Here is a 56607-nt window from a genome sequence, read left to right on the forward strand (position 1 = left end):
CCAGCTTGTATTCCTCTAAATTATTTTGGGTGGACGAAATTGAAGTTTGAGCCACGGCGGGCGCAAAGCTAAGTCCACCAACTAACACTGCGCCAACTAGGCAGATACTAAAAATGGAACGGGGGGGGTGAAAGGCCATCTTGTTGTCTTTTCTCTTATTTACCAAACCTCTGAGTGAGGTTGGTTACATGGAAGCTTACAGTAAGATTTAGATCAATACTAGAGCTCACTCACACTAAAGCCAAGAAAAAAATTTGTGAACCTTAAAAGGCAGGCTCCCCGCACCTATGCGCGGGGAGCCTGCCTTGTTTAACCGTTAGGGTCTAAGAAACTTAGGCTACGGTTGAGGGGTCAACGGGAACGCCAGGACCGAAGGTGGTGGCGATGGTTGCCTTTGAGATGTAACGGCCCTTAGCTGATGAGGGCTTGAGGCGGTTAACCTCTTCGAGAGCTGCTTCGAAGTTCTCGGTCAGCTGCTCAGCGGTGAAGGAAGCCTTACCGATGATGAAGTGCAGGTTTGAGTTGCGGTCAACGCGGAAGTCGATCTTACCGCCCTTGATGTCTGCAACTGCCTTAGCAACGTCCATGGTGACGGTGCCGGTCTTGGGGTTGGGCATGAGGTTACGGGGACCCAGAACCTTACCCAGACGGCCAACCTTGCCCATCATGTCGGGGGTTGCAACTGCTGCGTCGAAGTCGGTCCAGCCGCCAGCGATCTTTGCGATCAGGTCGTCTGAGCCAACGAAGTCAGCGCCAGCTGCTTCTGCTGCTTCAGCCTTTTCACCGGCTGCAATAACTACAACGCGGGCGGTCTTACCGGTGCCGTTGGGCAGGTTGACGGTACCGCGTACCATCTGGTCTGCCTTGCGGGGGTCAACGCCGAGTCGCAGTGCGACCTCAACGGTTGAGTTGGGCTTGTCTGCCGCGATGTCCTTTGCTACTGCAATAGCCTCGGCGGGTGCGTAGAGCTTGTCCGCTTCGATCTTGGCTACAGCTGCCTGGTACGCCTTGCTGCGCTTTGCCATCTGCTTTTCTCCTTTGCAGGTGTGGTCTTTGGTGAGCCGCGCTCGGCTCTGCCACATGCCTCCCGGGTGGGAGACTCTAACAATTGTCTTTGGGTGAGGTGTGAACCTCGGTTCCCCTGTTGTTTCAGGGGTGGAAGGGTTTTAGCCTTCGACTGTGATGCCCATGGAGCGGGCGGTGCCGGCGATGATCTTCGCTGCGGCGTCGATGTCGTTAGCGTTGAGGTCTTCCATCTTGGTCTGGGCGATTTCCTTGACCTGATCCAGGGTCAGTGAGCCGACCTTCTGGGTGTGGGGAACGCCGGAGCCCTTAGCAACGCCAGCTGCCTTCTTGATGAGCTGTGCTGCGGGAGGGGTCTTGGTGATGAAGGTGAAGGAGCGGTCCTCGTAGACGGTGATTTCTACGGGGATGATGTTGCCGCGCTGGGATTCGGTGGCTGCGTTGTAGGCCTTGCAGAATTCCATGATGTTGACGCCGTGTGCACCGAGTGCGGGGCCAACGGGGGGCGCGGGGTTAGCGGCGCCTGCCTGAATCTGCAGCTTGATGAGGCCTGCGACCTTCTTCTTGGGAGCCATTTGTGTTTGGTCCTTTTCTTAGCTGGTGGACCGGCGCACAGGAGTATGCACCGGGCGGTGGTGCTGCCATGGCGGCGGCGGCACCGTGTAGGGGCGCACCGGCGTGGGTGCGCACATACAGTTTTCTATCTTAGTACGGTCTGGGCTTTAAAGCTATTGCGGGGCGGACGCCCGCCCCTGGGTGCTTGCTCACAGGCGGGTAAGGGATTCGATAGGGTCGATTCGGGCGGCTTTGCGGGCCGGGTAGATTCCGGCCAGAAGGCCTAGGACTAGGCCAACTCCCACCCCCAGGCCGATTACTGCCGGGCTGATGATGGGGGTCCAGGAGTTGAAGAGGCTGATGAGGGCAATGGCGTTGATGGAGAAAAGCACGCCGGCAAAGGAACCCAAAAGGCTGGTAATGATAGTTTCAACCGCCAGTTGCAGGGTAATACCCGCCGGTTTGGTACCAATGGCTAGGCGCAAACCTATTTCTTGGCGGCGTTCCATAACCCCTACCAGGAAGGTATTCATGGTACCCACCGCACCGATGACCAGGGTAATGAGCGACATGGCGATCAGCAGAGTTTTCTGTTGCTCGTCTACAGCATTTTTAAGGGTTTCGGGTGCAGGCGGGATAGTGGCGCTGTAGGCAGAAGGCTTATTGGGCGACACCGCATAAGGGGCTTCTTGGCCCACCTGCTGGGCGGCACCCGGTTGAACGCTCAGCACGATGTCGAGGGATTTACTGTCGGGATAGGAGTCAGTGTTGAAGGGAAGGTAGATGGCTCCGTAGTAGGAACCTGAGGCGCTGTTCTCGGTGACTACCCCGATTACCGTCACTGGGTTTCCGTCCAGGTAAATCACTAGGCCCTCTTGCCAGTTCACGCCGAGCTTTTTGAGCAGGCTCTCGCCCACCACGGCTACAGTCTCACCGCGTTCGTTGTGCCCACTATCAAAGAGACGGCCCTGGACCAGGTTTTGTTCCTGCACAGCAAAGACTGTTTCTTGGGCGGCAATGACCGGGGCAGATATATTTTCTTCGCTGTGAAGGGTGGAGCGAACGCCCATGACCTCGTTAATGACGCGGTAGGCAGATTGCCCGGTCACACCGTTAATATCGGCTAGTTTCTGGTAGCCGGGGCTATCCACTAGGCTCTGAGCTTGCTGGGCGGTCAGGGCTTCTTGCCCGCTGTAGTGCAGGGTGACTTTCTTAGCCTGGTAGATGTCAAAGGCATCGGAAATCTGCCCGGCGATGGTGTTGGAGAGCCCCACTGTCAGGGTCAGCGCCGCAACACCCAGAGCCACACCCAGCATGGTGAAGAGGTTACGGCGCAGGCGAGAAAAGGTAGCCTGCCAGGCCTCAACCAGCGCGGGTTTGACCCAGGGGAAACGGGGTATGCCCTCTACCGCCGCATCCCGAAAAATATCGGGTTCCTGCTCGGCCTCTGGGCTAGGGTCAGCAACCGCAGGTAACCTGCTCTGTTCCGTAGCTTGTTCTCGGACTGTAGGAGGTTGTTCCATCGAGCGGGTTTCTTCAATAATCAGACCGTCTTCTATGTAGAAGCTTCGGTCACAGCGGGCGGCAATGGCAGGGTCATGGGTGACGACCAGGGTAGCTTGGTCTTCGCCAGTGACCTCGCGCAATAGGTCCATGACCTCTTGTGAGCGTTTCTGGTCCAGGGCACCTGTTGGTTCATCGCATAGGAGAACGGTGGGTCGGGTCACTACGGCGCGGGCAATAGCTACCCGCTGTTTCTCACCGCCGGAGAGGGTTTCTATACGGGCAGTTGCCCTGTGCGTTAGCCCCAGCCTGTCAATAACTTCGCTAGCCCTGCGGCGACGCTCTGCTTTGGGTACGCCCTGGTAGAGCAGGGGTAGTTCTACGTTTTCCGTGACGTTCTTGTGGGCAATCAGGTGGAAGGACTGAAAGACGAACCCTACCTGGGAGAGCCGGACATCGGCCAGCCGTTTGGCCTCCATCTCGGAGATATCGGTTCCACCCAGAGTGTAGCTACCGGAACTGGCCCGGGCCAGGAGCCCTAGGATATTGAGCAGGGTACTTTTACCCGAGCCGGAGGTGCCTAGCAGGGCAGCCATTTCTCCGGCCTGAATGGTCAGGTTAATCCCGTGCAGAATCTCCAGTGGGTTCTCGGCGGTGCCAAATTGCTGGCGAATCTCGCGAGTTTCGATCAGGGGCTGGGGGCTCATGATGTACCGGTGGAGATCACAACCTGGCTACCTTCGGTCAGCCCGGTGCTGGGGTCTGCTTCAATCATGCTGTAGCCGTTAGCACTAAAAGTGACGCGCACGGTGATATCCCGTGTTTCAGTGCCCTCTTGGAGTTTGACGATGCTCCCCTGCCCCGTGGTGAAGAGAGCGCTGGAAGGAACAACCAGCCCGGCCTGGGGCGATGAGTCCAGAATCAGCTCAGCGTTGAAACGATTCAGCCCGCCCAAATCGCTCTCGGGCACCTGAACGGCAACGTACTTAGTACCGGTATCAGTTCCAGTCTGTGTGTTAGGGACGGCCGGTGCCTCTGAACCTGAACCTGCATTGGCTCCGGTGCTTGTCTTTTCGCTCTTGACTTCTACGAGATAGGTTACTGTGGCACCGGTATTGAGGCGGAGCCTCTGACCTGTGGCAGCGTCTGGGCTCAGAGTGCCGGTCGCTGGTTTGCAGGCGAGTTCTTTCTGCCCGGAACTCAACAGGGCAAGCGCCTCAAAGCTGACGTCCCCGGTTGAGCGGGGCTTAGATATAACGGTTGCGTGGTTGTTAAGCACAATAAAGGAACTTGCCGGGATTGCCTCCTCTTTGCTCAGGGGCTTGTAGCCGAAGCTGGTGTAGAGAACTCCCAGCGCCCGGTAAGTTTCCTCGGTGACGGTATCTATGTCAGCGCCAACCCGTGGGAGCTGGTAGCCCAGGGCTACCAGTGCATCGTTGAGGAGCTTGGCGTCGGGCCCTTGGGCGTCCAGGGTGAGGTCGCGGTAGAGGGAGAAGCCACCCAGGAGGGTAAAGACCGGTGCGCCGTTAACCTCGGCGACCAAGCTCCCGTTGCCCAACTCTTCGCCCTGGACGATGTCCACGCTGGTGTACTGGGCACCGGGAGCAGCGTTAGTGACAGTGAGCTCGCGCTGGTCGGTGTAGTCAACCGAGCAGACTAGTGGAAGAATGTTCTCGAGGGTTCGGTTTTCTACACTAGCGGTAATCACGCTAGCTTCTGGCGTTTGTGCTTCAGCGGCTTTCTGCTCGCTAGTTTTAAAGGAAGAGGCTATATATACCGTCGCTCCGGTAACTACCATACAGAGTAAGGTCAGTAAAACCCAAATTTTTTTGTTCACCATATCTTATGATTTGCTCAGAATCTCGGGAGCATTTTTCTCCGCTATCCGTTTAGCTTGGGTGAGCTGGTCAATAACGCCCTCATTATCAGTTAAGAAGGTAGTCAAGTAAGCATTGAGAATATCTTCAGTGATTTCCTCATAGTTTACTTTCTGCCGGCATTTAGCATCGTAAATAGCTAATTGATGTGAATCCATGCTAGTGTCCACCGAGGCTAGGTCTGGTGTTTGTATTTCGATACTATAGTTGTCTTTCATACAGGCCGACCACCGCTGATTTAATTCCTCCTGTTTCGAATCCATCTGAGCTGCGCCTATATAAGGCAGCGGAAGGTTTTGGATACCGCTTTCAAAAAGAACTCCAGCCTCAGCGCTCCCAAAGACAGCCTCATAAGACTGAGCCAGACACCCGTCGGCAGCAATCGCCCCTGGAACTCCGTCAACGCTGATGCCTCCGTTTTCAGGGTTGCCCATATAGGCAGCCCAGGTTGCATCATCTATATCGGGGTTGTTCTGTTCTAAGGTAGTAGAAGCTTTTTGGTAGCCGTGCTCTTGAGCATCTTCCACGCTCAGGGGTCGTGGTGAGAGGTCTAATCTGATGTCGTAACGTTCAGAGGTAGATCGCAGACTCCAGCTATACCCCTGAGCTTGTAGGCACTGAGCTACCGTTACTTCTTTAGCTTGCTGGGCGGCAGGACTCATGCTGAATAGAGTATTTATTTTCTCTATCGCTTGTGAATCAACCTGAGTAGCAGGAGCAATTCCACTCTCATACTGTTCCGCTTCGGTACTTGTAGCTTCGTTAGCGGAACAACCAGAGAGTACCAGCATAGCCACACCCATGAAATAGCTGATACGAGGCCTCATCTTGTCTTCCTTTTGACATGCAGAGTCGCCAAACCTATTAAACCTATTAAAATTGTCATTCTAGAATAAATATTTTATTTACGACAAGGGCAGGAGTGTTAAAATTTATGTTCATCCTCCTGCCCTCGCTAAGCTTTAGACCATCACAATGAAATCCGCCATATTATTAAATGAGGGTTTGACACCATATCTAAGGTCTGACTCATACCAGCCAGGAGGGAGTTTCTGAGCAATAAAACGCGACCCATTACGCCATTCGCCAATTCCCATCGTTGCCCATCGGTTGGCATTAATCCAAGAGGTAGTATTATCATGCTGAGCTGAGTTCACATTTGCATATTGCGAGTAGCCGCTAATATCTTGCCGCTCACCAGTAAACCAGTTACCAGTGAATAAACATACCGTTGAAGTAGGGCAACCATAGACACCTGCATTGGCAGAATCAGCCCCCCGGCCCTAAAAGTAAACCAATACCAAGAGCAGTAGTAGCAGCTAGAGCTGCTCCCTTGCTAACTGTAGCTAAAGACATTTGTCTTCTCTCTTTCAAATCATAGTTAGGCACCTTTACCCAACGAAAGAAGCATAACACAGCACATTTTTTGCAATCAATCCCCTTACCCAAAAAATCGCCCCCTACCCAAAGGTAAGGAGCAATTCCTTGTATAGTCCACAGAGGGCTACATCTTGGTGACCTGTGAGAAGTTCAGGGTCACGGGGGTCTCGCGTTCGAAGACGGAAATCAGCACAACCATTGATGAGGCTGCGGCGTTGATCTCTGAGATGGTTGCGGGCATGCCCTCGAAGGGGCCTTCCTTAACGGTGACGGCCTCGCCGATCTCAAAGCCGGTTTCAACAGCGGGAGCAGCCTTGGGGGCGGCGCCTGCTTCTGCCTGCTCAGCTTCAAAGACGGGAGCCAGCATGTCGACAACCTCATCGAGGCGCAGGGGAACCGGGTTGTAGGCGTCCTGCCCAACGAAGCCGGTCACACCGGGGGTGTGACGTACAACGCCCCAGCTCTCGTCGGTCAGGTTCATACGCACCAGAGCGTAGCCGGGGACGCGCACACGGCGAACCAGCTTCTTGGTGGTGTTCTTGACTTCCATGACCTCTTCCATGGGGACCTGAACCTCGAAGATGTCATCTTCAGCGTTCATGGTCTGGGCACGGGATTCGAGGTTAGCCTTGACCTTGTTCTCGTAGCCGGCGTAGGTGTGAATGACGAACCATTCACCTTCCTGGCGGCGCAGCTTAGCCTTGAACTCTTCGAGCGGGTCAACGGCGGGCTCGCCAGCTTCTTCAGCTTCAGTGACTTCTTCGACGACCTCAGCGGCTGCTACTTCAACAGCCTCATGGCCCTCTTCGGTTGCCTGCTCTGCAGGTTCTACGACCTCTTCGGTTTCAGGTGCAACTTCCTGCTCGGACACGCTTTCCTGCTTTCGTCATTGGGGTTTACTTGAAGGCGCGCACGCCCTACATACACAAAAGATTCTACGGGTTAGGCCGCCGTCGGCCTAGCTTCGTACTTCTAGTTGATGCCGTTACCAAAAATCCAGAAGGCTCCCTGACCGAAAACGTAATCTAGGCCCGAGATCAAGAGCATCATAAAAGCAACGAAGAAAAGAACAATAATCACGTACTGCACCAGTTCTTTACCGGTGGGAGTGGTGACTTTTTTGAGTTCCGCGATGACTTCGCGCAAGAACTGGAAAATGCGACCGAAGAAGCCCAGCTTCTTCTCTGCGCCTGGTTCTTCAGAATCGGCGGTCCTGGCGGCGATTGATTTAGCCATGGTAGGCCCGCCCCTTTCTAGACTCATCATGAACATAAACTGTTCGATTGACAAATAAACCTGTGAGGCTTGAAGCAGGGCGGACAGGACTCGAACCTGCAACCTGCGGTTTTGGAGACCGCTGCTCTACCAATTGAGCCACCGCCCTTTGAAGGTTACCCCTTCAAGGAGGCTTGAAACCCTTGCGGGCACAAACCTAAAGCTGTTCGGTTGCGAACAACGTTATCTACTGTAGAACATATTTTTTGCTTTGGCAATTTGGTGCGCGCCAGCCCCTCTCCCAGTTGCCGTCCGACCTATGATTTAAGGGGCAGGTGCCAGCTGCCGCGCTGGCGTCCGCGCCCTTCATTTGCCCCACCCCGACGGTCCTGCCCGCAGGACGGAAGCGAGAACCTCACCATGACTGCCCGCGTATCACGCCGCATCGGCGCTATCGCCCCCTCGGCCACCCTGGTCGTTGACGCTAAAGCTAAGGCCCTGAAGGCACAAGGACGCCCGGTGATTGGCTTCGGTGCGGGCGAGCCCGACTTCCCCACCCCCGACTACATCGTGGACGCCGCCCGCAAGGCCCTCGATGACCCCGCTAACTTCCGCTACACCCAGGCTGCTGGTCTACCCGCCCTCAAGCAGGCAATCGTTGAGAAGACCAAGCGCGATTCCGGTATCGATATCGATGCCTCCCAGGTGATCGTGACCAACGGTGGCAAGCAGGCCGTCTACCAGGCCTTTGCCACCGTCATTGACGAAGGCGACGACGTGCTGCTACCCGCCCCCTATTGGACCACCTACCCCGAGGCTATCCGCCTGGCTGGCGGCAACCCCATCGAGGTCTTCGCGGGAGCCGACAAGGAATACAAGGTCACCCCCGACATGCTGGAGGCAGCCTACACCCCCGCCACCAAGGCTCTGATTTTTGTGTCCCCCTCTAACCCCACCGGTGCGGTCTACACCCCCGAAGAAACCAAGGCTATTGGCGAGTGGGCACTGGAGAAGGGCATCATCGTGCTCACCGACGAAATCTACGAGCACCTCACCTACGACGGTGTGCCCTTCACTTCCATCGTCAAGGCCGTGCCCGCCCTGGCTGAGAACACCGTCATTCTCAACGGTGTTGCCAAGACCTATGCCATGACCGGCTGGCGCGTGGGCTGGATGATTGCCCCCGCCGACATCACCAAGGCGGCAACCAACCTGCAGTCACATATGACCTCTAACGTCAACAACATCGCCCAGCTGGCGGCACTTGAAGCTGTCTCGGGTTCCCTCGACGCCGTCAACGAGATGCATAAGGCCTTCGACCGCCGCCGCAAGACCATCGTTGAGGGGCTTAACGCTATCGAGGGCGTCCACTGCCCCACCCCCAAGGGTGCCTTCTACGCCTACGCCGACGTCACCGGCCTGCTGGGCAAGACCATTGCGGGTAAGACCCCGCAGACCTCCGCTGAGCTTGCCGAAATCATTCTGGAAGAAGCCGAAGTAGCGGTTGTTCCCGGTGAGGCCTTCGGCCCCTCCGGCTACCTGCGCCTCTCCTACGCTCTGGGCGATGAAGACCTCGCCGAAGGCCTTGCCCGCATGCAGAAGCTGCTGGCAACCGCGCAGTAATTTGCCTGACGCGGGTATACAGGCGCGTGCGCCTCAGTGGTACGCAGGACGCCAAGTAAGCGCGGCATATGAACCGAAAGCAAGCTGGCTCGGCGGCTGGCGTGAATCGCACCTGAGCGAAGCGAAGCTGCGAGAGGGTCGCTTGCGAAGGTTCATATGCCGCGCTATCTGTAATATCCGGAGTACCAGAAACTAGAATCCCTCCCGCCCCTAAAGTCGCATTTGACTCTTACTCAGCGACCCAAAACATACAGCGCAACCTACCCCACAGCTACCCAACGCAACCCCTCTTTACTACAATAGAAACCAACAAAGACCCACACTTTGGATTGCCTAAACGGGCAGAAACCCAACAGGGTCACCACCATCATTCCCCACCAGGAATAACACAAGGAGTTTCTCCATGAAGATCGGTCTGCTCACCTCCGGCGGCGACTGCCCCGGCCTGAACGCTGTTATCCGTGGCGCTGTGCTCAATGGCGTCAAGACCTATGGCGACGAGTTCGTTGGCTTCCGCGACGGTTGGCGCGGTGTTGTTGAAGGCGACTTCATGGATCTGCCCCGCACCAAGGTTCGCGGTCTGGCTCGTACCGGTGGCACCATTCTGGGTACGTCCCGCACTAACCCCTTCGATGGCCCTAAGGGTGGCCCCGAGAACATCGAGATCATGATGGAGCGCAACGGTATCGACGCTATTGTCGCTATCGGCGGCGAGGGCACTCTGGCGGGTGCTAAGCGCCTGGCTGACGCGGGTCTGCCCGTGGTTGGTGTTCCCAAGACTATTGATAACGACCTGCAGGCAACCGACTACACTTTCGGTTTCGACACCGCGGTTTCTATCGCAACCGATGCTCTGGACCGCCTGCGCACCACCGGCGAGTCCCACCACCGTGCCATGGTCGCTGAGGTTATGGGCCGTCACGTTGGTTGGATTGCCCTGCACTCCGGTATGTCCGGTGGCGCTCACGCTATTCTGATTCCCGAGGTTAAGGTCTCGATGGAAGAGGTTTCTGGCTGGGTCAAGGAAGTTCACGACCGCGGCCGCTCCCCCCTGATTGTTGTTGCTGAGGGCTTCATCCCCGAGGGCTTCGACGATGTGATGGCTGGTAAGGGCCAGGAGAAGGACGGCCGCCCCCGCCTGGGCGGTATCGGCGACTGGGTTGCGCAGGAGATTGAGCGCATCACCGGCATTGAAACCCGTAACACCACCCTGGGTCATATCCAGCGCGGTGGCGCCCCCACCGGCTTTGACCGTGTGCTCTCCACCCGCCTGGGCATTCAGGTTGTCGACATGATTCACGACAAGGAGTGGGGCAAGATGGTTGCCCTGCAGGGCACCGAAATTAAGCGCGTTGACTTTGCTGAGGCCCTTAACGGCCTGAAGACCGTTCCGGTCCACCGCTACGAAGAGGCTAAGGTTCTCTTCGGCCGCTAGGCCACACGCCTCATACTAGAAATGACTGCCTCCCCAAGGATTCTTGGGGAGGCAGTCATTTTTATGGGCACTTGTTTTACCGTGTCTGTGCCGTATCTACCGTGGTGTGGGCTCAGAGAACTCTAGCGCAGAAAGTCCCCCATGTTCCGGCGTCCTGCCACCTGGCCGGCGTCCGGAGCAACAATCACGGTCTGGGTGGCGGCGTACTGGCTGGTTGCGGGGTTGCCGTCGGCGTCCGTATCTCCCCCGTCCACCACGCGCAGGGTGGCGGCGGGGTCAACCGAGCGTTTCAGGACGGCCAGGGCGATAGGCCCAGCCTCGTGGTGCAGGGCCACCGAGGTCACGGTGCCCACCTTCTTCTCGCCGTTCATCACGGCAGAACCGGCAGCGGGCAGGGTGTGCTCGGAGCCGTCCAGGTCGAGGAAGGTCAGGCGGCGGGGCGGGTGCCCCAGGTTGTGCACGCGGGCCACGGTCTCCTGGCCCTTGTAGCAGCCCTTCTCCAGGTGCACGGCGGTACGGAGCAGGTCGAGCTCGTGGGGGATGGTCTTCTCGTCGGAGTCCACGCCCACGCGCGGGCGCCAGGCCTCAATGCGCAGAGCTTCAGCGGCCCAGACCCCAGCCAGCTGGGCTCCTTCGACCGCATCGAGTAGGCGGTGGGCGGGCACGATGGTCAGGTAGCGGCGGTAGGCGGACGCCGGGTGCTCGCCTTCCCCAGCGGACGCGTAGGTGTAGCCCCCGGGGGCAATACCGGCGCTCCAGGGGTCAGTCCAGACGATACCGCCTGCCAGCACGGCGTCCGCGCCCTCAGCCTCGCGCGGGTCAAGGGTGGAACCCAGCACCGCGTGGGTTTCAGTACGGTCGGTAATCTCAACGCGCAGCATGAACTTCATGCGGTTCAAATACTCGACCAGGGGCGCAGCCTGGTCCCGTTCGGTGATCAGCCAGACCGCGCCGTCCTTCTCAACAGCAAAAGCAGAGAACTCGATGCGGCCCTGCGGGGTCAGCAGAAGAAGCTCGGTGGAGTCCCCCTCCCCCAGCCCGGCTAGGACCTGGCTTGAGAGGGTGGTCAGCCAGCTCAGGCGGTCCTCGCCCGCAACCGTTACCACGCCCAGGTTGGAGTGGTCAACCAGGGCAAGCCGGGTACGGCGGGCCAGGGCCCGCTGCTCAGCAACCGGGTCGCCGTAGTGGGCAGCGACCCCGGCGTCCGCCCCGGACGCCGCAAAAGCACCCGGGCGAGACAGCAGGGGACTACGGTAGGCAGTCACTACTGGTCACCTGCAAGGTTTTCGCCGCCGAACATGGTAGTGCCCAGGTCTTCACCGGTCATGGACGAGGTCTTACGCAGCTCAGCCGAAGCGTGCTTCTCAAGCTTGCGGGTTTCGGGGTTAGCGGTTTCCCAGTCCCACATGAGGTTGCCGTTGACCAGGCCCCAAAGGCGTACAGAACCGGCGTAGTCCTTAGTGATGTCATCCTTAAGCATGTTGCCGGTCTGCATACGCACCACCGGGCCCTTAATCATGCCCACGTAGTTTTCGGTCAGACCGCCGGGGTGGGCGATGGTCGCCAGCAGGTTGAAGCCGCCGTCCTCGTTGCGCAGGGACTCAACGGACTCGGCGTCCTGGTGCACGGGAACCACATCAGCAGGCACCAGACCGGGGCCGACGTCGCCGTCCACCTGAGGGCGGTCAATCTGCCAGAAGCCGGTCTCAACAGTGATGGTGCGCAGCTTCTGCCCCTGGTCATCGAGCAGGAAGCTCTCGGCGCGGTATTCGATGAAGGGCAGACCGTCCTGGCTGAAGGTAATAATCTGCCCGAAGGGAGTTGATTCTGCCCCCTCGTACCAGAGGGAGCCGGTACCCTCCCAGGTGCCCAGCAGCCAGGAGAAGGGCACGAGTTCGGGGGTAAGGTTGGTGGGAATTTCAATAGCCATACACACCAGTGTAACCAGTGTAATCGGCAAACCAGTCCGAGGAGAGGGGCAGGTATAAGCAGCGAGGGGCGCCCCTCTGACGACTAACCTTCTCGCAGGCTCACTCTGGCTCGCAAGCTCGCCAGATTCGCGCCGAGATTATTTTCCTCGCGCGCTCGGAATCTCGACGCTCATCGCCTGCGATTCATGCCAGCCCCAGCCAGTCGTCTGCCGGGGCGCCCCCGCTGCTCCCTTCACCTTAGGTGCCCGAAATATAAAGAAAACCGGCCCGCGCGCTACAGTGCGCGGGGCCGGTGTCTAAGCCTGTGGGTTACTTACTTCTGGCCACGGAAGAGGCCGGTGAGTACGAAACCGATGCAGGTGAAGATAGCCAGACCTGCCAGGCCCAGAAGGACGAGGAAGAAAATTTCAAGTGCAAGAATACTCATACCGCTACCCTACCACGCGAGTGAGGAAAGTCGCACACACATAGGCGATGACGCCGATAAATGCTACGGGTGTTACGCCCAGGGTGACAGCGCCACGGCGGGGCCCTTCCTTGGGGCCTGCCGAGACAACCCGGATGCCGATAAGTCCCAGCAGCAGACCGACGGCCAGGCCGATGGTGATGACGGGGTAGGCGGTTTCAACGTCCCTGGCCAGGATGGCTAGACCCACCCAGCCTGCCACAGAGACTGAGGCCAGCACACCCGAGACGCAGCTGATGACCGACTCCAGGCGCCCCACAGCGCCTTCGCCGCGGGCAAGTTCTGCCATGAAGCTTGCGACCACGCCCACCGCTGCGATAGCGGGCAGGAAGGCCAGGGGGGAATTGCCGGGATTGAGCCAGGAGTAGAGCAGGGAGGCTACGCCCGATATCAGCACGATGACGGAGTGGGAGGTGATGCGGCGGCGTCCACGCAGTTCGGCGATGCCGGTTGCTGCGGGCCAGCCGCCGGCGATGAGAAGGACGGCGCCCAACCCGGCGAGTGCTGCGAGGTCGGGTGAGGTAGCTGCGGTGATGACCAAGGCTATGAGGGTGATGAGGGCTGAGAGTGCCACCAGTGTGTAGCGGGAGCGGCGGGTTGCCCCGATGCGCCCGATGGGGCCTTCGTAGACAGTTTTTTGGCGGGCTCGCCGTAGCTTGGTGAGTTCAGGTACGAAGGTGCGAATGGCACGGGTGTGGGTAGGCTCTTTGGTAGTCACGGGGGCGTTTCATCTTACTGTGTGGTGTACCGGGTGTGTGGGCGCCGGCGTCCTTCTTATCTTCCCGTATTACGAACCTGTTTATCAACGTCTGTACCCTGCGTTTTATACTGATGGTTGAGTTGACCTGTTCTAGGGAGTGGTTGAGCGTGCTGCATATTGTCGTATTGAGTGATTCTGCGGCTGATGGCGCCGATGTCACTCAGTCGCTGGGGTTGTTGGCTCATCAGATATCGGTTCTTCCTCTGGGCGCTGCGCCGTCGATGGTGCAGGCTGCTGGGCCCGATGTGGTCTTGGTTGATGCCCGTGAGCAGTTGGTTGCGGCCCGTAACTGTGCCCAGTTGTTGAAGGGGTCTGGTTTTACTACGCCGCTGTTGATGGTGCTTACCGAGGGCGGTATGGCTGCGGTGGCGCCGCACTGGATGGTGGACGATATCGTGCTTGAGTCGGTGGGCCCGGCTGAGCTTGAGGCCCGTTTGAGGTTGCTGACGGCGCATGTGGCTGAGGAGGCTGAGCTTGAGAGCACGGTGATTCGGGCCGGTGGTATCACGGTCGATGAGGCCTCGTATTCGGCGCGTTTGCAGGGGTCGCCCCTGAACCTGACCTATAAAGAGTTTGAGTTGCTGAAGTTTTTGGTGCAGCACCCCGGGCGGGTTTTTACGCGTGCCCAGCTCCTCTCTGAGGTGTGGGGTTATGACTACTACGGTGGTACGCGCACGGTTGATGTGCATATTCGTCGTCTGCGGTCGAAGCTGGGCCCTGACCATGAGCAGTTGATTACGACGGTTCGCAATGTGGGATATAGCTTTAACTCGGCGCGGTCGGATTCTAGGTAGGCTTAGAGGAGCTGCGATGTGTGTAGGAGGCGCGTGTGGTCTATGAAATTGTTTCACCCAAGGTTTCGGGTGTTGTGCTAGCTGATTTTGAGCGGTTGGCTGAGCTGGCCCGGCGGCAGGACGGCACCTCCCCCTTCTCTGAGCAGACCTTTGTTGAGCTGCGCAAGGCAGCTGCGGGGGCGGACGCCGGTGTGCGGCTTTTTGAGGCCCGGCAGGCTGGTGCACCCCTAGGTTTCGCCGCCCTGGTGAGGGAGGGCGAGCTCTGGGTGCTGGAGGCCGCTGTCGCCCCCGAGGCCCGTGGCCAGGGCCTTGGCTCGGCCCTGATAGGCGCGGCGGTTGAGGCTGCCGGTGACGAGCCGCTTCGGGCCTGGGTACACGGTGGTTCTGATACATCTAGCCCTGCCCTGCAGGCGGCAACCCACCTGGCCGATAAGCTGGGCTGGCGCCCTACCCGCGAACTCTACAAGCTGGGTCTGGCCCTGACCGACGAGGCGCGGGCGAGCGTCCGCGCCGCTGCCCAGGCCCGCCCCCTCCCCGCTGGCCTAACGCTGACCACCTACACCCCCGACCTGGCTGAGGCCTGGGTGCAGGTCAACGCCCAGGCCTTTGCCCACCACCCCGAGCAGGGGCGGCTAACCCTCGATGACCTTGCGGCCCGCACCGACTCTGACTGGTTCCGCCCAGAAGGGTTCTTCCTGGCGGTAGAAAAGGACGGGCAGCTGGCAGGCTTCCACTGGACCAAGATTCCTACCGGCCAGGGCGAGCGCCCCGAAGGGGAAGTCTACGCGGTAGGCATCGCGCCCACCTGGCAGGGTAAGGGGCTGGGTAAGGCCCTGACCCTAGCCGGTATGGCCTACCTAGACGATGCTACCGACGAGTCCGGCACCCCCCTTGACCGCATCGTCCTCTATGTCGATGCCGACAACACCGCCGCTGTAGCCCTCTACCGCTCCCTCGGCTTTACACCCCTCACCATCGACCGACAGTACGCACCTGCCCACCCCTAATCTTTACCACCGCCCCTCGCATTGAAAGGCACACCATGACCACCACACCGGCAGAAACCCCGGCCCACCCCCATATCAACGGCGATATTAACAAGCTCGAACGCGCCGAAACCCGCGTAGACCGTATCGACGTGGGCGAAAAAATCAAGCAGCCCAACCTCGAAGGCGATTTCGGCAGCGACCGCTTCCTTGACCGCGAAATCAGCTGGCTTGAGTTCAACACCCGCGTGCTCGAACTGGCCGAAGACCCCAACCTTTACCTGCTAGAGCGCCTGAACTTCCTCTCCATCGTTACCAGCAATCTGGACGAGTTCTTCATGGTGCGCGTGGCCGGCCTCAAGCGCCGTATCGCCACCGGCATCGCTGTGCCCTCAGCAGCCGGGCTCTCCCCCGAAGAGCAGATGGAAGAAATCTCCGAGGCCGCCCACGCCCTGCAGGAGCGCCAGTACCGCGTCTTCCACGAGCAGGTCTACCCCGAACTGGAAAAGGAAAACATCCGTATCGTCGGTTGGGCAGACCTCTCCTCCAGTGAGCAGGAGCGCCTCTCCCGTTTCTTCCGCGCCGAGCTCTTCCCCGTACTCACTCCCTTGGCTGTTGACCCGGCCCACCCCTTCCCCTACATTTCTGGCCTGTCACTCAACCTGGCCGTCATCGTCCGCAACCCCCAGACCGGCAAGGAGCTCTTCGCCCGCCTCAAGGTGCCCGAAGCCATCGAGCGCATGGTGGCCGTTGACGGCGCCCGCGCGGTCAAGTCCTCCTCGGGCGAGGTCCGCTTCATCCCCCTTGAGGTCATTATCGCCGAGCATCTCGACATGCTCTTCCCCGGCATGGAGGTCGTGGAGCACCACGCCTTCCGCGTGACCCGCAACGAGGATCTTGAAGTTGAAGAAGACGACGCCGAGAACCTGCTCAAGGCCCTAGAAACCGAGCTGCTGCGCCGCCGCTTTGGCCCCCCGGTGCGTCTGGAGGTTGAAGACACCATCAACCCCACCATCCTTGACCTGCTCGTTTCAGAGCTGCGCATCGACGAGCACGAGGTCTACAAGCTCCCCGCTCCCCTCGATTTGCGCGGCCTGTCCGATATCGCCAAGACCAACCGCCCTGCCCTGCACTACCCCAAGCACATCGCCCACACCTCCCGCTGGCTCAACGCCAACGAAACCTCCAAGGCAGCCGACGTCTTTACCGCAACCCGCGACCACGACGTCCTGCTGCACCACCCCTACGACTCCTTTGCCACCAGCGTGCAGGCCTTCCTAGAGCAGGCAGCGGCCGACCCGGCCGTCCTCGCCATTAAGCAGACCCTCTACCGTACCTCCGGCGACTCCCCCATCGTGGACGCCCTCATTGAGGCAGCCGAAGCCGGCAAGCAGGTGCTGGCCCTGGTTGAGATTAAGGCCCGCTTCGACGAAGAGGCCAACATCAACTGGGCCCGCAAGCTCGAACGCGCGGGCGTGCACGTGGTCTACGGCATCGTGGGCCTCAAGACCCACTGCAAGCTCTCCCTGGTTGTGCGTAAAGAGGCGGACGGGCTGCGCCGCTACTGCCACATCGGCACCGGCAACTACCACCCCTCCACCGCCCGCTTCTACGAGGATCTCGGTCTCATCACCTGCGACCCGCAAATCGGTGAGGACGTCTCCCGCCTCTTCAACCAGCTCTCCGGCTACGCCCCGAAGACCACCTACAAGCAGCTACTGGTTGCCCCCCGCTCCCTGCGTTCGGGCCTGATTGACAACATCAACAAGGAAATCGAGCACAAGCGCGCGGGCCACGCCGCCAAGATTCAGATTAAGTGCAACTCCATGGTCGATGAGGCCATCATCGACTCCCTCTACCGCGCCTCCCAGGCAGGGGTTGAGGTCAACGTGGTCGTTCGCGGTATCTGTGCCCTGCGCCCCGGCGTCCCCGGTCTCTCCGAGAACATCAAGGTGCGCTCAGTCCTGGGCCGCTTCCTTGAGCACTCCCGCGTCTTCACCTTCGAGAACGCCGGCAACCCCAAGGTCTACATCGGTTCAGCAGACATGATGCACCGCAACCTCGACCGCCGTGTTGAAGCCCTGGTGCATGTGAAGGCAGAAGCCCATATCAAGTACCTGCTCGATATGTTCGACAACTACCTCTCAGAGAAAACCAGCAACTGGCACCTGGCAGCCGACGGCACCTGGGAACGCCACCACCTGGCAGCCGACGGCTCACCCCTGCGCGATGTGCAGGCCTACTACCTGGCTAGCCGCGACCAGAAACGCAACAAGCGAGCCTAAGCCGGGCGCAGACGTCCGCGCCTTGTCCACCGCTCACAGCTAAGAGGCTTAGAATGTCCTTGGGTTAACATTCGGTTAACTCAAGGACATTCTCAATGCCCGCCCCACCCCCACGGAGCTTTCCACATGCCGCACACCGAGACCTTCTACGCCGCCCACACCCACGACGGAGCGCTCTCGCTCAGCCGGGGCCCCCACAACCGGGCAGCTGTCAACGCAGCAGGCGCCATCATCTGGCGCTGGTACCACGACCAGGTGCAGGTCCTCATCATCCACCGCCCCCGCTACGATGACTGGTCCTGGCCCAAGGGCAAGCAGGACCCCGGCGAAACCCTGCCCGAAACCGCCATCCGGGAAATCCGCGAAGAGGTCGGGCTCAACGTCACCCTCGGCGCCCCTCTAGCGGTGACCGCCTACGAGGTCAAGGGCAAGCCCAAGGAGGTCTACTACTGGGCAGCCGAAGCACCCGCCGGGCAAAAAGCCGTTGCCGATGAGGGCGAAGTGGACGAGCTGCGCTGGGTCACTCCCAAGCAGGCCCGCACCATGCTCACCAACGCCACCGACAAAGAGCCCCTCGACGCCCTACTGGCCCTGGCCCGTGCGCAGAACCTGCGCACCCGCCCGGTGATTATCGTCCGCCACGCCAAGGCCAAGCCGCGCGCCAGCTGGGCCGGGGCCGAAGGCGAGCGCTCACTTGCGGCTACCGGCAAGCGCCAGGCCCTGGCGGTAGGACGCCTGCTGGAGGCCTGGCAGCCCGAACGCATCGTTTCCTCTCCCTGGGTGCGCTGTATGCAGACGGTCTACCCCTATTCGAAGGCCTCTGGCATTTCCATCAAGGAGAAGCGGGCCCTGACCGAAGCCCACCATGCCCGGGCGCCCAAGCCCGCCCGCAAGGTGGTCGAGTCCCTCTTTGAGAAGCGGGATAAGTCGGTCATGCTCTGCACCCACCGCCCGGTGCTGCCCACTGTCCTTGAGGTTCTGGGCGAGCACCTGAATAAGCAGCTACGCTCCCATCTGCCCGTGCATGACCCCTACCTCAAGCCCGGGGAAATGTGGGTCTTGCAGGTGTCTGTTGCCCACCCCAAGACCGTGGTGTCGCTGGAACAAATTAAGCCTTTTGACGATTAAAGAAGATATGACTGTTATTCCTACCCCCTACGAAGACCTGCTGCGCGAGATTATGGCAACCGGCGACGAGAAAGCCGACCGTACCGGCACCGGCACCAGAAGCGTCTTCGGCCGTCAGATGCGCTTTGACCTATCTGAGAGTTTTCCGCTGATTACCACCAAGAAGGTGCACTTCAAGTCGGTGGTTATTGAGCTGCTCTGGTTCCTGCGCGGGGAGTCCAACGTACGCTGGTTGCAGGAGCGCGGCGTGACTATCTGGGATGAGTGGGCGGACGAGGACGGCGAACTGGGCCCGGTCTACGGGGTGCAGTGGCGCTCCTGGCCGGCCGGTGACGGGCAGACCATCGACCAGATTGCCAAGGTGCTTGACTCGCTCAAGAACAACCCCGATTCTCGCCGCCATATTGTCTCTGCCTGGAACCCGGCTGAGGTTGACGATATGGCGCTACCGCCCTGCCATGCCCTCTTCCAGTTCTACGTGAAGACCCGGGAGGACGGCCAGAAGGAGCTCTCCTGCCAGCTTTACCAGCGGTCTGCCGATATGTTCCTGGGCGTGCCCTTCAACATTGCCTCCTATGCCCTGCTGACCCAGCTGATTGCTGAAGAGGTGGGTATGGTGCCCGGTGAGTTTGTCTGGACCGGCGGGGATTGCCACATCTACTCCAACCACTACGAGCAGGTCACCGAGCAGCTGTCGCGCGAGCCCTACCCCTACCCGCGCCTGCGCATTAAGAATAAGAAGCCCTCAATTTTTGACTACGAGTTTGAGGACTTTGAGCTGGTAGATTACCGCCATCACCCCCTCATTAAAGCCCCGATTGCGGTCTAGGGCCAAGGAGTTGAGCGTGAATGGTGAGCAGGTAAGCGGCTCGGGTACCCTGCCCGAGCTAGCGGCTATCTGGGCGCAGGCAGGCAACGGGGTGATTGGCCGTAACGGCGATATGCCCTGGTATGCTCCCGAGGACCTAGCCCATTTCAAGGCCTTGACCCTGGGCGCCCCGGTGATTATGGGCCGGGTGACCTGGGAGTCCTTCCCGCCCCGCTTCCGCCCCTTGCCGGGACGGCTCAATCTTGTGATTACGCGTTCTGTCTCGCAGGTTGAAGAGAAGGACGGCGCCGTCTGGGCGCCTTCTCTCGATGCGGCTTTGGGGGCGGCGCAGAGTTTAGCTCCGGACGCCCCCACCTACTGGGTCCTTGGCGGCGGCTCTCTCTACACCGAGGCCCTACACCGCACCGACCTGCCCGGAGTAGCGGGTTGGCAGGTAACCCGGGTGGAGCGCACCCTCTTTGAGGCTGAGATTCCCGGTGATACCTACGCCCCCAAGCTGGGCGCCGACTGGGCGCTAGTTGCTGAGGACGCACCCGTCCGCTCTGAAAAAGGCTATGCGCTGACCGCCACCGGCGAGAAGCTCCCTCTCACCATGCGGTTCCAGACCCTGCGCAAGACAAAGGTAGCAGGTCAGCGCCAATAGTTTGAAACAAAACGGGCAGGGGAAAGCCGCCCCAGACCGTCCACAATTTTGGCGGCTGCATCTTCCAAACCGTGCTCTTTACCTGTTTCCTCAAAAGCCTCTGGCAGGTAGCTAAGAATCTCTTCTACGAGCTCTTGGGCCCGTTGCCTCGGCAAGCCTAAACGCTGTCCCTCAAACACTAAACCTTCGTCAGAAATCTGAGTAAATCTATAGTTTTTCTTAATTCCCATTGGAAAATAAGCCAAGCTTTCATCCCCGATATGTGCAGCAGCAGAAATCAAATCGTACAACGGGGCAAGCTCACTCCCGCTCTCCCGATGCACCAAAGAATAGTTCTTGGCATGAGCATCTGTACCAACTACGCCTACGTTGAACACCAAGCCTTTAAAGAAGTCCTCTTGAAGACGTAAGCGATCCCCCGGCTTAGTTTTTTGGCGGAACAGTTGGCCTATCTCCCCAGCTCCAGGGCCACCATCACGATGCTGATACTTCTTCTCAGGCGGTATACCCAGTGCTTGCAACAGGTCTTCCTGGTGTACCCGGCGAACAGTATCGTCAAGGATATAACGGTCGTAGCGGGGAACAATAACCGCTGTTAAGCTACTTGTTCTACTCCGCCACAGTTCAGGATCAACAGCATTAAGCCCGCATTTAACGGCTACCTTCATTGTCAAGAACTCAGCAATATCGATATTCTCAACAAAATAATTATCTTCTGTTTTAACAGGCTTAATGATGTGGGTAGTGGCGATACCTGTTCCCGGCTGGACCCATTTACCCTCATGATTTCTGGTCAGTGATAGCTTTGGCTGGGCTCCTGCCACGCTAAATCGAAAAGCTTCAGAAGCAATCAGCGTTTTCCCGCGATAAAGCTCTCTACTTTCTTCTAGTAGTTCTTCAAAATCTGTTTCATTCAGCACGGGTTGCTGAGAAAGGTTAGCTCTCTGTGCATCGCTGCTGCCCTTGCCCGGCGGTAAAAGCTGAAGAGCGCCTGCAACGTCTTGCCCGTAGCGCTCAAGTAAACCAAAAATGGATCCTGCTGATACCCCTGCCGCACGCGCCATATTTTCTAAAGCCTGAGCATTATCGGGTAAAAGGCCTTTAAGGAACGGTAGCGCTACTTTATTTTTATGGGTCCGATTTCGTTCAGGCATAGACAGAGAAAGGGACACCGCACTTTCATAGCCTGGGGAATAGGTAAAAGTGATTTGCCCATTTTTCTCCATGAATGTGCCACACAGTTCACCATCTAGGTAGGCATTGAGTTCGCTCATGATGCGGCCTTTACTTGAAGCTCTAGGTTTAAAGCCCAAAAAGCATCTAGTACCTTATAGAGCTCAACCGTTGGCTTACCTTGTTCAAGGTCAATGTACCATTTGCGGGATACGCCAATCTTGGCGGCCACTTCTTTTTGAGTAAGACCGAGCTCTTCTCGGCGGAGACGGACGACTTCCCCCACTTCTCCAGTGATGTGCAGGGTTCGTATACCGGTGGCATCTTGCTGTGTCATACCGCAAGTGTAACCGAACGACCACTTTTCCTAAAGTAATCATACGGTTACTTTAAGTAAAGTCACCGTACGATTACACTTTCTCTCACCATGCGGTTCCAGACCCTGCGCCGGGAGCTCGTAAAAGCTAGACTGAAACCATGACTTTTACATCTGGTGATTCCGTAGGCTTTGTTGGTTACCGTGGCATGGTCGGCTCCGTGCTCATGAAGCGCATGCTCGAAGAAGGTGACTTTGAGGGCATCAACCCGGTCTTCTTCTCCACTTCCCAGGCCGGTTCAGCAGCCCCCACCTTCGGCGGCGCCCTCGAAGAGTCCACTCTCAAGGACGCCCACGATATCGACGAGCTCGCCAAGCTGCCCGTCATCGTGACCGCCCAGGGTGGCGACTACACCAAGGCAGTACACACCCAGCTGCGCGAGCGCGGCTGGAGCGGTCTCTGGATTGACGCCGCCTCAACCCTGCGCATGAACGATGACGCCGTCATCGTGCTTGATCCCATCAACCGCGACGTCATCGACCGCGGCCTGGAATCCGGCGTTAAGGACTTCATCGGCGGCAACTGCACCGTCTCCTGCCTGCTCATGGGCCTGGGCGGCCTGTGGAAGCAGGGCCTGGTTGAGTGGGGCACCTCCATGACCTACCAGGCAGCCTCCGGTGGCGGCGCCCGCCACATGCGTGAGGTACTCAAGCAGTTCGGCGATATCAACGGCTATGTAGCAACCGAGCTGGACGACCCCGCGTCCGCCATCCTTGAGATCGACCGCAAGGTGCTGGAACTCCAGCGCTCCGGCGACCTCGACACCACCCAGTTCGGCGTACCCCTGGCCGGTTCACTGATTCCCTGGATTGACTCTGACCTGGGTAATGGCCAGTCCCGCGAAGAGTGGAAGGCCGAGGCTGAGTCCAACAAGATTCTGGGCCTTGAGGGTGATGACCGCGTGGTTCTTGACGGCCTGTGCGTGCGTATCGCAACCATGCGCTCCCACTCCCAGGCTCTGACCCTGAAGCTCAAGGAAGACCTGACCGTTGAAGAAATCGAGAAGATCATCGATGAGGACAACGAGTGGTCAAAGGTTATCCCCAACACCAAGGACGCCACCGTCGAGGGTCTGACCCCCGTTGCGGCGTCCGGCACCCTGGATATCCCTGTGGGCCGTATCCGCAAGCTCAACATGGGCCCCCAGTACATCTCTGCTTTCACCGTGGGTGACCAGCTGCTGTGGGGCGCCGCAGAACCCGTGCGCCGCATGCTGAAGATTGCGACCGGCACCCTTTAGACTGGTGCCATGACAAAGAACGAGATGCCCCCGATTCACGACTCCCACGAGGAGCTGTGCGGGGGCATCCGTGCTTTAAATTTTAGGGTTGATAAGGGGTCGGACGTCCCGCCCTACTCCCAGCTGCGGCGGGCTATTATTGCGGCACGGGCTTCCGGCGCTCTGGCTGCCGGTGACCGGCTACCGCCCATGCGGGCGCTAGCTGCCGAAACAGGTCTTGCAGTAAACACGGTGGCGAAGGCCTACAAGGAGCTGGAAGCCGCCGGCGCCATTGAAACGCACGGCCGGGCAGGGTCCTTTATTACGGCCCTCGACTCAACCGCGCACAAGGCGCAGACCCTGACCGAAAAGTACATTACAGCCATGCGCAAACTGGGCTTTGAAGACCAGCAGATCCACGAGACTCTGGATCATATGCTGGGGTTCGAAAGCTAGAACCCATTAGACTCAAGAGTCTCTGCAAACCTCACCAGCCCAATTTTTCTCAACCCCACCAGATACTCCGTGTGAGTTACCTCTGGGTTCTTCATGTCTCGCACAATGTCTTCAGCAATTTGTTTGATTCTCTGCGGGTTCAGTGCAAACCGGTCGCAGAGAAAATCATCTGGATGAACGGCCCTCACATCAAATGGAGCTAAAGTCTCTTCAGGGAAGTCTTTCAGATTAAAAGTAACGATAAAGTCAGCACGAGCTCGAACTGCTGCTGCTAAAACATGGCGATCTTTAGGGTCGTTACCCATCTGATGTATCAGCGATTCATACTCACAAACTTCTGCATCTGGGAAGTATTTCTGCATATTTCTCACGCGCTTCTCAGCCTGCCCAGGCGTTCGCATGAACGCTGTCTGCAAGTTGCGTTCTACTTCCTCTAGAATCCCATGCGACCAGAGGGGCCTGTACTCTTTTGCATCTGCTAGGCGCAAAAGTAAGTCGCACGTTGGCATCGGTAGCAGTACACATGCATCGAGAACAGCAGATAGCCCAGACATTAAGATTTTCCTGACGACCTGCGAGTCTGCGCAAAGCTTGCAGGTAGGTCAAAGTAGCTACCGTCTGCCGATGATTCTTGCGTTTGTTCTTGGAGGAAAGCTTTACGCTCTCTTCGCTCTTTCTCTTCATACTGAATCAAGTCTGCGAGAAGCACACGGCGATGGCGGCCAACAGTAGTAAAGGGAATATCACCAGATTCGAGAATTTTTACGAGTGTTGGACGAGATATTTGGAGATAATCAGCAGCTTGCTGAGTGGTGAGCTTGGTATCGGTAGGCGTAATCGAAACAGCCTTGTTATGGGCTAAGGCATCAACGATGGTTGTTAGTGTGTCATATAAGAGGAAGGGAATGACCTGTTTTTTACCGTCTGGCGATAGCAGCGCAGGCTGAGCCCCCTCATCCTCACTAGAAGCGCTATGCAAGAAAGAAAAAAGTAGTTCTAAGTCTGCTTCATGGAAGGTGGAGGGTTCAAGAATAGAACGCTGATTATGCTGAGTGACGGTCATGCCACCACTATAGCACTATTCGAAATATTCGAAATGTTATAGTGTTTTCCTGTAGTGGCAGCCCGTTGGGCAGTAGTGGCTGCGGTTGCTGCGGCTGGCCCAGCGGGCGGCGGTACGACGACGGTGGGCTCGATGCCGCTTAGCCTCTATCTGCCGCCAGATATTCAGCACCTTAGCTTTCGCCCACACGTTCAGGCGGTGGGCCCAGTGGAATTCGGTACCCCACAGGCTCATGCCCATGAAAATGAAAAGCCAGCCGGGGCCGGGCGTCACCAGCATGATAATACCGGCGACGATGCACAAAAAACCTAGCCCAATAATGAGCAGGCGGTAGATCAGGAGCAGGGCGGCGTGCCGCCCCATAAAGGCGCGGAATCGCTCCATACGCCGGTGTAGGCGTCCGCCCTGCCCGCTCTCGATTTCTTTCTCTAGGCTCATGGCGCCCCTGCGTTAGAGAGTAAACCCAACGACCACAGGCTCAGGAACCAGGCGTACCCCGAAGCTTTCCTCAACCCCGGCTCGCACAGCGCGGGCGATGGCCGCGATATCGGCGGTCGAGGCACCACCGCGGTTGGTGATAGCCAGGGTGTGCTTGGTGGAGAGCGACGCCCTTCCGCCGGCAAGCTCCGCTGCCTCGCCCTCAAGGCCGAAGCCCTTATCGAACCCGGCGTGCTGAATCAGCCAGGCAGCAGAAAGCTTGACCATGCCATCCAAGGGTTCACCGGCGGGGGTGGTTGCCGGGTAGCGGGGGGCGTCCTCGGGGAGCTGAGCTGCGACGTCCTGCCCCACGATGGGGTTGGTGAAGAAGGAGCCGGTGGAGTAGGTGTCGCGGTCGGCGGCGTCCAGCACCATGCCCTTACCTGCGCGCAGGCGCAGCACGGTTTCACGCACCAGGCGGGAGTCGGCGCGTTCCCCCACCTCAACGCCCAGCTGGCGGGCCAGCTCAGCGTAGCGGACGGGGGCAGACTGGGAGCCGTGCGGCAGCTGGAAATCTACGGTCAGCACCACATAGCGGGGAGACCCATTGACGGTGGACTGCTTGAGAATCGAGTCCCGGTAAGCGAACTTGAGGTCGGCGTTAGCGAAGGTCTTGTAGCCGCCGGTTTGGCGGTCCCAGGTGCGCACCGAGGCGATGGTGTGGGCAACTTCAGAGCCGTAGGCCCCCACGTTCTGCACGGGGGTGGCGCCCACGGTGCCGGGAATACCGGAGAGGGCCTCAATACCGGAGAGCTCGTTCTCTACGGCGTAGGCGACCAGGTCGTCCCAGGTGTGGCCTGCCTGCACACGCAGGGTGGTGCCGCCGCAGGCGTAGTCGCTCACGGTTTCAATACCGGTTGAAGCTATATGCACCACTGCCCCGTCAAAGCCCTCATCGGCTACCAGCAGGTTAGAGCCCCCGCCCACCACCAGCAGGTCTTCTCCTGCACGGTCGGCAGCGGTTACGGCATCAATAATCTCCTGCTCGCTGGTGGCCTCAACGAAGAGACGGGCGGGGCCACCCACAGCGGCAGTGGTCAGTTCACTTAAAAGCTTGTCAGTCACGGTGCCCATTCTACCGGCTTAGCCCGGGTGCCGCCTGCCTACCCCCTTAGCTGTCGCTGGGAGCCGGGCAGGGGCGTCCTGACCGCTGCCCTACTTAGATCTTTTCGGTATGGACGGTGCGGCTGGGCTTCTTAGGTTCTAGCTGGCTGGTGAGCAGTAGGGACACAACCACAAAAACCAGCACGGCGAGCAGGCCGTTGCGGATTCCAAAGTGCTCCCCCAGCAGACCCAGCAGGGGCGGGCCGCCCAGGAAGGCCGCATAGCCGATGGTTGAGACAACGGAGACGCGGATGGCGGCCTTGAGCGGGTCGTCCGAGGCAGCTGACATGCCGGTCGGGAATCCGAGGGAGGCGCCCAGACCCCAGACCAGCAGGCCAACAAAGCCCAGGGGCACGGTAGGGGCGAAGATAAAGAGGGCCAGGCCGATAATGGCGAGCGAGCAGGTGGTGCGGAGCACCGGCACCCGGCCAAAGCGGTTGAGCAGGGCGGTGCCGCCAAAACGCCCCACCATCATGGCTACCACAAAGGTGAAGTAGCCCAGCGACCCGATGGTGTTGCTGGTGCCGTAGTCGTGGGTGAGGGCGAGCGCGACCCAGTCGTTGGCTGAACCTTCGGCCAGTGCCATGCCCAGTACGAAGAGACCGATGAGGATGGTGTGTTTGTCGCGCCAGGCGTCGCGCACCCGGTAGGAGCCGACGGCGGCGATGGCCTGGGTGTCGTCCTGGCCGTAGTTTTCGCTGTGGCAGAACTTGAGGGAGATGAGGACGAGGGCAGCAACCGCTAGCGCGAAGTAGGCCATGTGAACGGCGAAGGGAACGCCCAGGCGGGTGTCGAGTGTGCCGATGGCGGCACCTGCTACGGTGCCGATCGAGAAGAAGCCGTGCATGATGGGGGTAACGTAGCGACCCAGTGCCCGCTCGTTGGCTACGCCCTGCACGTTGGAGGCCACGTTGGAGACAGCGCTACCCAAGCCCTGAAGCATGAGGCCGAGCAGGGTTACGGGAACACTGGCGAGGTGCACGCCCAGGCCGATTAGGAGCATGCCGGTGACGGTGGTGGTGTAGGCTGCCGCGATACAGCGGATAGCGCCGAAGCGGGCAACGAAGGCACCTGAGAAGCTCACGGCGCAGAAGGAACCGATGGTCATACCCAGCAGCAGCAAGCCCATGGGACCGGAGCTCAGCCCCAGCCCGTTAGCCACATCGGGCAGGCGGGTCAGCAGGGCAGAAACCACTAAACCGCTGGCAAAGAAAAGACCCAGCACAGCCCTGTACCAGGTCTTAATCTGCCGATCGGAAAGCTGGGGGCGGGGGTTATGTGCCATGGTGGGTAAGGTCGATTCTCTCGTAGTAAAGCTAAGAGGGCGCGAGTGTGTTTGTGTCCTGCTGTCTATTCTAGTGGTCGTGCATAACAAGGCGCCCGCTCAATATCTGAACGGGCGCCTTTAGTGCGCAAGGTGGGGGCTACACTGCTACACTAGGCAAGCTTCACGAGTGCCTGGGCCTTCATCAGCACCTTCTGCTCCTTGCCCTCGCTGTCAGGGGCGGTGACGGTCAGATCAATGCGGGCGGTGCGGGCGTCCGTATCCAGGGCCCCGACCTTACCGGCAACCGAGATGACGTTGCCGCCGGTAGCCGGGGAGGCCGCGTCATCAGCATCGGGTACCGGAACCGGCTTGGAGAAGCGGGTCTGGTAGTCCACAATCGCACCGGCGTCGCCTACCCAGTCGGTCACCAGCTGCACGGCAGCACCCATGGTGAACATGCCGTGGGCGATGACGCCGGGCAGGCCCACAGCGGTTGCGAAGCGCTCATTCCAGTGGATGGGGTTAAAGTCGCCGGACGCGCCCGCGTAGGCCACCAGGTCAGCGCGGGTGACGGGAATCTGACGGGCACCGATCTCGGTACCCTTTTCAAGGGAGTCAAAAGAGATAGCCATGGGTTAGTCCTCCGCCCGAACCAGCAGTGATGAGATGCAGGTGGCGACCTTTTCGCCCTCTACAGTGGTGATTTCTTCGCGGGTGGTCAGCATAGCGCCGGCTCCCATGACGCGCACGCTATCGACATGCACCTCGGTGAGCAGCTCGTCCCCTGCCACGATTGGGCGGTGGTGGGTGAAGCGCTGGTCAGCGTGGACCACGCGGGAGAAGTCGATACCGGCTTCGGGGTCGCTAATCAGGGCGGCGTCTGCCTTCTGGGCCAGAATAATGGCGAAGGTGGGAGGGGCAATCAGGTCGCTGTAGCCCGCGTCCTGGGCTGCCTGCACGTCAAAGTGCAGGGGGCTGGTGGCCTTCACGGCAGCAGCGAATTCACGGATTTTCTCTCGCCCCACCGAATAGGGCTCAGTGGCCGGGTAAACGCGGCCCACGATCTCTTGGTTAATAGCCATAGGACCCACTCTACAAACAAAAAACCTGCCAAGCTAATGCTTGACAGGTTATCTGAGCCCCGACCGGGAATCGATCCCGGGACCTCCATCTTACCAAGATGGCGCTCTACCACTGAGCTATCGGGGCGTAGCGGTGGACGGGCTCGATCCGTCGACCTCACGATTATGAGTCGTGCGCTCTAACCAGCTGAGCTACACCGCCACGTATGAACTTTTGGGCTCATACAGAGCCCCGACCGGGAATCGATCCCGGGACCTCCATCTTACCAAGATGGCGCTCTACCACTGAGCTATCGGGGCAACAGATACTAGCTTACGGTACAACCTTTGGAAGACGCAAATCTAGAACCTGTTTTTTTAGGTGTTCTAGGGCACAAGTTGAAATGGTGCCCTATGGGTAAGGTGGCGCAGGCTCGCAGCGAAGCTGCTGGCTCGGCGGCTGGCGTGAATCGCTTGTGAGCGAAGCGAACCAGCGAGAGGGTCGGCAGCGAGCGCGAGCCTGCAAAACCTTACTCCGGGGCACAGCCCTTAGAACTTCTTGCGGCCCTTCTTCTTGCCGCCGAAGTCCTTCTTGCCGAAACGGTCGTCGCGGTCGAACTTTTTCTTGCCGCCGAAGTCCTTCTTGCCGAAACGGTCGTCGCGGTCGAACTTTTTCTTGCCGCCGAAGCCGCGGTCGTCACGGTCAAATTTCTTGCCGCCGAAGTCCTTCTTACCGAAGCCGCGGTCGTCGCGGTCGAACTTGCGTCCGCCTCCGCCGCCCTTGGGGCCGCGGTCGCGCTTGATGTTGATGAATTCGCCGGCTACCTGGGTGTCGCGCAGGCGGTCAAAGAAGTCACCGGGCAGTTCTGCTTCGGGCAGGGAGACGATGGTGAAGTGCTGGCGGATATCGATTGCGCCGACCTGCTTACCCTTGATGCCGCCTTCGTTGGTGAGGGCACCGACGATAGCTGCGGGTGAGACGTGGGATGAGCGTCCTACGTTGAGCTTGAAGTCGACCATGCCTTCTTCGGAGTGGCGGCGGCCGCCGCGGGGCTTGTCGTCGCGGTCGAAGTCGCGGTCACGGTCGCGCTTCTTGCTCTTGGGTTCGGGCATTTCTTCGGCCAGGAAGGGGCGGCCCTGCTGGGCGATGACGGCCAGGGCTGCTGCGATTTCTTCGCCTTCGACGTCGTGTTCGTTGGCGTAGGCGTCGATGAGTTCGCGGAAGAAGCTGAGGTCTTCGGTTTCGATGGTGTCGGTGATCTGCTGGGCAAACTTCTGCTTGCGGTTGGCGTTGACATCTTCAACGGTGGGCATGTGCATCTGTTCGACCTGCTGGCGGGTTGCCTTTTCGATCTGACGCAGCATGTACTTTTCACGCGGGGTCATGAAGAGGATGGCTTCGCCTGCGCGGCCTGCGCGGCCGGTTCGGCCGATGCGGTGCACGTAGGATTCGGTGTCGTGGGGGATGTCGAAGTTGACGACCAGGGAGATGCGCTCGACGTCGAGGCCGCGGGCGGCAACGTCGGTGGCGACCAGGATGTCGATGCGGCCATCGCGCAGGGCTTCGACGGTGCGTTCGCGCTGGTTCTGGGGGATGTCGCCGTTGATGGCGGCAGCCTGGTAGCCGCGGGCCTTGAGCTTGTCGGCGACTTCTTCGGTTTCTTTCTTGGTGCGGACGAAGGCGATGATGCCGTCGTAGTCTTCGACCTCAAGCACGCGGGTCATGGCTTCGAGCTTGTGGGAGTGCATGACCTGCATGTAGCGCTGGCGGATGTTGGCGCTGGTGGTGGTCTTTGACTTGACGCGGACCTCTGCGGGGTCGTTGAGGTACTGATCAGCGATCTTGCGGATGGTCTTGGGCATGGTTGCTGAGAAGAGGGCAACCTGCTTGGAGTCGGGGGTGTCTGCCAGGATCTGTTCTACGTCTTCGGCGAAGCCCATGCGGAGCATTTCGTCGGCTTCGTCCAGTACCAGGTACTGCAGGTTGGAGAGGTCCAGGGAGCCCTTTTTCAGGTGGTCGATGACGCGGCCGGGGGTACCGACAACGACCTGGGCGCCGCGCTTGAGGCCTGCCAGCTGGGGGCCGTAGGGTGAGCCGCCGTAGACGGGCAGCACGGTGAAGTCGGGCATTTCGGTTGCGTAGGACGAGAAGGCTTCGGCAACCTGCAGGGCCAGTTCGCGGGTGGGGGCTAGGACGAGTACCTGGGTGTCTTTGGAGACACCGTTGATGTCGGCCAGTTCTGCCAGGGTTGAGAGGGCAGGTAGGGCGAAAGCTGCGGTCTTGCCGGTGCCGGTCTGGGCTAGGCCGACGACATCGCGGCCTTCAAGCAGCAGGGGGATGGTTTCAGCCTGGATAGGTGAGGGCTTTTCGTAGCCGACTTTTTCGAGGGCTGCCAGGACGCGGGCGTCCAGGCCCAGGTCGGTGAAGCGGGTGCCGCCGCCCTCGTCCTTTTCTACCTGCTGGGTGGGGGTGTCTACAACCGGTTCCTGGAAGATGGCGTCGGTTGCGGTTTCTGCGTTAACGGCAGTATTTTCAGTCAATGTTGTCCTCATCGAGTGGGGTTTCAGCACTCTCACTGAGGTGGAGGTGCTGTACGGGGTGTCCCCGTGGAATGCTCGCGAGGGGCCTCAAAGATCAGAGGTCTTCGGTTCGTGGGCGCTGGCTATCAGGGGTGCGCGCTTGGGCGAGCTGATTACACATCAGGTTCTCTAGTCGAAGGTTCAACGGTCTGCTTAGCCTAAGTATGTTCGTTGAACGCGCGTGGCCCTGTGGTTGTGTGCCAGTAGCGGGCGTGGGCGCTGAAGAGAAATGGTCGGGGGTTCCCGAGTCTTACGTTTTCAACTCTACCCTAGTTTTAGCCTTTTGGGCCCGAGTGGTGATAGAAGGTACAGCTAATTGGTGCGGACGGCGATATCGATGCTGCCGATGGTGCGGTAGTGCACGTAGGTGGCGGTACCGTAGCGGCCGGTGGCGTAGGCGACGGCGCTGGTGGGCGAGTTGCCGCCCCAGGCGCTGCCGAGTTTATCGATGAGCACGTAGTCGGGGCCGGGTTCCCCGGAGTGGCTGATCCAGTAGGCGGTGTGGTTGGGCACCAGGTAGGTGAGGACGGAGAGGTCGGCAGCTACGGTGGCACCTTCTGGGATAGCGGCGACGGCTTCGGCCTTCATCTGGTCAGTGGTGGAGAGCTCGGTGGTGGCAAAGTCCGGGTCAGCCAGCTGAGCCAGGGGCTGGTTGGGCAGGAATCCTAGACTGACGACGAGGGCGAGCGCGGGCAGGGCTACCGGGGCGCGGTGGCGCAGGGTTGCAAAGATGGTGCGGACGGTGCGCCCGGCGGGTGTTGCCCCGAGCTGATAGGCGGGGAGGTGCGTACGGGCGACGGCTCGGGCGAGCACGTCGAGCAGGGCGGTGAAGACGATGGGCATGAGCACCAGGTTGTAGTGCCAGGTGGGTTCCCAGTAGCCCTCTTGGGGTGAGAGGAAGCGCCAGATGAGGGTGGGGGCTGCGATCAGGGCGAGGGGGCTGGTGGTCCAGGCCAGGACGCCGGTCAGCAGCAGTAGGCCAAGGGTGGCGGTTTTTTGCCAGGGGTAGAAGAGCTGGGCGAAGGCGCCGAGGGGGTCGCCGATCGCCGCTGCGATGTCGAGTTTGTCGGAGTAGTCGAAGACTCCGCCGGTGTTGAAGAAGGGCAGGATAAGGCCGATGGCGAGCAGGGGCCAGACTATGCCCCAGAGAGCCAGCAGGCTAGCTTCGGCCACGGCAGGGGTGTTGACCCAGGAGCGCAGCAGGGTGCGGTAGCGTTCGCGGCGGGGGCGTACCGGGGCGGACGCCGATGGGAAGGCTATGCTGCTGGCTGTTGAGAGCCAGCCGGTGCGGGCCAGGGCGACGAGCCCGATGAGGAGAACCGTAATACCGACGTCCTCTTTGACGAAGACCAGGGGGGCTGCCCAGTAGATGGAGCGGCGCAGCAGGGGGGCGGGGGCGTCCGTCATGCGGGTCATGGCCAGGTAGCCCAGGCTCATGACGAGCAGGGGCAGGGCGAAGGCAACCTCGTGGAATTGAACGGCTACAGCCTGTTGGATGCCGAAGCTCAGGGCGTAGGCAGCGCCCAGGGCCAGGGATGCCCAGGGGGCCAGAATCCGCTGGGCGAAGCGCACCAGCAGGTAGACAGACAGGGCGACCAGCCCGTTTTGCACATAGAGCAGGGTGGCGGGCGTAGGCCAGAGCCAGTAGAAGGGAGTCAGCAGCACGGTGACGGGGTGGAAGTGATCCCCCAGCAGGTTGAACCCCTCCCCCTTAATCGGCACAATCGGGGCCTGCCCTGAGGCATATGCCTTAGCCAGCTGCGAGAAGATACCGAGATCCCAGGAGGGCACCACGTAGTGCCGCCACTGCAGCCAGGAGTAGACGCTGTAGAGGGCAAAGACAGCTAGGGCCAGGGCTGCAGCGCTCATGCGCGCCCTGATGGGGTGGGCTTCTGCTGGCAGTAGGGGGGAGCTCATGCGCCTTCTTCGTCTGAGGTTGGGGTGGGCGCCACGGGTGCGGCGTCTTGTACGAGTATAGACAGCAAAGTGGTTCTGTGGGTCGGGTAGAGCGGGTGTGAGACGATGGTGAGCATGTTGCGCGCGCATTTTGTTCTGGAACCAACCCACCGGGTCCACCTGGGCCAGACCTTTGCTCCCCTACAGCGCGGAGCCTTCGACCCCCTCTTCCGTCAGGTAGCCGGGCCTGCTGGCCCTGTTTTTTGGGCGACGGCCCGCGAAGCTGGGGTGGGTCTGGTTGTTCGTTTTGCCAGGACGCACCCCGCCGACCTGCGCGCCCCGATTGAGGTAACGATTTGGGCAGGTGACAACTCCCCTAGCGGTACATCATCTGCGTCCGCCTTGGAAGCTTTTGCGGCTCGCGTGCCGGGCTGGCTGGGCGAGTGGGACAGCTGGACTAGCTTCTATAAGTCACCGGCCTGGGCGCAGCTCCCGCCCCGACTGATCAAGGCCCGAGCTGAAGCTCCGGGCTTACGGTTGCCGTCCATCGGCCTGCTCTCGCAGAATCTGCTCCTGGCCATTACTGAGCAGAGGGTAACCGGTATCGAAGCTATGGGCGGCATGAGGGCCCTGCTCCGCCAGTATGGGGACCCGGCCCCTGCCACCGGTCACCCCGATCAGCCGCCGGGGCTGATTATCTTTCCCCAGGCGTCCGTCTTTGCCCACATTCCCGATTGGGCCTACCACCGCGCCGGCTTTAACCGCTCCCGCTCATCTGCCATGGTGCACTATGCGAACCGGGCTGAGTCCTTCGAACGGTTTGCCTCCCAGCACAGCGTGAGCGAACTCGCCCGGGCACTGAACTCGGTTCCCGGTATTGGCCCCTGGACCATCGCAGAAACCCTGCAACGCTACTGCGGCCACCCCGACGCCGTCAGCGTGGGTGACTATCACCTTGCCCACCACGTCACCTATGCCTTCGATGGTACCCGTGGCGATGACGCCCGCATGGTAGAGCTACTTGCTCCCTATGCCGGGCACCGCCAGCGGGTTGTGGCCCTCATCAAGGCCGCCGGAATCAGCGAACCGCGCCGCGGCCCCCGGTATGCCCCGCAGGATATGCGCTCCTTCTAAAAACAAGGTCGCCCTCCCCCAGTTAGGGGAGGGCGACTTATATAAAGAAAGTTAGTGGCTTTAGGCCTGCTCAGCCTGGGCTGCTTCAGCCTCGGCAACCTGCTTGTGCACCTCGGCCATATCCAGACCCTTGACAGCGTCGATAATCTGGTCGAGCTGCTGGGCATTCAGAGCACCGGGCTGGGAGAAGACGAGAACGCCCTCGCGGAAGCCCATGATGGTGGGGATAGAGGTGATACCTGCTGCGGCGGCCAGCTGCTGCTGGTCTTCGGTGTCGACCTTGCCGAAGGTGATATCGGCATGCTTTTCAGAAGCAGCTTCGAAGATGGGGCCGAACTGCTTGCAGGGGCCGCACCAGTCTGCCCAGAAGTCGAGGAAGAGAATGTCTGAGTTTTCGACGTTCTGGGTCAGGTTTTCCTGGGTAATTTCAATGGTTGCCATGAGAAACACGCTACCGGTTTTATCGGGGCTTGTCTAAAGACTGTGGCCGGTTTCTCTGATAATGAAGCTAGCTCACCAAGGGAATAAAAAATCCCGCCTCGTGTGAGGCGGGATTTTTGCTGTGGCAGATGAGGGATTTGAACCCCCGTAGGCAATGCCAGCTGATTTACAGTCAGCCCCCTTTGGCCGCTCGGGTAATCTGCCGTATTCAATTTCTTGAATCTGTTCGTTTGAGCGAACAGTAGAATACTTTACACACTTTTAGGCAGCTTGCCAAACCAAAAGTAGCTTTTGTTGCAAAGACCACTTAAGCGGGCCGACCGGCGCGCTATGAGAGCGGACGCCGGTCGGGGCCATGTTAGTTAGACGCAGAGCTTGCCGCCAGGGCTTCTTGCTCTAGCAGGAGCGATATTTCAAGGTTTTCTAGGTAGGCATAAGCCTGCTCGGGGGTGCACATGCCGCCACGAATTTCGCGGGAGAGATTTTCTTTCACGCCCTCGAATCTGGCGACTAAATCAGCATCGTGCAGGGTTTGCCCCAGCCCGCGGGCAAAATCTGGGACCCGTTCGACTTCAGGCGAGCCGCTGCCCGCCGGGGCAGTTGCATCGGCGGCAGTAAAGCCGTCTGCCACTAAATCTGCAAGGAGAGCCTCGTAGGCTCGCTGCATGGTCTCGTCAGTTACAGCTAGTACCTGGTGCGCTGCCGGAGTGGTTCCTGAGCCGGGCCGTACGCCGGCTGCAGCGTGGGCAGCTGTTTTCTTTTCAGCCATAGCTTCATCCTCCCAAACCAAGATGAACTTTAGCTGAGAATGGTGTCACAGTTTCATAACGATTGCGATAACCTGCATAGCCCCCGCAAAACAGGGTACCTTTGTAGGTAAGCGCCCCTCACCCGCTAGCGGTCTACAGGGGCACGGTCACCTATCTACAAGCAAAGAGGTAAGCACCCGTGGCAAGCGATTCATCATTCGACGTTGTTTCAAAGGTCGACAAGCAGGAAGTTTCTAACGCCCTCAACCAGGCCCAGAAGGAAGTAGCCCAGCGCTACGACTTCCGCGGTGTCGGCGCTGAAATTGATTTCTCCGGCGAAAAGATCCTGATTAAGGCCAACTCCGAGGAGCGCGCCCTGGCCGTGCTCGATGTCTTCCAGTCCAAGCTGGTCAAGCGCGGCATCTCGCTCAAGTCCCTGGATTCCGGCGACCCCTACGCTTCTGGCAAGGAATACCGCATTGAGTCCTCTATCAAGGAGGGTATCGCCCAGGACCAGGCCAAGAAAATCTCTAAGCTCATTCGCGAAGAGGGCCCCAAGTCGGTCAAGGCTACCATTCAGGGCGATGAGCTGCGCGTAACCTCCAAGTCCCGCGATGACCTGCAGGACGTCATTGCCCTACTCAAGGGCGCCGACCTTGAGGTTGACCTGCAGTTCGTCAACTACCGCTAGGCACCTGCCCCATAGGGGCGTCCGCACCTAGATATAAGGCTCCCCACCTGCCCGGGCAGGTGGGGAGCTCTTCTTTAACCTGTTCAGATTTGTACGGTCAACTTTCAGTCAGCGTGACCTGAAGTCTAGAGCTGCCCGTTCTGACGAGCCATATTTTCGAGTCGGGCGATACGGTCAGCCATGGGCGGGTGGGTAGCCATCAGGTTCTTAATCGAACCACCGCCTCGGAAGGGGTTAGCAATCATCATGGAGGCAGCGCCTGCGGTCTGGCGGTTCTCGGGGTTCATGGGGTAGCGTGACACCCCGTTTTCCAGCTTGTGCAGGGCGGACGCCAGCGCCAGCGGGTCGCCGGTGAGGCGGGCGCCGTCCTCGTCGGCATCGTATTCACGGGTGCGGCTAATAGCCATCTGCATGACGGCTGAGGCCAGGGGCGCCAGGAAGGCGATGAGCAGGGTGAAGATGAGGCCACCGCCGCGGTTTTCTTCGCGGTTACCGCCAAACATGGCGCCGAAGGTAGCGAACTGGGCGATAGTACCGATGACGGAGGCGATAGCGGCAGCAATGGAGCCGGTCAGAATATCGCGGTTGTAGACGTGCATGAGCTCATGGCCAATCACACCGCGCATCTCGCGCTCGTCGAGCAGCTGCAGAATACCCTCGGTGCAGCAGACCGCGGCGTTCTGGGGGTTACGGCCGGTAGCGAAGGCGTTAGGGGTCATGGTCGGGGCAACGTAGAGTTTGGGCATGGGCTGGTTGGCCTTAGCTGAGAGCTCTTCAACGATGGCGTAGAGGCCGGGAATCTGCTCACGGGTAACCGGGTAGGCGTTCATGGAGCGGATAGCGAGCTTGTCTGAGTTCCAGTAGGTGTAGGCGACCGTACCTACACCGATCAGGCCGAAGAGCACAATAAAGATTGAGCTTCGGGTGAAGTAGGCCAGGCCTGCACCAATGAGGAGCAGGAAACCTACCATCGACCCCAAGAGCAGGGCTGTTTTGAGGCCGTTGTTATGGCTGTGCATGAAAGTCCTTTCGTCGGGGTCTTGATTTCTAGGTTAGATGCCCAAGCTGAGATAGTGCCCGGTGTTCCGCTAGAGGCTTTAGAAAAACGCCCACCGAGTCCCCTTGTGCGGGGCCGGTAGGCGTTTCTTACCTAGTAGCAGGTGATGTCTTGAATTCGGCTGATGCCAAAGTAGCTCTCAAGCACGTAGGTGGCATAGGGCGATTCGATAATGATGGGGGGCAGGTAGGTTCCAAATCCTGAGGGGAATTCAGCACCTTCAGAGTCAGTTACCAGGAAGGTGATGATGCACATACGGTTGTCACCAACGGGGTGCCCAATGGTATCCCAGGGAGTATTAGCGATGAACTCGTAGTACTCCGGAGTACCCACCCAGTCCAGGGGCCCCAGAATCTCAGGGATTCCAGTATCGGGGTCCACCGGATCGACAGGCACAACCGGCTCAACCGGGTCTATGGGAACTTCCGGATCGATAGGCTCAACGGGAACCTCAGGGTCAACGGGCTCGACCGGAACTTCCGGATCGACAGGCTCAACGGGAACCTCCGGATCGACAGGTTCAACGGGAACCTCAGGATCCACAGGTTCAACGGGGACCTCAGGGTCAACGGGAACTTCCGGATCGACAGGCTCAACAGGAACCTCAGGGTCAACGGGCTCGACCGGAACTTCCGGGTCAACCGGGTCAACGGGAACTTCCGGATCGACAGGCTCAACAGGAACCTCGGGGTCAACTGGCTCGACCGGAACTTCCGGGTCCACGGGCTCAACAGGAACCTCAGGGTCCACAGGCTGCTCGGGAGCAATCGGGGTCTCAGGTTCTGCCGGAGGGGCTGGCTCAGAGGGAGTGACCGGCTCGGCAGGAGCTTCCGGCTGCGAGGGAACAGCAGGGGCTTCGGGAGCAGCAGGTAGCTCAGGGGTGACCGGGGCAGCCGAAGACTCAGGGGCAGGAGCCGGAGGAACCTGTACAGAAACAGGCTCAGTCAGAGACGCTGTAGCATTTTCTGAAGCGGCAGGAGCACTCGCACTAGATGTAGCAGACTCAGCGGTCTTGTTCGTTGAAGCAGAGCTACCGTCGGACGAGGCAGCAGCAAGCGGCTGCGCAGCAGGAGCTTCCGGCGCCACCGCATTGGCTAGAGAACTTGAAGAGGCAGCACTGCTAGAGCTGTTGCTGCCCTGGCCAGCTGAGGGCCCGTTAACGGCTACGGACGAGCGCAAGGTTTCGGCGGTCATGCCGCTAGAGACGCTCTGGGGCTCATTCACCAGGCTATCGGTAACGCCTGAAGTATCGTCGCTCGGCTGGGCTTTAGGGGTCTGCAGCTGGGAGTCTGCGCTGATAACCGCTGAACCGGCCGAAGAATTATTGACCAGGGCCATACCACCGGCCACAGCACCGATAGCGGTCACGACCGCAGCGGCACCTGCCAGGGCCTGGCTGCCGGGCGTCCAGCGTCCGCCCCCAAAACCTGAGAAAAGGCCACCCTGGGCGCCGGCACCAGCGGCGGCGCTACCAGCCACACCACCGGCCAGGAAGGGCAGAAGCACCTTGGAACCGTCGGTGATAACGGGCACCAGGCCCGCCAGCACGGGGAAAACCCAAACACGCATGGACTTGTTGATACCGGCCAGGGTCAGGTATTCCGAGGTGCAGTAGGAGCACACCGACAGGTGCAGGCGCAGAACTTCACTACGCTTCTTGGTCAGGGAGCCACGCACCATAGAGCTCAGGTGGGGTGAGTACTGGGCACACTCGTCGGTCTTCGGCGCGTTCTGGTGGGCCCGCAGGAAGCCTTCGCGCAGGCTCTCACGGGCACGGGTAGCCAGGGCCGAGACGGCGTTGGCAGAAAGATTCATGGTCTGGGCGACTTCGCGGGGCTTCTTATCTTCAACCTCGGTCATCCAGAGCACGGTCTGCCAGCGTTCCGGCAGGCCGGTGAAGGCGCTGATGAGCTCGTCTGATTCGTGTAATTTCAAGACGGTTTCGTCCAGCGAGCCCATGGATTCCAGGTGCTCTTCTTCGCTGGGCACTTCTTTTTGGGCAATCAGGCCATTTTCTGCCGCCAGGTGGGCAATGGTAGTAGCAAGGTAGCCCCCCATAAAGGTTCGGGGGCCCTTACCGTTCTTGAGGGCCTGAAGCACACGCACAAAGGCTTCGGAGACGATGTCTTCTGAGAGGGTGTTGTTAGAGGTGTGCTTATAAGCGATGGCGCGAGCCATCGACACGTAACGTTCATACAGAACGCCGAACGAATCAAGCTTGCCTTCGCGGACGTCCGAGAGCAGCAGCTCGTCGGTGGGGCCGCCACTAGCTGGTTGCGCGGTGTTGTGTGATTGCATGAAAATCCCTGGGTTTATGCGAGTTACCCCTAGTTAGAGTGGTGGGGCATTCTATTAGTCTATCGGGATTATGCCCTGTGTGCAGTAGTTTGTGGAAAGAACAACAACGGCCCGACCCCTATGCGGTGACAGGGGCCGGGCCGTTGTTGTCCCTAGCGGTAAAGCGGTGCGAGCCTCTCTACCCTCTGTTGGTGGCAGCAGCTCCCCCTTCCCTGGAGGTGCCGCCTGCCGGTGGTGAGTGTGTAGCTTGTGTGCCACCACCCACGAACAGCGTTGGCACTTTGCGTTTCAGTGCCTGCGAAAGCATCTGAAGTGTATTGGGTTGTATGTATTTGCCCTGGCACAGAACCCGCGAACGGCCCTGTGCGGTGGCTATTTTCTGTGTGTGATGGGCAGAGCCGCTCGATAAGTTCCAGCAGCGGCGGCTCTGCACCTTAACACATCACAGTGTTGGCTCCTTGGGCGCCGGGGTGTTTTCCCCTAGTCCCGGCGAGGTGCCATTGTGCTCGTCGAATCCCCACGATTGACGGGCACGGTTTATTCCCTTGTTCCCTGCCCTGCTTCCCATGGCAGTTTGGGGTGGTGCGCTACCAAGCCGATCATGAAAATCGGTAGACACACCCGACAGTTTTGCGCTGTCATAGATAAAGAGGCGGATAGACCTGTTTTATGACGCGAAAACGGGAAGTTTTTTAAAAAACTTTCCACCCACCCTCAAATATGGCCTTGACTAGGGAGTTTTCTCGGAAAAGTTTTTTAAAATTTATCACGATTCTCCGGTTTTGAAGGGCCCCAGCCCTCCTCACAGAGCAAAAGAGGGGAAGCAAGCATCCACTCCCCCAGGCGGGCCACCCTTCTACCTTCAGGTTTCCGTTTAGTCAGCCCTGACTCACAACCCAACCCCACCTTATTGTGAAAGACTCAGAATAAGGATATTATGGTGACATGATGTCAACAACGAGCAACCTCGGAGCAAGCGGGTGCAGCCACATCCCCGGCAGTACCAACACTCCCGCCAGTGCCCACCAAAAAGCCTGGTCAGCTCAGCTTCGATCTAAAGGTCGTCGCGTCACAAAACAGCGCCTATCTGTGCTTGCAGCTGTACACGAGAACCCGCACTCCACAGCAGACGCTGTTGTTACAGCCGTCCGCCAGGAGCTACCGGGAATCACCGTACAGTCGGTGTACGTCGTCCTCGCAGATCTCACCGACATCAACATGCTCCGCAAATTTGAACCACCGGGATCAGCAGGGCTCTACGAGACCCGCACCGGCGACAACCACCACCACGCCTACTGCATCCGCTGCGGCAAGGTCGAAGACGTGGACTGCGCCATCGGGGCCGCCCCCTGCCTGACCCCCAGCGATTTTCACGGCATGGCTCTTCTCAGCGCCGATGTGCTCTACCGAGGCATCTGCGCCGACTGCCAAAACGCCGACGAAAAAGAAGTGGCCCTCGCCCAGCAGGCAGCCGCCAACCAGGCACTAGCCAGCTAGGGCAGAGCGTCATCACCCTCTGCCTGCCTACTAGAACCGCCCCTAGAGACAGACAGAAAACAACCCCACACAGGAAAGTAGGAAAAATGAACAACCCGATTAAGCCCGGTTCATTTACCACCACCACCCAGGGTGCCCCCGTTGCCTCAGACAACGACTCCCTGACCGTAGGCGCCGACGGCCCCATCGTCCTGCACGACGCCTACACCGTCGAGAAGCTCGCCCAGTTCAACCGCGAGCGCGTCCCCGAGCGCGTCGTGCACGCCAAGGGCACCGGTGCCTTCGGTGTCTTTGAGACCACCGAAGATGTCTCCAAGTACACCCGCGCAGCCCTCTTCCAGCCCGGTGTATCCACCGAGATGCTGATTCGCTTCTCCACCGTTGCCGGTGAGCAGGGTTCACCCGACACCTGGCGCGACCCCCGCGGTTTTGCGGTCAAGTTCTACACCACCGAGGGCAACTACGACCTGGTCGGTAACAACACCCCCATCTTCTTCATCCGCGACGCCATCAAGTTCCCCGACTTCATCCACTCCCAGAAGCGTCTGCCCGGCAACGGCCTGCGCAACAACGACATGCAGTGGGACTTCTGGAGCCTGCGCACCGAGTCAGCCCACCAGGTAACCTGGCTCATGGGTGACCGCGGCATCCCCGCTACTCTGCGCCACATGGACGGCTTCGGTTCACACACCTACCAGTGGATTAACGCCGAAGGTGAGCGTTTCTGGGTCAAGTACCACTTCAAGACCGACCAGGGCAACGACTTCCTGACCGGTGCTGACGCTGAGCGTATCGCTGGCGAGAACGCCGACTACCACCGTCAGGATCTCTACGAAGCTATCGAACGCGGCGAGTTCCCCTCATGGACTCTCTACGTTCAGGTCATGCCCTACGAGGACGCCAAGACCTACCGCTTCAACCCCTTCGACCTGACCAAGGTCTGGCCCCACGCCGACTACCCCCTGATCAAGGTGGGTAAGATGACCCTGAACAAGAACCCCGAGAACTTCTTCGCTCAGATCGAGCAGGCTACCTTCTCACCCTCCAACTTCGTTCCGGGTATCGCAGCCTCCCCCGACAAGATGCTGCTGGGCCGCATCTTCTCCTACCCCGATGCACACCGCTACCGTGTAGGCACCAACTTCGCTGACCTGCCCGTCAACTACGCGAAGAACGCTGAAGTGAACAACTACAGCCAGGACGGCGCTATGCGCTACACCTTCAACAGCCCCGATACCCCCGTCTATGCCCCCAACACCTTCGGTGGCCCCCACGCTGACGCTGCCCGCGCCGGTGAGGGTTCTTGGGAAGCTGACGGCGCTCTGGTTCGCGCTGCTGCTACCCTGCACGCTGAGGACGACGACTTCGGCCAGGCTCGCACCCTCTACGCCGATGTCATGGATGATGCTGCTAAGGCTCGTCTGGTCGAGAACATCGCCGGCCACGTTGGTGCTGTTGTCTCTGACGAGATTCGTGAGCGTGCCTTCAAGTACTGGGATTCAGTCCACGAAGAGCTCGGTGCCCGCGTGCGTGAAGCCTACAAGCACAACAACGAGAAGAGCAACGAGCCCACTCCCCAGACCACCTAAGGTCTGCGGTCGAGCCTAGCTTGTCGTGAAGAAGCCGCCCCCGGCGTCCTGATAGTCAAGGACGCCGGGGGCGGCTTTATGTGCTGTCGGCAGATGGAGCGAAGCCCCGGCGCTGTGCCGTATTAGGCAGCGCACTTTATTCGGCGATGTGCTTGGGGGCGTCTTCTTCGTCGCGTTCCTTCTTCTCAAAGGGCCACCACCAGGCGGCTTCGCCCAGCAGGTACATGGTGGCCGGGATGAAGGTGGTGCGGATCAGGAAGGCGTCCATAGCAACGCCCAGGGCCAGGGCGAAGCCGATGGGGCGCACCGCGGTGAGGTGGGAGAAGATGAAGCCGGCGAAAACGGCAACCATGATGATGCCGCAGGCGGTCACAACGGCCCCGCCCTGCTTGTAGCCCAGCACAACGGCGTCGCCTGCCGAGTGGCCCTGACGGTGGGCATCTCGCATGCCCGAGACGATGAAGATTTGGTAGTCCACCGAGAGGCCGAAGAGGATACCGATCAGCAGGATAGGTAGGAAGGCCAGGATGGGGCCGGGCTGGGTGACGCCGAAGATGTCGGCGAGCCAGCCCCACTGGTAGACGGCAACGACGGCGCCGAAGGAGGCCAGGGTGGAGAGCAGGAAGCCGATGGTGGCCATGACCGGCACGATGATGGAGCGGAAGACAAAGGCCATGAGCACCAGGCAGAGGGCAATCACCACCCCGAGGTAGAGCGGGATAGAGCTTGAGATACGCTCTGAAATCTCGATGTTAGCCACGGTAGAGCCGGTCAGGCCGATGGTGGTTGCGGTGGCTTTTTCGGTGGCTTCGAGCTTGTCGTTCATGGAGTGAACGGTGGCGAGGGTGCTGTCTGCCGAGGGCCCTTCGGTGGGGAAGAAGGCCAGGATGGCGGTGGCGTTGTCGTCACTGGTAGCGACGATGGCGACACTTTCGATTTTGTTGTTTTTGAGGCGGTCGGCCACGTCGAGGGCTACGTCGCGCAGGCGGGCTTCGTCGCCGGGGACGGTGAGGGTCAGGCCCGCGATGATGGGCCCGTTGACGCCTTCACCGAACTTTTCGGAGATGGTCTGGTAGGCCTGGTAGGAGGTTGAATCGGTGGCCTGGTAGGAACCGTCGGGCAGGCCCAGGCGGAGGGAGGTGGTGGGAATGATGGCCAGTACCAGCACGGCTACCGCTACGAAGGTCATAGCGAAGGGGTGGCGGGTGACGAAGCCGCCCCAGCCCTTGTAGGCTGCTTCGATTTCGGCGAAGGCTTCGCGGCGGTTGCGGGGTACCTGGATTTCCTGGGTGCGGGCCAGGTTGAGCTGGGTGAGTTCTTCTCGCTGGGCGCGGGTCAGCAGGCGGGTGCCCAGCAGGCTCAGGACGGCCGGTACCAGGGTCAGGGAGGAAGCCACGACCAGGGCTACGGCGAAGGCCCCGGCAAAGCCCATGATGGCAAGGAAGGGCAGGCCGGTGAGGCAGAGGGCTGAGAGCGCGATGATGTTGGTCATGCCGGCAAAGAGCACGGAGTGGCCCGCAGTCGAGTTGGCGGTGCCTACCGCATCGAGCACGTCGGCGCCGTCGCGCAGTTCTTCGCGGAAGCGGTAGAGAATCAGCAGGGCATAATCGATGCCAACGCCCAGGCCCAGCATGAGGGCGAGGACGGGGTCGGTGGCGGTCATGCCAATAAAGGCGGTGCTGGTGTAGACCAGGGCAACGGCGGTACCGGCTCCGATCAGGGCAAGCACCAGAGGTAGGCCTGCGGCTACGACCGCTCCCAGGGTAATCAGCAGGACGATAAAGGCCACGACCAGGCCAATAATTTCTGAGATGCCAAAGACGTCGCTGACGTCCTGGTCGAGTTCGTAGCTGTAGTTGACGGTCAGGCCGGTGTCTTTGAGCGTATCAAAGGTGCTAAAGACTTCTTCCCGCACCGAGGTGGGTAGGGAGTTAGTGTCCTGGTTGAAAGCAATATTGACGATGGCTGCGGTGCCGTCTTCGCTCACCATGTTGGCGTCGGCTGCCGCGTCAAGCTCACGCTGGGCGGCATCGACCTTATCCTGGTTTGACCGCAGGGTGGTGCGGGCGTCAGCTAGGGTAGCTTCCTGGGCTGCCAGATCGGGGGCAAGAGCAGCAATTTCTTCCTGGCTAAGCCCCTGGGGTAGGGCGGCTTTCGCAGCGTCCAGCTGGGCCTGGCCTTCATCGATCTGTGCCTTGGCTTGGGCTAGCTGGGCTTTAGCGTCCTCAAGCTGCACGGACGCCTGGGTCACGGCGTCCGCCGCTACAAAGGGATCGAGGGAGCCAGCGACTTCGGGCAGCTGGTCAATTGTGGTGACGGCCTGGGCGATAGCCTGCTTCTGGGTGTCGGTAAATCCCCCGTCGGCCTCAAGCACTACATAGCCGCTGGAAATACCGTTCTCGGGTATCTTGGCCTGCAAGTCTTCCCGAACCGCCTCGAAGGAGGCCCCCGGCATGGTGTAGCTGGCTGTCGCACCTCGTGCTAGGGTCAGCGCCCCCACCCCGGCTAGGGTCAATAGCACCAGCCACAGAACGATGGTGGTACGGGCATGACGAGCCGCAGTAAGGCCGAGCGTGCGCAGGGCACCGGTCATGGGGGAACTCCTGGGTAAGAGGCGGGGGTTTACTGTGATTCTACTACTGAAATGAGCTGGCGTACCTGTTCCATGGGTAGAGTGGCGTGGGGCGCCAGGGCGTTGATGCGTATAGCGCTACTATCACCTGTGGCAAAGAGTTTGAGGGCCTCAAGGGCCGGGGCACTACGAACCACCAGGGTTGGGTCTAGAGCTGCTACCTCGGCAGCCGTTGTGAAGACCAGGGCCACGTTTTCTTCGCTCTCGTCATCCTTCTTGAGAATAACGGGGCGGCCTGCCGGGTCATCCGCCCGAACCCCCAGAAGAAGCACCGAGGCTGGTGCAGTAAGGGACATGAGCAAATCATGCATGTTTTCCTCAATGAGGGCACGCTGGGCAGGCATGTTGTGCGGGGATCCAAGAACCCACTGGATTTGAGCCTTTTCGATGAAGCACTCGTGGTCGCTACCGGGGTCAAGGACCAGCACGTCTATACTCTGGTCATGCGCCACCTGTAAGAAGACTTTCATGGCATGCTCTACCACTAAACGGGGGTTGGGCTGGTTCTGGGCCTGCGCCGAGTAGGTCTGAGCCGGTTCGGTTGCCGTGTAGGCCGTCAAGGCCCGCATGCCGTTGGCCAGGCGAAGCACCTGGTAGTTGAGCTGGGGGGTGCCATCGGGGGTGACGGTACTCTGCGTGATGTCCATCAGGAGGTTGCCCCCCAGGGCGGTACGGACGACATTCGCCAAGGACTGCTCGCTCCTGGCGGCTGCAAAGCCCGCCAGGGCCTCGGTCAGGTAGCGGTTAACGGGGCCTACCGGCAGGCCCCCTTCCCCGCCGGGCTCAGCAAAACCTGCGCCCCGGCGTCCTGCCAAACGCACAGCGGCCCAGTCAGGCACATGCTCGGGGTCGCGGGGGAAAAGTTCAAAGTGGGCGCGGATATCGCGGGCGCTCAGACGGCCCTCGCCCTTCCAGTCCACCGGCTCGTGGGCACGGTCGTAGGAGGCCCCAATCTGGTACTGGGGCTCAGGCCAGTTGCTGGCGGTAATCACCACAGAAGCGGTGAACCAGGTGCCCTCCCCCTCAACAAAAGAGGCGTGCTGCAGCTGTTCGATAGCGGGCAGCACCGGGCTATCTGACTTCACCGGGCCCACGGTACCCACATAGTCCTGCTCATCGCGTGATTCGGTAATACGCACAAAAACGGTCTCAGACAGGGGCTTGATATCGAGCACCAGCTCATTCCAGCCAGGTTCAACCTTGACCGTACCCAGCATCCAGCTACCGATAGCGTTCAGGGCATCTTGCACCATAGCGGGGCGTTCAATCTCGGTGTAACGGGGCGAAGAGGGCGACATACTATTCCTGTAGGTTTGGGCGAAGCGAAACCCTGTAGGGCCCTGTCCGAAGAAGGGCCGAGGGTGCGAGTTATCTACCCTATTAAACCAAGAAACTACCCATCTCAGAGAAGAGCACACCCACCTTCTCACGGAGTGATTCTCCCCTAGTTTCAGGGAAGGGCCTGAATATGTCAGAAATTCAAGCTCTTACCGCGGCAAAAAGGTGCGGGAGCACGGCAAGAGTTGCTAGCCTTGACCGTATGACTACTACACTGCAGGATCTGATTGACGATTCAATCTTTATCTCCACCGAGTACCAGGCCCGCCTCGCTGAAATCAGCGGCGGCGCAGAATGGACGGTGGACTTCTCTGCACCGTCATTCACCCTCCAGTCTGATGCTTCCGTAAGCCTCACCCCCTACCTGCTGGGTACCGAATCTGAGAACCGCGGTTCCTGGATCTGGTCCTGGCAGGAGCTCGGTCACTTCCCCGACCGCGTCGTTTCGGCAGCAATCCAGGCGCGTGAAGGCGGAGCGAAGCACAGCATCTCTGAGCTCACCACCGACGAGCTCCCCCTCGATTCCGGGCTAGCCCGCAAGCTGACACTAGCGTCCAAGGCCCTCAGCGGCATCTACGCCCACTACCCCGTAACCGCCGGGGCGGGCGTCCGCGCCTGGATTCTGCTCGATGGCAGCCAGCTTGAACTTGAGGCTCCCACCGTTAACCGCATGGGCCAGGTCATGGCGCAGGCTCTGCAAACCGGTACCGCCGTCAACCACCTGCGGGCGGTCGATTCCTACGCCAAGCTGCGCGGTGCCCACATTGCCTGGGACACCGAAGCCACCGCGGTCATTACCGCTTCGGACGGCGCCCTGCGCCTCTGGTTCGACAACGGCAAGATTTCGGGTATTGAAGCTGCTGAGCCCCAGGTTGGTGCCGACGAGCTGGCCCGCCTGGCTCAGGCTGCCCGTGACCTGCGCGAGCAGCTTGCTGCTGAGCGTCAGGGCATCGAAGCTGTGGCAGCCCAGGAGGCCGCTGCCCAGGTCGCAGCCCGCGAAGAGGCTAACCGCCTGGCCGCTGAAGAAGCTGCCCGCGAAGACGAAGCCCGCGCCGAAGCTGCCCGCGCAGCCGAGGCTGAAGCCCTGGCCGCTGAACAGGCCGCCATCGAAGCTCGCGAGGCTGACATCGCTGCCGCTGAAGAGCGTGCCGCAGCTGAAGCCGCTGAAGCTGAGCGCCGCGAGAAGGAACGCGCCGAAGAGGCAGCCCGCGAGGAAGAGGTCGAAGGTACCATCACCACCGACCGCGTCTACCCCAACGCCGAGCAGCCCTACGACCGCGAACCTGCCGAGGACGCCCGCCCCGGCCGCGTCACCACCAGCGCTATCGCCGACGAGGACATCGTGCGCGATGAGCCTGCTCAGGTAGAAGAGCCCGCCGCTGCTTCTATCGCCGCCGAGCAGGTTATCGAAGAAGCTGAGACCGAGCAGGCTCCTGCCGGTTACGAGCAGGTTGAAGAGCCTGCCCGCCCCGCCTCAGAGATTCGCCTGGCTGGCCAGGCCCCCGACCTTGAGGCTGAGCGCGCAGAAGCTGCGACCAAGCCTAAGCCCAAGGAAGAAAAGAAGGGCTTCTTCAGCCGCTTCTTCGGCCTCTAGGCCCTCGCATAGAGCACCTGTCAGTGGCTACCCGGTCTACCGGGTAGCCACTTTCTCGTAGCGCCACCGGCCCGCCTCTCTGCGGGCCGCAGGCGCCCACCACTCCAAGCCCCCACCACCGAGAGAAGCACGAGGAAGACAGCGGTGAGCACAGTCAAAAACGAGCAGGTAGTAGGCGGCCTCTACGCCTTTTTCTGCTACCTGATCTGGGGGCTCTTCCCCCTCTACTTCATGCTGACAGCACCAGCCACTCCCCTAGAGATTGTGGCGGGCCGGGTGCTCTTTTCGCTGGTCTTCTGTTTAGCCCTGCTGCCGCTCACCCGGCAGGTCAAAAACCTGCTGACGGTGCTAGGCAACCTGCGCCAGGTCGGACTTCTACTGGTCGCTAGCCTGCTCATCTTCGGCAACTGGCTGCTCTACGTCATTGCCACCACCAGCAACAACGTCATGGAAGCCTCCCTGGGCTACTACATCAACCCCATTGTCTCGGTCGCTCTGGGTGTAGTTTTCTTGGGTGAGCGCCTGCGCCCCCTCCAGTGGGCCGGTATCGGTGTTGCTGCGCTCGCGGTGCTGGTGATGGTGGTCTTTTACGGCTCAGTCCCTTGGCTGGGCCTGGGGTTGGCTTTCACTTTCGGCTTCTACGGGCTGGTCAAGAAACGGATTGGGGCGGTGCCGGCCCTGGTATCTCTGACCATGGAGACCCTGCTCCTAACCCCGCTGGCAGCTGTGCTGATGTGGTACTTTGCGCACAGCGGTCAGCTTACCCTGCTGACAGAAGGCCCAGCCCATTTCTGGATTCTGGTAGCCAGCGGTGTGCTCACGGCGGTGCCCCTGCTTCTCTTTGCGGGAGCCGCTACCCGAGTCCCGCTCTCTGTGCTGGGCATGGTGCAGTACGTTGGCCCCACCCTTCAGTTCCTCGTTGCCCTGTTCGTGACCCAGGAACACCTCTCAGCAGGCCGCTGGGCAGGCTTCGTGCTGGTGTGGGTCGCCGCGGCCTTCTTCATCACCGACTCCCTGCTCACCCAGCGCAGGGCACGAACCCGCATGCCGTCCGCCGAGGTTCCCTCCCCCGACACCAACACAGGTATGCTGCCCCAGATCAAGAACGACTAGGCAAGATCAAAGCCGTCTGAGACAGCCCCACAGAAAAACAAGCACATAAAAGCAGCCCAGGCCCGCAATCAAGGGGTCTGGGCTGCTTTTATGCTCTGGCGGTGCTGAACCTACCGGGCTGAATCTACTGGGCGGTGGGGTTGAGCACGCGGGAGAGGAAGAGCTGGGTGCGCTCGTGCTGGGGGTTGCCGATGACGGCGTCGGAGGGGCCTTCTTCAACCACCACGCCGCCGTCCATGAAGACCACGCGGTCAGCCACATCGCGGGCGAAAGCCATCTCGTGGGTTACCACGATCATGGTCATACCCTCGGCAGCAAGCTGGCGCATGATGGAGAGCACGTCACCCACGGTCTCGGGGTCAAGAGCACTGGTGGGCTCGTCAAAGAGCATGAGGGCGGGGTTCATGGAGAGTGCGCGGGCGATAGCGACGCGCTGCTGCTGGCCGCCGGAAAGCTGATCGGGGTGGCGGGCTGCCTTATCAGCTAAGCCTACCTTTTCGAGGTTGGCCAGGGCGATTTCTTTAGCTTCGGCCTTAGAGCGCTTGAGCACCTTGACCTGGGCAACGGTGCAGTTTTCGAGCACGGTCAGGTGGGGGAAGAGGTTGAACTGCTGAAAGACCATACCCACGGAGCGGCGCATGGCGTCGATATCAACATCGGGGTCGGTTACCGAGTGACCGGCCACCTCGATGCTGCCGGAGTTAGGGGTTTCGAGCAGGTTGACGCAGCGGAGCAGGGTGGACTTGCCGGAGCCGGAGGGGCCGATGAGGCAGACAACTTCGCCGGGGGCTACCGACATGTCGATGCCCTTGAGAACTTTTACCTCTCCGTAGGACTTATGCAGGTTAGTGATGGTGACGGACGCGGGTGCGGTCTGGATGGTCATGGCTGGTTCTTCCTGGGGTAGGTGGATGCTTTACTTGCGGGAGCGGGCCTTGGCGCGCTTTTCGAAGTGGCGGGCAAGGAAGCCTAGCGGGACGGTGATAATCAGGTAACAAGCACCTGCCAGGACGAGCGGGGTGAGGCCCGCACCGGAACCCGAGATGCCTTCACGGCCGAACTTGGTCAGCTCGTACTGGGCCACCGACATACCGAGTAGGTAGACCAGGGAGGAGTCCTTGGTGAGCAGGATAATCTCGTTGGTGAGCGGGGGCAGGACGATGCGGAAGGCCTGGGGGATGATGACGGTGACCATGGCGCGGGTGTGGCTCATGCCCAGGGAGCGGGCTGCCTCGTACTGGCCCTTGGGTACAGCTTCCAGGCCGGCGCGCAGTACCTCACCGATGTAGGCGGCCGACACCATACCCAGAGCCAGCATGACGGTGACGTAGTTGTTCAGGCGCAGGCCGAAGGCCAGGGGGATGCCGTAACCGAAGGCAATAAAGACCAGCAGCGCGGGCAGACCGCGGAAGAGCTCGATGTAGAGCGAGGCTAGCCAGCGGTAGGGGGCAACCGATGAAATCTTCATCAGGGCCAGCAGAACACCGCCAGCCAGGCCCACTACGAAGCCTAGGGCCGTGTAAATCAGGGTGTTCTTGAGGGCAACGGTGATGATGTTGGGGAACTGCTGGGCAATAATCTCGGGGTTAAAGGCCTTATCGCGCAGGGTTCCCCAGTCAGCGACAAGAATAACGACGAGTGCGATGATAGCCAGCAGGGCGTACTGGGCGTAGCGGGCGTAGGTTTGTTTCTGCCGGGTCGACAGTGCCATGGGTGGTCTTCCTTTTGTTCCCCGGTTGCCCGGGATCATATCGGCGAAGGACGAGAGATAAACGGGTGAGGGGTAGGCTGCGCCTGCGCTAGCCTACCCCCGTTGGTGAGCTTGGGTTTATGCTACTACCCGTTATCCGTGATTACTGGGATACGCCCAGGTATTTTTCACGCAGGTCTGCCAGGCGGCCGTCCTCTTCCATCTTCTTGAGGGTGGCGTTGGCGGAGTCAAGCAGAGCGGTATTCTCGGTCGCTACGGCACCGGCAATCTGCTCGCCAGTCTCGATTTCCTGGACTACAGAGAGGGATGAGTCAGAGGTCAGCATCTCAGACAGCACGGTGATGTTACCGACGATGGCATCGACCTGGCCGGTCTGTACTGCCTGCAGGAGCAGGCCGTTATCTTCGTACTGAACAGTGTTAGCACCGGCATCCTGGGCGTACTTTTCGCCACTGGTAGCCTGCTGCACGCCGATGTTGCGGCCGGAGAGGTCAGCGTCGCTCTTGATGTCGGAACCAGCGGGAACCAGGATCGCCAGGTTGTCGTCGACGTAGGAGTCGGTGAAGTTCATGACGGTCTTGCGCTCATCGGTGATGGTGATGCCAGACAGGGCAATGTCGCACTGCTTGGAGGAAAGGGCTACACCGGACTGGATACCCTCGAAGCTGGTGGTGAACATTTCGGCTTCGACACCCAGGTCTGAGGCGATAGCTGCTGCGATGTCGGCGTCCAGGCCAACAATCTTGCCGTTTTCTTCGTATTCGAAAGGAGCGTAGGGAGGGTTGGTGCAGACAGTCAGCTTGCCCTCTGAAACCAGGGAAACCCCTGACTCGGTGGTAGCGCCGGTTCCGGAAGAACCGCAAGCGGTGAGCATCAGAGCGGCGGCTGCAAGTGCGAAGGGGGCCTTCTTCATGGTGTACCTCGTATCTAAAACTGTGTAGGTGCGATGTGCTTTGAGCTTTATTCTGCCCCGCTATGCGTAAAAATGCAAACCTATGCATGAATATTCATTATGAATTTTTTACACACCCCCAAGGTGAGCTTTAGACACAAACATGACAAAATAGGCAGGGTGAACCGAGCAGACCTTAACAAAAAGACCACCGACATCTCCTCCATGTTCGATCAGGTAGCCGAGCGCTACGACCTGATGAACGGCATCATGTCACTGGGCCAACACATCTACTGGCGTAAGCAGACCGTTGCTGCGGTCGACGCCCACCCCGGCCAGAAGGTGCTTGACGTCGCCGCCGGAACCGGCACCTCGTCCGAACCCTTCGCCGACGCCGGTGTTAAGGTCATCGCCGCCGACCTTTCCGAGGGCATGCTAGCGGTAGGACGCCGCCGCCGCCCCGACATCGAATTTGTGCAGGCAGACGTCACTGCCCTCCCCTTTGCCGACGAAGAGTTTGATGCCGTCACTATGAGCTACGGCCTGCGCAATGTCGCCGACTACCCCCAGGCCCTACGCGAGCTCTACCGAGTGACTAAGCCCGGCGGGCGAATCGTCATCAACGAATTCTCCACCCCCACCTTCGCCCCCTTCCGCGCCATCTATCGCAACTACATCATGAAGCTAATTCCGCCGGTTGCTCGCAAGGTCTCATCTAACCCCGAAAGCTACGAGTACCTGGCCGAGTCTATCCTGGCCTGGCCTGCCCAGGACGAGCTGGCCCGCCACTTCACCGAAGCCGGCTGGCAGGGGGTGCAGTACAAGAACCTCACCGGCGGCATCGTGGCCCTGCACCGTGCTTATAAGCCAGCGAAGTAAAACCGGTAGACTAGTGAGCAGCTTGCTGCGGCCCAGGGCCGCAGACCCCACCGAGGAAATGTGAAAGACACCGTGACTGAATCCACCAGCTCCCCTATGAGCGTTGAAGCGCTCATGCCCGAAGCTGACTTCAACCTGCCTAGGGGCTTTGAGCTCATTGCGCAGGACGCTGAACTCGGCCCCAAGATTCTTGAGGCCCTTTCTGAGGTTGAGCAGCGCCTAGAACGCGCCGTTGCCCAGACCAACCACCTGGCCGACGTAGCCTCCCGTCATCTGCTCTCCGCCGGTGGTAAGCGGGTACGCCCCCTGCTCACCCTACTGGCGGCAGAAGCCGGTGGCGGCATTAACGACCGCGTCATCGACGCTGCTGTTGTAGTTGAGCTGACCCACTTGGCCACCCTCTACCACGATGATGTTATGGACGATGCGCCCAAGCGCCGCGGAGTCGACACCGCCCAGAACATCTGGGGCAATTCAGTGGCCATTCTGACCGGTGACCTCATCTTCTCCCGAGCCTCCCTCATCGTTTCGGAGCTGGGTGGTCGTGCCCTGGCTGTTCAGGCGCAGACCTTTGAACGCCTGGTTTTAGGCCAGCTCTTTGAAACCACCGGCCCCGAGAAGAACGAAGATATTCTCAGCCACTACATCAAGGTCATCGAGGGTAAGACCGGCTCCCTGATCGCAGCAGCTGGCTCCTACGGCACCATTTTGTCTAACTCGCCCGAAGCAACCGTGCAGATGCTAGCCCGCTACGGCGAGCTGGTAGGAGTTGCCTTCCAGCTGGCCGACGATGTCATCGATGTGACGAGTTCGGGAGCAGCGTCCGGCAAGACCCCCGGTACCGACCTGCGCGAAGGCGTGCCCACCCTGCCCACTATCCTGCTGGACCGGGCAGCTGCCACCGGCGACCTTGAGGCCCAGCACGTCCAGCAGCTCATTCGGGGCGACCTCACCAGCGACGAGGCCCTGGCAGAGGCCGTCGCAGCTCTCTCAGCTCACCCGGTCACCGCTGAGGCCTGGGAGATCGCCTACCAGTGGGCGGACGATGCCATCGCAGCAATCGAGCCCCTCCCCGATTCAGTGGTCAAGGAAGCCCTCAAATCCTTCGCTCACGCCGTCGTCCACCGCGACGCCTAGCACCCTATCCCGGCGGGACACCGCCGGGATATTTTTTGCCCATTTTCCCATCCACTATTTGAGATTTATTTATCACTTGCTAGTCTGAACCCACATACTACAAAAGATTCATTCACACTTAGCCCTGCGGAGGACTACTCACATGAGTTCACAACCCACCTCAGCGCCCAAGAAACGAGAAGGCTTCTCAAGCCGCAAGGTCTTCATCTTTGCAGCAATCGGCTCAGCCGTTGGCCTCGGTAACATCTGGCGCTTCCCCTACGTCGCCTACGATAACGGCGGCGGCGCCTTCATGATCCCTTACCTGGTCGCCCTGCTGACCGCGGGTCTGCCCTTCCTCTTCTTTGACTACGTCATCGGTCACCGCGCCCGCGCGTCCTCTCCCCTGGCCTTCCGCCGCCTGAACCGCAAAACCGAGTTTATCGGCTGGTGGCATATGGGCATCAACTTCATCATCGCTATCTACTACGCAGCGATCCTCGCCTGGGCCGCCCGCTACTTCATCTACTCCTTCACCCATGCCTGGGGTGACGACCCGCAGACCTTCTTCTTCGCGGACGTCCTGCAGCTGGCTGACCCGGTCGCTCTCACCTTCGACTTCGTGCCCGGCATCCTCTACCCCCTGATCGGTATCTGGGTACTGCTGGCCCTCATCATGTCCCTGGGCGTACAGAAGGGCGTGGGCCTGGCTAACGTCTTCTTCATCCCCGTGCTGGTCATCATGTTCCTGGTTATGGTCGGCTACTCCCTGACCCTGGACGGCGCAATGACCGGCCTCGATGCCCTCTTCACCCCCGACTGGGCCGCTCTAACCGAGCCCGGCGTCTGGGTTGCAGCCTACGGCCAGATTTTCTTCTCCCTGTCCATCGGCTTCGGCATCATGATTACCTATGCCTCCTACCTGAAGAACAAGACCAATCTGACCGGCTCCGGCGCGGTTGTGGGCTTCGCTAACTCCTCCTTCGAGCTGTTGGCCGGTATCGGCGTCTTCGCAGCCCTGGGCTTCATGGCAACCGCCGCTGGCACCCAGGTCTCCGAGGTCGCAACCTCAGGTATTGGCCTGGCCTTCATCGCCTTCCCCACCATCATCTCCCAGGCCCCCGGCGGCACCCTGATCGGTGTACTCTTCTTCGGCTCCCTGCTCTTTGCAGGCTTCACCTCCATGATCTCCATCGTTGAGGTAATCGTTGCCGGTGTTGAAGACAAGTTCAACCTGGGGCGCGTGCGCTCCACCCTGCTGGTGATTGCCCCCATCGCGGTGATCTCCACCCTGCTCATGGCCACCACCTCCGGCCTCTACGTGCTCGATATCCTCGACAACTTTGTCAACCAGTTCGGTATCCTGGCCGCAGGCCTGGTCTCCATCTTCGTGGTTGCCTACCTGCTGCGCGCCCTGCCGATCTTCCGCGACCACCTCAACGAGCGTTCGTCCTGGAAGATGGGCAAGCTCTGGATGATCCTGCTGGCAGGCGTCACCCCCCTCATCCTGGGCTACTCCCTGATCAACACCTTCATCGGCCTGATCAACGAACCCTACGAGGGCTACCCCGACCAGATGCTCAACATCTTCGGCTGGGGCATGGTCATCGCCCTGCTGATCGTAGCCATCATCATCTCCATGCTGCCCTGGTCTAAGACCTCCCGCGCAGCGCTGACTCCCCCGGCTCCCCCGATTGCCGGCGGCAAGGTCGTCCACGGCCACGTAGACACCACCGCCCAGTCGGCAGCCCAGTCAGCCACCGAAAAGGAAGGTGCCTAGCATGAGCTCCATCGCCATCGTTATGCTGATTGTCTCCATCGCCCTCATCTGGGGCGGCCTGGGCCTGGCCCTGGTTCACCTCTCCCGCAACCCCGACGAGTCGGGTAGCGAGGTAGAGACCGACGAGACCGCAGTTCCCTGGGCCACCGAAACCACCCAGAAGTAACCGGCCCTCCACAGAGAAAAGCCCCTCCACACGCAGGTGTGGAGGGGCTTTTTCGTAACTAGTAAGAAGACCCTACGGCCGCACCACCCTGACGCTGATTCCGTTCTCGCCCCAGGCTGCTGCGAGTTCTTCGAGCTGGGCGGTGTGCGGGGTGGTGAAGAAGCGGCGGACGGCTGGGGCGAATTTCTCGTGTTGGGCTAGTTGGCCGTGTTCCAGGGTTGAGAAGATTCCGCCGCCCCGGTCGTCGTAGACCAGCACGTCGAGGTTGGGTTTGCGTTCGAGGGGGCCGATGTTGAGGGAGCCGGTGTCGTGTAGGAAGGTGAGGTCCCCGACGAGCACGCGTACCGGGCGGTTGAGGGCTAGGGAGATTCCGGACGCGGTGGCGATGGTGCCGTCGATGCCGGCTAGGCCGCGGTTGGCAAAGACCAGGGGTGAGGTTGCCAGGGAGGGGGCGATAAGGTCAAGGTCGCGGATGAGGTTGGATGAGCCCACCATCAGCACTGAGTCGTCCTCCAGGCAATGACGCCAGGTGGCTTCTGCCAGAGTGTAGCCTGCGGTGCGGTCGGCTGAGCTTGCCCCGGGTTGGGCGTTCGGGGTGTAGGTGCCTGCCCGGTAGTCAGCGACCTGTTGGTTCAGTTCCCGGGCTAGTTCTTGGCCGGCTTCGCTCCAGCTAGTCATCCAGTCATGGCCGTCCTCGGTGGTAGCTCCCTGGCCGGTGCCCGCAAAGTCAGCTAGCTCGGTCAGGGTTCCCACCTCGTGTAGGTCAAGGGCCCCGGGCTTATACCAGGGGGCAGATGAGGGAGCATAGAGGGCACGTTCTACCG

General features: G+C 60.1%; 51 protein-coding genes, 5 tRNA genes and 1 pseudogene (1 of these 57 only partly in view). 20 read left to right on the plus strand and 37 right to left on the minus strand.

What is annotated here, in order from left to right; all coding sequences use genetic code 11:
- Positions 1 to 332: 332 nt before the first annotated feature.
- The 9 genes and pseudogenes from rplA to L6762_RS00040 form a co-directional block, all read right to left on the minus strand.
- Positions 333 to 1025: a 50S ribosomal protein L1 gene (gene rplA, locus L6762_RS00005; protein ID WP_185174246.1), complete on the minus strand. Its 693-nt coding sequence runs from the start codon at positions 1023 to 1025 to the stop codon at positions 333 to 335.
- 141 nt (positions 1026 to 1166) lie between these two features.
- Positions 1167 to 1598 (minus strand): 50S ribosomal protein L11, encoded by a 432-nt coding sequence (rplK, locus tag L6762_RS00010; RefSeq protein ID WP_135012423.1) that lies wholly within the window; start codon positions 1596 to 1598, stop codon positions 1167 to 1169.
- A gap of 189 nt (positions 1599 to 1787) precedes the next feature.
- Positions 1788 to 3788 carry an ATP-binding cassette domain-containing protein gene (locus tag L6762_RS00015; RefSeq protein WP_237184876.1) on the minus strand — a complete coding sequence of 667 codons (2001 nt, stop codon included), beginning with the start codon at positions 3786 to 3788 and terminating at the stop codon, positions 1788 to 1790.
- Positions 3785 to 4789 (minus strand): hypothetical protein, encoded by a 1005-nt coding sequence (locus L6762_RS00020; protein WP_237184877.1) that lies wholly within the window; start codon positions 4787 to 4789, stop codon positions 3785 to 3787. The genes L6762_RS00015 and L6762_RS00020 overlap by 4 nt, the downstream gene beginning before the upstream one ends.
- Before the next feature lie 135 nt (positions 4790 to 4924).
- Positions 4925 to 5785 (minus strand): hypothetical protein, encoded by an 861-nt coding sequence (locus tag L6762_RS00025; RefSeq protein WP_237184878.1) that lies wholly within the window; start codon positions 5783 to 5785, stop codon positions 4925 to 4927.
- Between the two features lie 135 nt (positions 5786 to 5920).
- A pseudogene (locus tag L6762_RS12005) lies at positions 5921 to 6211 on the minus strand (hypothetical protein); the annotation flags it as partial.
- Positions 6212 to 6462: 251 nt separating this feature from the next.
- Positions 6463 to 7209, minus strand: coding sequence for a transcription termination/antitermination protein NusG (nusG, locus tag L6762_RS00030; RefSeq protein WP_135012425.1), 747 nt, complete (start codon positions 7207 to 7209; stop codon positions 6463 to 6465).
- Between the two features lie 101 nt (positions 7210 to 7310).
- Complete coding sequence (secE, locus tag L6762_RS00035; protein WP_237184879.1) at positions 7311 to 7574, minus strand: preprotein translocase subunit SecE; 264 nt, start codon at positions 7572 to 7574, stop codon at positions 7311 to 7313.
- Positions 7575 to 7649: 75 nt separating this feature from the next.
- Positions 7650 to 7722, minus strand: a tRNA-Trp gene (locus tag L6762_RS00040).
- A 251-nt stretch (positions 7723 to 7973) separates the two neighbouring features.
- Here L6762_RS00040 and L6762_RS00045 point away from each other — a divergent pair.
- Positions 7974 to 9176, plus strand: a complete 1203-nt coding sequence (locus tag L6762_RS00045; RefSeq protein WP_237184881.1) for a pyridoxal phosphate-dependent aminotransferase — start codon at positions 7974 to 7976, stop codon at positions 9174 to 9176.
- Between the two features lie 403 nt (positions 9177 to 9579).
- Positions 9580 to 10611 (plus strand): 6-phosphofructokinase, encoded by a 1032-nt coding sequence (locus L6762_RS00050; protein ID WP_237184882.1) that lies wholly within the window; start codon positions 9580 to 9582, stop codon positions 10609 to 10611.
- Between the two features lie 122 nt (positions 10612 to 10733).
- Here the strand turns inward: L6762_RS00050 and L6762_RS00055 are convergent, their stop codons facing one another.
- From L6762_RS00055 to L6762_RS00065, 3 genes are all read right to left on the minus strand, one after another.
- Positions 10734 to 11876, minus strand: coding sequence for a YgfZ/GcvT domain-containing protein (locus L6762_RS00055; protein WP_237184885.1), 1143 nt, complete (start codon positions 11874 to 11876; stop codon positions 10734 to 10736).
- Positions 11876 to 12541: an FABP family protein gene (locus L6762_RS00060; protein ID WP_237184887.1), complete on the minus strand. Its 666-nt coding sequence runs from the start codon at positions 12539 to 12541 to the stop codon at positions 11876 to 11878. The genes L6762_RS00055 and L6762_RS00060 overlap by 1 nt, the downstream gene beginning before the upstream one ends.
- A gap of 432 nt (positions 12542 to 12973) precedes the next feature.
- Positions 12974 to 13726, minus strand: a complete 753-nt coding sequence (locus L6762_RS00065) for a hypothetical protein (protein WP_237184889.1) — start codon at positions 13724 to 13726, stop codon at positions 12974 to 12976.
- A gap of 149 nt (positions 13727 to 13875) precedes the next feature.
- Here L6762_RS00065 and L6762_RS00070 point away from each other — a divergent pair, with 149 nt between their 5' ends.
- From L6762_RS00070 to L6762_RS00095, 6 genes are all read left to right on the plus strand, one after another.
- On the plus strand, positions 13876 to 14562 hold the full coding sequence (locus L6762_RS00070; protein ID WP_237184891.1) for a response regulator transcription factor: 687 nt from the start codon (positions 13876 to 13878) through the stop codon (positions 14560 to 14562).
- A gap of 35 nt (positions 14563 to 14597) precedes the next feature.
- Positions 14598 to 15569, plus strand: a complete 972-nt coding sequence (gene mshD / locus L6762_RS00075) for a mycothiol synthase (RefSeq protein ID WP_237184894.1) — start codon at positions 14598 to 14600, stop codon at positions 15567 to 15569.
- A 35-nt stretch (positions 15570 to 15604) separates the two neighbouring features.
- Positions 15605 to 17833 (plus strand): RNA degradosome polyphosphate kinase, encoded by a 2229-nt coding sequence (locus L6762_RS00080; protein ID WP_237184903.1) that lies wholly within the window; start codon positions 15605 to 15607, stop codon positions 17831 to 17833.
- 126 nt (positions 17834 to 17959) lie between these two features.
- Complete coding sequence (locus L6762_RS00085; protein ID WP_237184905.1) at positions 17960 to 18961, plus strand: NUDIX hydrolase; 1002 nt, start codon at positions 17960 to 17962, stop codon at positions 18959 to 18961.
- 7 nt (positions 18962 to 18968) lie between these two features.
- Positions 18969 to 19790 (plus strand): thymidylate synthase, encoded by an 822-nt coding sequence (locus tag L6762_RS00090; RefSeq protein WP_237184908.1) that lies wholly within the window; start codon positions 18969 to 18971, stop codon positions 19788 to 19790.
- 16 nt (positions 19791 to 19806) lie between these two features.
- Positions 19807 to 20433, plus strand: a complete 627-nt coding sequence (locus tag L6762_RS00095; protein WP_272878668.1) for a dihydrofolate reductase — start codon at positions 19807 to 19809, stop codon at positions 20431 to 20433.
- Here the strand turns inward: L6762_RS00095 and L6762_RS00100 are convergent.
- Both L6762_RS00100 and L6762_RS00105 read right to left on the minus strand, forming a co-directional pair.
- Positions 20421 to 21707, minus strand: coding sequence for a HipA domain-containing protein (locus L6762_RS00100; RefSeq protein WP_237184910.1), 1287 nt, complete (start codon positions 21705 to 21707; stop codon positions 20421 to 20423). The genes L6762_RS00095 and L6762_RS00100 overlap by 13 nt on opposite strands.
- Complete coding sequence (locus tag L6762_RS00105) at positions 21704 to 21943, minus strand: helix-turn-helix domain-containing protein (RefSeq protein WP_237184912.1); 240 nt, start codon at positions 21941 to 21943, stop codon at positions 21704 to 21706. Before L6762_RS00105 ends, L6762_RS00100 begins: the two co-directional genes overlap by 4 nt.
- A 140-nt stretch (positions 21944 to 22083) precedes the next feature.
- On the opposite strand from L6762_RS00105, the gene asd reads away from it, so the two are divergent.
- On the plus strand, positions 22084 to 23223 hold the full coding sequence (asd, locus tag L6762_RS00110; protein WP_237184914.1) for an aspartate-semialdehyde dehydrogenase: 1140 nt from the start codon (positions 22084 to 22086) through the stop codon (positions 23221 to 23223).
- Positions 23224 to 23232: 9 nt separating this feature from the next.
- A complete protein-coding gene (locus tag L6762_RS00115; protein WP_237184926.1) occupies positions 23233 to 23658 on the plus strand; it encodes a GntR family transcriptional regulator in 426 nt (141 codons plus the stop codon).
- On the opposite strand, the gene L6762_RS00120 is transcribed toward L6762_RS00115, so the two are convergent.
- From L6762_RS00120 to L6762_RS00175, 12 genes are all read right to left on the minus strand, one after another.
- The gene (locus tag L6762_RS00120) at positions 23655 to 24212 is read right to left on the minus strand and encodes a PIN domain-containing protein (RefSeq protein WP_272878566.1); all 558 of its coding nucleotides are present in this window, start codon (positions 24210 to 24212) and stop codon (positions 23655 to 23657) included. The two genes, L6762_RS00115 and L6762_RS00120, sit on opposite strands and share 4 nt — an antisense overlap.
- Positions 24212 to 24721 (minus strand): helix-turn-helix domain-containing protein, encoded by a 510-nt coding sequence (locus L6762_RS00125; protein ID WP_237184927.1) that lies wholly within the window; start codon positions 24719 to 24721, stop codon positions 24212 to 24214. Before L6762_RS00125 ends, L6762_RS00120 begins: the two co-directional genes overlap by 1 nt.
- A gap of 36 nt (positions 24722 to 24757) precedes the next feature.
- Entirely contained in the window at positions 24758 to 25159 is a 402-nt protein-coding gene (locus L6762_RS00130) for a PGPGW domain-containing protein (RefSeq protein ID WP_237184929.1), read from the minus strand.
- A 12-nt stretch (positions 25160 to 25171) separates the two neighbouring features.
- Positions 25172 to 26263, minus strand: coding sequence for a UDP-N-acetylmuramate dehydrogenase (locus L6762_RS00135; protein WP_237184931.1), 1092 nt, complete (start codon positions 26261 to 26263; stop codon positions 25172 to 25174).
- Positions 26264 to 26357: 94 nt separating this feature from the next.
- A complete protein-coding gene (locus L6762_RS00140) occupies positions 26358 to 27587 on the minus strand; it encodes an MFS transporter (protein WP_237184932.1) in 1230 nt (409 codons plus the stop codon).
- 152 nt (positions 27588 to 27739) lie between these two features.
- Complete coding sequence (locus L6762_RS00145; protein ID WP_237184933.1) at positions 27740 to 28201, minus strand: MaoC family dehydratase; 462 nt, start codon at positions 28199 to 28201, stop codon at positions 27740 to 27742.
- A 3-nt stretch (positions 28202 to 28204) separates the two neighbouring features.
- Entirely contained in the window at positions 28205 to 28651 is a 447-nt protein-coding gene (locus tag L6762_RS00150; RefSeq protein ID WP_237184934.1) for a MaoC family dehydratase N-terminal domain-containing protein, read from the minus strand.
- Positions 28652 to 28706: 55 nt separating this feature from the next.
- A tRNA-Thr gene (locus L6762_RS00155) sits at positions 28707 to 28778 on the minus strand.
- Position 28779: 1 nt separating this feature from the next.
- Positions 28780 to 28853, minus strand: a tRNA-Met gene (locus tag L6762_RS00160).
- 26 nt (positions 28854 to 28879) lie between these two features.
- Positions 28880 to 28951 (minus strand) — tRNA-Thr (locus tag L6762_RS00165).
- 228 nt (positions 28952 to 29179) lie between these two features.
- Complete coding sequence (locus L6762_RS00170; RefSeq protein ID WP_423817066.1) at positions 29180 to 31183, minus strand: DEAD/DEAH box helicase; 2004 nt, start codon at positions 31181 to 31183, stop codon at positions 29180 to 29182.
- A 339-nt stretch (positions 31184 to 31522) separates the two neighbouring features.
- A complete protein-coding gene (locus L6762_RS00175; RefSeq protein ID WP_237184936.1) occupies positions 31523 to 33127 on the minus strand; it encodes a DUF2079 domain-containing protein in 1605 nt (534 codons plus the stop codon).
- A gap of 114 nt (positions 33128 to 33241) precedes the next feature.
- On the opposite strand from L6762_RS00175, the gene L6762_RS00180 reads away from it, so the two are divergent.
- Positions 33242 to 34240, plus strand: a complete 999-nt coding sequence (locus tag L6762_RS00180; protein ID WP_237184938.1) for a DNA-3-methyladenine glycosylase family protein — start codon at positions 33242 to 33244, stop codon at positions 34238 to 34240.
- Between the two features lie 60 nt (positions 34241 to 34300).
- On the opposite strand, the gene trxA is transcribed toward L6762_RS00180, so the two are convergent.
- The 3 genes from trxA to L6762_RS00195 form a co-directional block, all read right to left on the minus strand.
- Positions 34301 to 34681 carry a thioredoxin gene (trxA, locus tag L6762_RS00185; RefSeq protein WP_237184939.1) on the minus strand — a complete coding sequence of 127 codons (381 nt, stop codon included), beginning with the start codon at positions 34679 to 34681 and terminating at the stop codon, positions 34301 to 34303.
- A gap of 122 nt (positions 34682 to 34803) precedes the next feature.
- Positions 34804 to 34885 (minus strand) — tRNA-Tyr (locus L6762_RS00190).
- Between the two features lie 154 nt (positions 34886 to 35039).
- Positions 35040 to 35450, minus strand: a complete 411-nt coding sequence (locus tag L6762_RS00195) for a hypothetical protein (protein ID WP_237184940.1) — start codon at positions 35448 to 35450, stop codon at positions 35040 to 35042.
- Positions 35451 to 35629: 179 nt separating this feature from the next.
- Here L6762_RS00195 and L6762_RS00200 point away from each other — a divergent pair, with 179 nt between their 5' ends.
- Positions 35630 to 36121: a YajQ family cyclic di-GMP-binding protein gene (locus L6762_RS00200; RefSeq protein WP_237184942.1), complete on the plus strand. Its 492-nt coding sequence runs from the start codon at positions 35630 to 35632 to the stop codon at positions 36119 to 36121.
- A gap of 125 nt (positions 36122 to 36246) precedes the next feature.
- Here L6762_RS00200 and htpX read toward each other — a convergent pair whose 3' ends face one another.
- Complete coding sequence (htpX, locus tag L6762_RS00205) at positions 36247 to 37140, minus strand: zinc metalloprotease HtpX (protein ID WP_237184944.1); 894 nt, start codon at positions 37138 to 37140, stop codon at positions 36247 to 36249.
- Between the two features lie 131 nt (positions 37141 to 37271).
- The gene (locus tag L6762_RS11925) at positions 37272 to 39476 is read right to left on the minus strand and encodes an RNA polymerase sigma factor (RefSeq protein WP_272878669.1); all 2205 of its coding nucleotides are present in this window, start codon (positions 39474 to 39476) and stop codon (positions 37272 to 37274) included.
- A gap of 948 nt (positions 39477 to 40424) precedes the next feature.
- Here L6762_RS11925 and L6762_RS00220 point away from each other — a divergent pair.
- Both L6762_RS00220 and L6762_RS00225 read left to right on the plus strand, forming a co-directional pair.
- Entirely contained in the window at positions 40425 to 40973 is a 549-nt protein-coding gene (locus L6762_RS00220; RefSeq protein ID WP_423817069.1) for a Fur family transcriptional regulator, read from the plus strand.
- Between the two features lie 86 nt (positions 40974 to 41059).
- Positions 41060 to 42562, plus strand: a complete 1503-nt coding sequence (locus L6762_RS00225) for a catalase (protein ID WP_237184947.1) — start codon at positions 41060 to 41062, stop codon at positions 42560 to 42562.
- A gap of 136 nt (positions 42563 to 42698) precedes the next feature.
- Here L6762_RS00225 and L6762_RS00230 read toward each other — a convergent pair whose 3' ends face one another.
- Together L6762_RS00230 and L6762_RS00235 are read right to left on the minus strand one after the other, a co-directional pair.
- Entirely contained in the window at positions 42699 to 45155 is a 2457-nt protein-coding gene (locus L6762_RS00230) for an MMPL family transporter (RefSeq protein WP_237184953.1), read from the minus strand.
- Between the two features lie 29 nt (positions 45156 to 45184).
- Positions 45185 to 46492: an SseB family protein gene (locus tag L6762_RS00235; protein ID WP_237184954.1), complete on the minus strand. Its 1308-nt coding sequence runs from the start codon at positions 46490 to 46492 to the stop codon at positions 45185 to 45187.
- A gap of 242 nt (positions 46493 to 46734) precedes the next feature.
- Here L6762_RS00235 and L6762_RS00240 point away from each other — a divergent pair, with 242 nt between their 5' ends.
- Positions 46735 to 48126: a DUF6882 domain-containing protein gene (locus tag L6762_RS00240; RefSeq protein WP_237184955.1), complete on the plus strand. Its 1392-nt coding sequence runs from the start codon at positions 46735 to 46737 to the stop codon at positions 48124 to 48126.
- A 144-nt stretch (positions 48127 to 48270) separates the two neighbouring features.
- Complete coding sequence (rarD, locus tag L6762_RS00245) at positions 48271 to 49239, plus strand: EamA family transporter RarD (protein WP_237184956.1); 969 nt, start codon at positions 48271 to 48273, stop codon at positions 49237 to 49239.
- Positions 49240 to 49363: 124 nt separating this feature from the next.
- Here the strand turns inward: rarD and L6762_RS00250 are convergent, their stop codons facing one another.
- The 3 genes from L6762_RS00250 to L6762_RS00260 all read right to left on the minus strand — a co-directional run bounded on the left by L6762_RS00250 (position 49364) and on the right by L6762_RS00260 (position 51863).
- Complete coding sequence (locus tag L6762_RS00250; RefSeq protein ID WP_237184957.1) at positions 49364 to 50125, minus strand: amino acid ABC transporter ATP-binding protein; 762 nt, start codon at positions 50123 to 50125, stop codon at positions 49364 to 49366.
- Positions 50126 to 50155: 30 nt separating this feature from the next.
- A complete protein-coding gene (locus L6762_RS00255) occupies positions 50156 to 50950 on the minus strand; it encodes an amino acid ABC transporter permease (protein ID WP_237184958.1) in 795 nt (264 codons plus the stop codon).
- A gap of 142 nt (positions 50951 to 51092) precedes the next feature.
- Positions 51093 to 51863, minus strand: a complete 771-nt coding sequence (locus L6762_RS00260) for an ABC transporter substrate-binding protein (protein WP_237184959.1) — start codon at positions 51861 to 51863, stop codon at positions 51093 to 51095.
- A gap of 99 nt (positions 51864 to 51962) precedes the next feature.
- Here L6762_RS00260 and L6762_RS00265 point away from each other — a divergent pair, with 99 nt between their 5' ends.
- The 4 genes from L6762_RS00265 (at position 51963) to L6762_RS00280 (ending at position 55783) form a co-directional block, all read left to right on the plus strand.
- The gene (locus L6762_RS00265) at positions 51963 to 52721 is read left to right on the plus strand and encodes a demethylmenaquinone methyltransferase (RefSeq protein ID WP_423817067.1); all 759 of its coding nucleotides are present in this window, start codon (positions 51963 to 51965) and stop codon (positions 52719 to 52721) included.
- Positions 52722 to 52817: 96 nt separating this feature from the next.
- Positions 52818 to 53858, plus strand: coding sequence for a polyprenyl synthetase family protein (locus L6762_RS00270; RefSeq protein ID WP_237185269.1), 1041 nt, complete (start codon positions 52818 to 52820; stop codon positions 53856 to 53858).
- 142 nt (positions 53859 to 54000) lie between these two features.
- Entirely contained in the window at positions 54001 to 55617 is a 1617-nt protein-coding gene (locus L6762_RS00275) for a sodium-dependent transporter (RefSeq protein WP_237184961.1), read from the plus strand.
- Between the two features lies 1 nt (position 55618).
- Entirely contained in the window at positions 55619 to 55783 is a 165-nt protein-coding gene (locus L6762_RS00280) for a methionine/alanine import family NSS transporter small subunit (RefSeq protein ID WP_237184963.1), read from the plus strand.
- Between the two features lie 72 nt (positions 55784 to 55855).
- Here L6762_RS00280 and menD read toward each other — a convergent pair whose 3' ends face one another.
- Positions 55856 to 56607, minus strand: partial view of a 2-succinyl-5-enolpyruvyl-6-hydroxy-3-cyclohexene-1-carboxylic-acid synthase gene (gene menD / locus L6762_RS00285; protein WP_237184965.1) — the 3' portion only. Its footprint extends 976 nt past the window's final position; 752 of the gene's 1728 nt are visible here — the last part of the coding sequence; its start codon lies off the right edge, out of view — the gene reads right to left on this strand; the stop codon is at positions 55856 to 55858.

It is taken from the genome of Rothia nasimurium, from assembly GCF_928381705.1.
GTDB classification, from domain to species: domain Bacteria; phylum Actinomycetota; class Actinomycetes; order Actinomycetales; family Micrococcaceae; genus Rothia; species Rothia nasimurium_G.

What these genes read in the sequence shown, in the direction of transcription:
- L6762_RS00050 (WP_237184882.1), top strand. Translation starts at nt 9,580, where the DNA reads ATGAAGATCGGTCTGCTCACCTCCGGCGGCGACTGCCCCGGCCTGAAC.
- L6762_RS00090 (WP_237184908.1), top strand. Translation starts at nt 18,969, where the DNA reads ATGACTGTTATTCCTACCCCCTACGAAGACCTGCTGCGCGAGATTATG.
- L6762_RS00170 (WP_423817066.1), bottom strand. Translation starts at nt 31,183, where the DNA reads ATGAGGACAACATTGACTGAAAATACTGCCGTTAACGCAGAAACCGCA.
- rplK (WP_135012423.1), bottom strand. Translation starts at nt 1,598, where the DNA reads ATGGCTCCCAAGAAGAAGGTCGCAGGCCTCATCAAGCTGCAGATTCAG.
- L6762_RS00225 (WP_237184947.1), top strand. Translation starts at nt 41,060, where the DNA reads ATGAACAACCCGATTAAGCCCGGTTCATTTACCACCACCACCCAGGGT.
- L6762_RS00015 (WP_237184876.1), bottom strand. Translation starts at nt 3,788, where the DNA reads ATGAGCCCCCAGCCCCTGATCGAAACTCGCGAGATTCGCCAGCAATTT.
- L6762_RS11925 (WP_272878669.1), bottom strand. Translation starts at nt 39,476, where the DNA reads ATGCAATCACACAACACCGCGCAACCAGCTAGTGGCGGCCCCACCGAC.
- L6762_RS00275 (WP_237184961.1), top strand. Translation starts at nt 54,001, where the DNA reads ATGAGTTCACAACCCACCTCAGCGCCCAAGAAACGAGAAGGCTTCTCA.
- L6762_RS00235 (WP_237184954.1), bottom strand. Translation starts at nt 46,492, where the DNA reads ATGTCGCCCTCTTCGCCCCGTTACACCGAGATTGAACGCCCCGCTATG.
- asd (WP_237184914.1), top strand. Translation starts at nt 22,084, where the DNA reads ATGACTTTTACATCTGGTGATTCCGTAGGCTTTGTTGGTTACCGTGGC.
- L6762_RS00105 (WP_237184912.1), bottom strand. Translation starts at nt 21,943, where the DNA reads ATGACACAGCAAGATGCCACCGGTATACGAACCCTGCACATCACTGGA.
- L6762_RS00125 (WP_237184927.1), bottom strand. Translation starts at nt 24,721, where the DNA reads ATGACCGTCACTCAGCATAATCAGCGTTCTATTCTTGAACCCTCCACC.
- L6762_RS00180 (WP_237184938.1), top strand. Translation starts at nt 33,242, where the DNA reads ATGTTGCGCGCGCATTTTGTTCTGGAACCAACCCACCGGGTCCACCTG.
- L6762_RS00140 (WP_237184932.1), bottom strand. Translation starts at nt 27,587, where the DNA reads ATGGCACATAACCCCCGCCCCCAGCTTTCCGATCGGCAGATTAAGACC.
- L6762_RS00085 (WP_237184905.1), top strand. Translation starts at nt 17,960, where the DNA reads ATGCCGCACACCGAGACCTTCTACGCCGCCCACACCCACGACGGAGCG.
- L6762_RS00130 (WP_237184929.1), bottom strand. Translation starts at nt 25,159, where the DNA reads ATGAGCCTAGAGAAAGAAATCGAGAGCGGGCAGGGCGGACGCCTACAC.
- L6762_RS00260 (WP_237184959.1), bottom strand. Translation starts at nt 51,863, where the DNA reads ATGAAGAAGGCCCCCTTCGCACTTGCAGCCGCCGCTCTGATGCTCACC.
- L6762_RS00255 (WP_237184958.1), bottom strand. Translation starts at nt 50,950, where the DNA reads ATGGCACTGTCGACCCGGCAGAAACAAACCTACGCCCGCTACGCCCAG.
- L6762_RS00145 (WP_237184933.1), bottom strand. Translation starts at nt 28,201, where the DNA reads ATGGCTATCTCTTTTGACTCCCTTGAAAAGGGTACCGAGATCGGTGCC.
- L6762_RS00060 (WP_237184887.1), bottom strand. Translation starts at nt 12,541, where the DNA reads ATGGCTATTGAAATTCCCACCAACCTTACCCCCGAACTCGTGCCCTTC.
- L6762_RS00045 (WP_237184881.1), top strand. Translation starts at nt 7,974, where the DNA reads ATGACTGCCCGCGTATCACGCCGCATCGGCGCTATCGCCCCCTCGGCC.
- secE (WP_237184879.1), bottom strand. Translation starts at nt 7,574, where the DNA reads ATGGCTAAATCAATCGCCGCCAGGACCGCCGATTCTGAAGAACCAGGC.
- L6762_RS00280 (WP_237184963.1), top strand. Translation starts at nt 55,619, where the DNA reads ATGAGCTCCATCGCCATCGTTATGCTGATTGTCTCCATCGCCCTCATC.
- L6762_RS00195 (WP_237184940.1), bottom strand. Translation starts at nt 35,450, where the DNA reads ATGGCTGAAAAGAAAACAGCTGCCCACGCTGCAGCCGGCGTACGGCCC.
- htpX (WP_237184944.1), bottom strand. Translation starts at nt 37,140, where the DNA reads ATGCACAGCCATAACAACGGCCTCAAAACAGCCCTGCTCTTGGGGTCG.
- L6762_RS00220 (WP_423817069.1), top strand. Translation starts at nt 40,425, where the DNA reads ATGTCAACAACGAGCAACCTCGGAGCAAGCGGGTGCAGCCACATCCCC.
- L6762_RS00240 (WP_237184955.1), top strand. Translation starts at nt 46,735, where the DNA reads ATGACTACTACACTGCAGGATCTGATTGACGATTCAATCTTTATCTCC.
- L6762_RS00270 (WP_237185269.1), top strand. Translation starts at nt 52,818, where the DNA reads ATGAGCGTTGAAGCGCTCATGCCCGAAGCTGACTTCAACCTGCCTAGG.
- L6762_RS00100 (WP_237184910.1), bottom strand. Translation starts at nt 21,707, where the DNA reads ATGAGCGAACTCAATGCCTACCTAGATGGTGAACTGTGTGGCACATTC.
- L6762_RS00120 (WP_272878566.1), bottom strand. Translation starts at nt 24,212, where the DNA reads ATGTCTGGGCTATCTGCTGTTCTCGATGCATGTGTACTGCTACCGATG.
- L6762_RS00115 (WP_237184926.1), top strand. Translation starts at nt 23,233, where the DNA reads ATGACAAAGAACGAGATGCCCCCGATTCACGACTCCCACGAGGAGCTG.
- L6762_RS00230 (WP_237184953.1), bottom strand. Translation starts at nt 45,155, where the DNA reads ATGACCGGTGCCCTGCGCACGCTCGGCCTTACTGCGGCTCGTCATGCC.
- L6762_RS00265 (WP_423817067.1), top strand. Translation starts at nt 51,963, where the DNA reads ATGAATTTTTTACACACCCCCAAGGTGAGCTTTAGACACAAACATGAC.
- L6762_RS00025 (WP_237184878.1), bottom strand. Translation starts at nt 5,785, where the DNA reads ATGAGGCCTCGTATCAGCTATTTCATGGGTGTGGCTATGCTGGTACTC.
- L6762_RS00175 (WP_237184936.1), bottom strand. Translation starts at nt 33,127, where the DNA reads ATGAGCTCCCCCCTACTGCCAGCAGAAGCCCACCCCATCAGGGCGCGC.
- rplA (WP_185174246.1), bottom strand. Translation starts at nt 1,025, where the DNA reads ATGGCAAAGCGCAGCAAGGCGTACCAGGCAGCTGTAGCCAAGATCGAA.
- L6762_RS00080 (WP_237184903.1), top strand. Translation starts at nt 15,605, where the DNA reads ATGACCACCACACCGGCAGAAACCCCGGCCCACCCCCATATCAACGGC.
- L6762_RS00250 (WP_237184957.1), bottom strand. Translation starts at nt 50,125, where the DNA reads ATGACCATCCAGACCGCACCCGCGTCCGTCACCATCACTAACCTGCAT.
- trxA (WP_237184939.1), bottom strand. Translation starts at nt 34,681, where the DNA reads ATGGCAACCATTGAAATTACCCAGGAAAACCTGACCCAGAACGTCGAA.
- L6762_RS00150 (WP_237184934.1), bottom strand. Translation starts at nt 28,651, where the DNA reads ATGGCTATTAACCAAGAGATCGTGGGCCGCGTTTACCCGGCCACTGAG.